The following is a 57,671-nucleotide window of genomic DNA, read 5'->3' on the forward strand; positions in this document are numbered from 1 at the left end:
GGGGCTGCATGACGGGCGGGCGGGTGTGACGCTGGCGGATGCGGAACACTCGGAACACTCGGAACACTCGGAACACTCGGAACACTCGGAACACTCGGAACACTCGGAACAGCCAAGCCCGTCAGAACACGCGGTGCAGTCGGAACATGCCGCCCACGGTGGCACCGGCCATGTCGCAGCGCCGGGTCGCGGTGCAATCGGGCTGGATGCGGCGATGGCGCGCTTCGACGCACTCGGCATCGTGCCGGGCTACAGCGTCTCGCCGCCGCATGGTGCCACCGGCGTGTACACCGCTTCGGTGTATCCGGCGGACCTGCAGCACCAGCGCGTGATCCATCTGGATCAGTACAGCGGCGCGGTGCTGCTGGACATGCGCTATCGCGATTACGGGCCGGTCGGACGCGCGCTGGAATGGGGCATCAACGTGCATCTGGGCCAGCAATACGGCACGGCCAATCAGCTGATCCTGTTGCTGGCGTGCGCGGCGATCGTGCTGCTGTGCGTGAGCGCGGCGGTGATGTGGTGGAAACGTCGCCCGGTCGGCGGCCTGGGCGTGCCGCCATTGCCGGCAGATCCGCGCACGCTGCGCGGTCTGCTGGTGCTGCTGGCGATCTGCGGGCTGATCTTCCCGCTGGTCGGGGTGTCGTTGGTGCTGATGTGGTTGCTGGATCGCTACTGGATGCAGCGCAACCAGCCGCGTGCCCCCGCGCCATGAGCACGTGCGCGTCACCTCAATGCACCGTGGACTCGCCGAGGCAGGGACGCGCTCGGCGGTGGGTGTATCGGGAAACTCGACGCATGGTGGTGCATGCAAGCTTCGTAATGAGCGCGCGATGCGTGGTGCTCAGATGTCCTCGTGGATGCCGCACTCGCGCTTCAGCCCGAAGAAGCGCGTGTCTTCTTCGCGCATGCCCGGTTCCCAGCGGCGCGTGGTGTGGAAGTCGCCGATGGACACGTAGCCTTGTTCCCACAGCGGGTGATACGGCAGGTCGTGCGCCTGCAGGTACTGCCACACGTCGCGGTCGGTCCAGTCGGCAATCGGGCTGACCTTATAGCGCTCGCCGCGCTTTTGCACGATCGGCGTCTGTGCACGTCCGCCGGACTGGCTGCGGCGCAGGCCGGTGAACCAGGTGCCCACGTTGAGCTCGTCCAAGGCGCGACGCATCGGCTCGACCTTGCGCAGGTTGTTGTACTGGTCGATGCCGACCATGCCCTGTTCCCACAGGCGGCCGTGGCGCGCCTCCATCCAGGCACGGCTGACCAGCGGGCGGTAGACCTTGAGGTTGAGCTTGAGCCGGTCGGCCAGCGCGTCGGCAAACCGGTAGGTTTCCGGGAACAGGTAGCCGGTATCGACCAGGATCACCGGAATGTCCGGGCGCTGCCGGGTGAGCAGGTGCAAGGTGACCGCCGACTGGGCGCCAAAACTGGACGACAGCGCTGCCTCCTGCGGGCCGTGCTGCAGTGCCCAGGCCACGCGCTCGTCGGCGTGCAGGCCCTCCAGCTGTGCGTTGAGCGCGTCCAGGTCGTCCAGCGCGGATGCAGTGATCGATGCAGCGGGCAGCGCGGTCATGCGAGCAGTTCCAGGTCGAGGTGACGGTGTGTGGGATAGGGCGGCAGCGCGATCAGGCCGCTGCGGTGCAGGAAGTCGCCGAAGCCTTCGTCACCGGCCTGGTCGCGTTCGGTTGCATAACGCGCCAGCAGCGGCTCGAGCGCGGCGAGGATGTCCGCTTCGGTGATGTTTTCGCGGTACAGCGTGTTCAGGCGCTGGCCGCGGCGATCGCCGCCCAGCATCAGGTTGTAGCGGCCCGGTGCCTTGCCCACCAGCGCGATCTCGGCCAGATACGGGCGCGAGCAGCCATTCGGGCAGCCGGACAGGCGCAGCACGATCGGGGTGTCGGCCAGTCCGTGCTGTTCCAGCACCGGCTGCAACGCCGCGCTGAAGTCGGGCAGGTAGCGTTCGGCCTCGGCCATCGCCAGGCCGCAGGTCGGCAGCGCCACGCAGGCCATTGCGCCGCGTGCCAGCGCGGTGGGCGCGCGATTGCCGGCATCCAGGCCGTACTGGGCGACCAGGGCATCGATGCGTGCGCGCTCGCTGGCCAGCACCCCGGCGATGACCAGGTTCTGGTTGGGCGTCATGCGGAACTGGCCGACGTTCAATTGCGCAATCGCCCGCAGGCCGCTCAGATGCGCGGCGGTGTCGGTATCGGCGATGCGCCCGGCCGGCAAGGCCAGGGTCAGATGCGACAGGCCGTCGTCGCCCTCGACCCAGCCGTAGCGGTCACCATTGTGCTCGAACGCGAACGGCCTGGCAGGTTGCAGCGCAACGCCGGCACGGCGTTCGATCTCGGCCACGATGGTGTCCAGGCCATGATCGTCGATGGTGTACTTGAAGCGCGCGCGCTTGCGCACCGCACGGTTGCCGAAGTCGCGCTGGGTGGTGACCACGGCGGTGGCCACCTCCAGCAACTGGTCGCGGGTGACAAATCCGATGACATTGGCCACGCGCGGCCAGGTTTCCGCATCGCCGTGGCTGGCGCCCATGCCGCCGCCGATGCTGACGTTGTAGCCGAGCAACTCGCCCTCGCGCAGGATCGCGATGAAGCCCAGGTCGTTGGCGAACACGTCCACATCGTTGAGCGGCGGCGCGGCGAAACCGATCTTGAACTTGCGCGGTAGATAACGGTCGCCGTAGATCGGCTCTTCTTCGCTGCCGGAGCCGGACACGCGCTCTTCGTCCAGCCAGATCTCGTAATACGCCCGGGTATTGGGCAACAGATGCTCGGACACCCGCGCGGCATCGGCATACAGCGTGGCATGCGCCTGCGACAGCAGTGGATTGGCGGCGACCTGCACGTTGCGATTGACATCGCCGCAGGCGGCCAGCGTGTCGATCAATGTGGCATTGATCGCCTGCATGGTCGCCTTGAGTTCGCGCTTGATCACGCCATGGAACTGGAACGCCTGGCGCGTGGTGATGCGCAGCGAATGATTGGCGTACCGCGTGGCGATGTCATCCAGCGCCAGCCATTGCGTGGGCGAGATCACCCCACCCGGCGTACGCGTGCGGATCATGAACTGATACGCCGGTTCGAGCTTTTGCCGACGCCGCTCATCGCGGATATCGCGATCGTCCTGCTGGTAGCTGCCGTGGTACTTGATCAGGGTCTGATCGTCCTCGCGCAACGCCCCGGTCACCGCATCGGCCAGGCTCTGTTCCAGCGACCCGCGCAGACGGCGACTTTCGGATTTGATGTCTTCGACAGAATGGGTCATGGGAATCGGGAGTCGGGAATGGGGAATCGTAAGAAGCGGCTTGGTCTGCCGGGAGAATTCAGTTGCGGGCTGTACCGATTCCCGATTCCCCACTCCCGATTCCCGGCCCTAATAGACATCGCGCGCATACCGCCCCTCCACCTGCAGCTGGGTGAGATACGCCGCGGCGGCTTCCGCATCCAGGGCGCCGTGGGTGGCGACGATGTCGAGCAGGGCGGCGTGCACATCCTTGCCCATGCCGATGGCGCCGCAGACGTACAGGTGCGCGCCGCCCTGCAGCCAGGCATAGACCTCGGCGCCGCGCGCGCGCAGGCGATGCTGCACGTAGATCTTTTCCGCCTGGTCGCGCGAGAACGCGACTTCCAGTGCGTGCAGTTCGCCGCGTTGCAAGGCCTGCTGCCATTCGGCCTGATAGAGGAAATCGGTATTGAAATGCTGGGCGCCGAAGAACAGCCAGTTGCGGCCCTTGGCGCCGGTTTCGGCGCGTTCCTGCACGAAGCCACGGAACGGCGCCACGCCGGTGCCCGGGCCGATCATCAGGATGTCGCGATCGGTATCGGCCGGCACCCGGAAGCGCGCGTTCGGCTCGATGTAGACCGGCGCGGTATCGCCTTCGCGCAGTGCGGCAAGAAAGCCGCTGGCCGAGCCCAGGTGCGCATGCCCGTGCGCCTGGTAGGTGAGTTCGTCCACCACCAGGTGCACTTCCTCGCCCACGCGCTTGCGGCTGGAGGCGATCGAGTACAGGCGCGGGGTGAGCGGACGCAGCGCGGCCAGCAGGCTGGCATGGTCCCAATCCGCCGGCCAGCGTCGCAGCACGTCGATCAGCTGGTGATCGGCGAGTAGTGACGCCAGGCCGGCGGTCTGGGTCGGGGTGAGCAGCGCCTGCAGCTCGTCGGCGCGTGCACGCTCGGCATGGGCGGCCAGCAGCGGCCGCGACAGCTTGGTCAGTTCGCGCCGGGTGGCCAGCCACTCATGCAGGGCCAGCGTTTCTTCGCCGACGGTGACCGCGGCATGACCATCCAGGCGCAGCGTCTGCAGCACCGTATCCACCAGCGCGGGCGGATTGCGATGGCGGACGCCCAGCGCATCGCCGGGCTCGTAGCTCAGCCCGCTGCCTTCCAGCGAAAATTCCAGATGGCGCACGCGCTTGCTCGGCACGGCGTAGACGCGGAACTGCGGGCCCTTGAAGTCGCGCCCGCTGATGATCTGGTTGGCCAGCAATTCGGCAGGGAAGGGCTGCTGATGCGACCACACCGGCGCGGCCGCGCTGCTGCGCAACGGCGTGATGGTGGCCGACGGCGGGCCGCTCTTGAGCTGTTCGCGTGCGTGCTTGAGCGCTTGTGCGCGCCAGGGCGCAGCGACGCTGTCGATATCCAGATCGGCTTCGCCGCGTGGCTGCACGCGGCTGCCGCCAAGTTCGGCCAGACGGTCGTCGATGCGGCGGGCGATGCCGCAGAATTCCGCGTAACTGGAATCGCCCAGGCCCAGCACCGCGTATTTGAGCTCGGGCAGCTTGGGCGCGCGGCGGCTGGCCAGGAATTCCACCAGGCCGATCGCATCGTCCGGCGGGTCGCCCTCGCCCTGGGTGCTGATGACCACGTAGAGCAGCCGTTCGCTGGCCAGCTCGCGGGTGGGGTACTGGTCGGCGCGCAGCAGGCGCACGCTCAGGCCGGCGGCTTCGGCCTCGGCTACCAGCTGCTCGGCTTCCCGGCGGGCATTGCCGGTCTGGCTGCCGTACAGCACGGTCAGGCGCTGGCTCTCCTGCGCCGGCGCATGCGGCTGGCCGCCCGGCAGCACCGCCAGCGAGCGCGGCGGCTGGCCCTGCGCCAGGCCGGCGGTATAGCCGGACAGCCACCACAGCGACGCGGCATCCAGGCCGTCGACCAACCGTTCCAGCAGCGCCTTGCGCTCGTTGGGCAAGGGGCTGGGCGGTAGCGCGGAACTGGCGGCGGTCATTCGGATCCAGGGCGGTTGATGAGACCAGCGATGTTAGGGATGCGTTGCCGCGGCCAGAAAGGATGAGCCGTTATCGCGTTATGCCGGCCGCTTATTTGGGTGCGGGCAGCCGGCGTCACACACTGCGGCGCCTTGCCCTACCATCGGCTGGTCTGCCCCGCCGACGCCCATGACACCCCGATGACCCTGTTGCCCCTGTCACACCTGGATCGGCTCGAGGCCGAAAGCATCCATATCCTGCGCGAGGTCGCCGCCGAATTCCGGGCCCCGGTGATGCTGTATTCGGTGGGCAAGGACAGCTCGGTGCTGCTGCACCTGCTGCTCAAGGCCTTCGCGCCGTCGCCGCCACCGATCCCGCTGCTGCATGTGGACACGCGCTGGAAGTTCGGCGAGATGATCGCCTTCCGCGACCGCCGCGCGGCCGAGACCGGCGTGGACCTGCGCGTGCACATCAACCCCGACGGCATCGCCCAGGACGTCGGCCCGATCAGCCACGGTGCGGCGGTACATACCGACATCATGAAGACCCAGGGCCTGAAGCAGGCGCTGGAGCAGGGCGGTTTCGATGCGGCGATCGGCGGGGCGCGCCGCGACGAGGAGAAATCGCGCGCCAAGGAGCGCGTGTTCTCGTTCCGCAATGCACGGCATCGCTGGGACCCCAAGAATCAGCGCCCGGAGCTGTGGAACCTGTACAACGCGCGCACCAGGCCCGGTGAAAGCGTGCGGGTGTTTCCGCTGTCCAACTGGACCGAGCTGGATATCTGGCTGTACATCTACCGCGAGGCGATCCCGGTGGTGCCGCTGTATTTCGCCGCGCCGCGCCCGGTGGTGGAGCGCGACGGCGCCTGGATCATGGTCGACGACGACCGCCTGCCGTTGCACCCGGGCGAGACGCCGCAACTGCGCTCGGTGCGCTTCCGCACGCTGGGCTGCTATCCGCTGACCGGCGCGATCGAATCGACCGCAGACACGCTGGAAGCGGTGATCGCCGAAATGCTGGTCAGCACCAGCTCCGAACGCCAGGGCCGCATGATCGACCATGCGCCCGGTGCGTCGATGGAGCAGAAGAAGCTTGAGGGGTATTTTTGATGGGCAGGGAATCGGGATTGGGGATTGGGGATTCGCAACAGCAGTTTGCTGCAGACGTTACGACGGAGGAGGACGCCTTTGCGATTCCCGATTCCCCAATCCCGATTCCCGGCGCCATCGGCGCCTACCTGCATCAACACGAATCCAAGCCGCTGCTGCGCTTCATCACCTGCGGCAGCGTGGACGATGGCAAGAGCACACTGATCGGGCGGTTGCTGTACGACAGCAAGCGCCTGTTCGACGATCAGCTTGCCGCGCTGCAGAGCGATAGCCGCCGGCATGGCACGCAGGGCGAAGGGATCGACTATGCGTTATTGATGGACGGGCTGGCCGCAGAGCGCGAGCAGGGCATCACCATCGACGTGGCGTATCGCTATTTCGATACCGACCGGCGCAAGTTCATCGTTGCCGACTGCCCCGGGCATGAGCAGTACACGCGCAACATGGCCACCGGCGCATCCACTGCCGATGTGGCGGTGGTGCTGGTGGATGCGCGCAAGGGGCTGCTGGCGCAGACGCGCCGGCACAGTTACATCGTGTCGTTGCTGGGTATCGGCCACGTGGTGCTGGCGGTCAACAAGATGGACTTGGTGGACTACGACGCGCAGGTGTTTGCCGACATCGCCGAGGGCTATCGCGCGCTGGCCGCACAGTTGGGCATTGCCGATGTGCAGTGCATTCCGTTGTCGGCACTGGCTGGCGACAACCTGTCCAGCCCATCGACGCGGATGCCCTGGTACCGCGGTCCGCATCTGCTGCAGCATCTCGACGCCGTGCACGTGCAGGCGCCGGAAGCCGGTAGCGGCTTCCGGCTGCCGGTGCAGTGGGTCAATCGTCCCCACCAGCACTTTCGTGGCTATGCCGGCACCATCGCGGCCGGGCAGGTGCGCGTGGGCGATGCCGTGGTGGTGGTGCCGTCCGGGCGCCGCACGCAGGTGGCCTCGGTGCTGGATGCCAACGGCGAGGTGGACAGCGCACGCGCCGGCCAGGCGGTCACGTTGACCTTGCGCGAGGAGATCGACATCAGCCGCGGCGACATCATCGCCGCCGTCGACGACCCGCCGGAAGTGGCCGACCAGTTCGCCGCGCATCTGCTGTGGATGGACGATGCCGCCTTGCTGCCGGGCCGCCCGTACTGGCTCAAGATCGGCACGCGTAACGTCACCGCAAGCATCAGCGAGATCAAGCACAAGGTCGATGTGAACACGCAGGAGCGGCTGGCCGCCAAGCGGCTGGAGCTCAATGAAGTGGGCTACTGCAATCTGGCCCTGGACGAGCCGATCGCGTTCTCGCCGTATGCGCGCAACCGCGTGCTGGGCGGCTTCATCCTGATCGACCGGCAGAGCAATGCCACCGTGGCCGCCGGCACGCTGGAGTTCGCGTTGCGCCGCGCCGGCAACGTGCACTGGCAGCACCTGGATGTGGATCGCGCCGCGCGTGCGCGCATCAAGGGCCAGGCGCCGCGCGTGCTGTGGTTCACCGGCTTGTCGGGCGCGGGCAAATCCACGGTTGCCAACCTGGTCGACAAGCGCCTGCATGCGCTGGGCTATCACACCTTCATCCTGGACGGCGACAACGTGCGCCACGGGCTCAACCGCGACCTGGGCTTCACCGACGAAGACCGGGTGGAAAACATCCGCCGCGTGGCCGAGGTGGCGCGGCTGATGGCCGATGCCGGCCTGATCGTGCTGGTGAGCTTCATCTCGCCGTTCCGTGCCGAGCGGCAACTGGCGCGCGAGCGGTTCGACGACGGGGAATTCGTCGAGGTATTCGTGGACGTGCCGCTGGCGGTTGCCGAGGCGCGCGATGTGAAGGGGCTGTACCGCAAGGCACGGGCCGGGCAGATCCCCAACTTCACCGGCATCGATTCGCCCTACGAGGCACCGGAGGCGCCGGAGATCCATCTTCACGCCGATGGTGAGAACGTGGAGGCGCTGGCGCGCCATGTGCTCGAGTTCCTCGACTTGGAACGCTGACCAGCGCATCGCGCCGACGACAGCAAGGGTCTTTGGTCATGGTGCAAAGCACGCCCTTTCTGTCAACTCCATGGCGGCTAGGTCGTTAAACTTTCGACGTACCCCGCCAGGATGTTCTGATGCTTGTTCGACCCAGCGCGCGTTTCGGCGCAGCGCTCTTGTTGGCCGTCACGCTGGCCGGTTGCAGCCGTCAGGCCGCCGCGCCGGCCGCCGCCAAACCCATCCCGGTCTCTGTGCAGGCGGTGACCACCCAGCCCTGGAACTCGACCGTGCAGTCGATCGCCACCGTGCGCGCGCGCGAATCGGTGGCGCTGACCGCCGCAGTGAGCGATGTGGTGGAGCAGGTCAACTTCGACAGTGGCGACGAGGTCAAGGCCGGGCAGCTGCTGCTGCGGCTGCGCGGCAACTCGCAGCAGGCGGCGCTGACCGCGGCCCAGGCCACCTTCGAGGAAACCGACCAGCTGTACCGGCGCCAGTTGAGCCTGGTTGGCCAGCAGCTGGTGGCCAAGTCCACCGTCGATACGCAACGCGCACTGCGCGACGCGGCGCAGGCGCGCGTGCAGCAGATGCGCGCGGAGATCACCGACCGCGAGGTGCGTGCGCCGTTCTCCGGCGTGCTCGGCATCCGCCAGATCAGCCCGGGCTCGTTGATCACCTCCAGCACGGTGATCGCCACGCTGGACGATGTGGCGCGCATGTACGTGGACTTCCAGGTGCCGGAATCGCAGTTCGGGCTGGTGCAGCTCGGCAATACCGTCAACGGCACCGCGGCGGCGTACCCGGGCCAGCAGTTCGAAGGCGTGGTGGCGGCGATCGATTCGCGTATCGACGAGACCACCCGTTCGGTGACGGTGCGGGCGGATTTCCCCAACGGCGATCGCCGGCTGCGCCCGGGCATGTTGCTGGATGTGCGGCTGTTCCAGCCGGCGCGGCAGGCGGTGGTGATCCCGGAGATCGCGGTGGTGCAGGTGGGGCGCGAGTCCTACGTGTTCCGGGTCAAGCCCGACAGCAGCGTGGAGCGCGCCGACGTGCGCCTGGGCGAGCGCCGCGACGGCAAGGTGGAAATTCTCGACGGGGTCAAGGCCGGTGAGCGCATCGTGGTGGACGGCACCGGCAAGCTGCGTCCGGGGCTGAAGGTGGTCGACCAGGCCGCGCCCGTGCCTGCATCGACACCGGCAGCCGCGCGCCCGCAGGCAGCCCGATGAAACTCTCCGACCTGTCCATTACCCGCCCGGTGATGGCGGTGGTGATGAGCCTGCTGCTGATCGTGCTGGGGGTGATGTCGTTCACCCGGCTCACCTTGCGCGAGTTGCCGGCGATCGACCCGCCGATCGTGTCGGTGGATGTGGAATACACCGGCGCGTCGGCGGCGGTGGTAGAGAGCCGCATCACCCAGGTGCTGGAAGACGCGCTGGCCGGCATCGAAGGCATCGAGACCATCGAGGCGCGCAGCCGCAATGGCTCGTCCGACATCAGTATCGAATTCGTGCAGTCGCGCGATGTGGAAGCGGCCGCCAACGACGTGCGCGATGCGGTCAGCCGCGTCTCCGACCGCATGCCCGACCAGGCGCGCCCGCCGGAGATTTCCAAGGTCGAGGCCGACGCCGACCCCATCCTGTGGCTCAACATGAGCTCCAGCACGATGGACACGCTGCAGCTGTCCGACTACGCCGAGCGCTACGTAGTGGACCGCTTCTCCAGCCTGGATGGCGTGGCGCAGGTGCGTATCGGCGGGCGCCAGCGCTATGCGATGCGCATCTGGCTGGACCGCGATCAACTGGCCGCGCGTGAACTCACCGTGGCCGATGTGGAAGCGGCGCTGCAGAACGAGAACGTGGAGCTGCCGGCCGGCAGCATCGAATCGGCGCAGCGCGATTTCACCCTGCGCGTGGAGCGCAGTTATCTCAAGCCCGAGGACTTTGCCAAGCTGCCGCTCAGCAAGGGCGAGGGCGGCTATGTGGTGCGCCTGGGCGACGTGGCCAGGGTCGAGCTGACCTCGGCCGAGCGCCGCGCCTACTTCCAGAGCAATGGCGTGCCCAATGTGGGCCTGGGCATCGTGCGCAATTCCACCGCCAACGCGCTGGACGTTGCGCGCGAGGCGCGCGCGCAGGCCGACGAGGTACAGAAGTCGCTGCCGCAGGGCACCAACATCTTCGTCGCCTTCGACACCACGACGTTTATCGATGCGGCGGTGGAGCGCGTGTACCACACGCTGATCGAAGCGGTGGTGCTGGTGCTGGTGGTGATCTGGGTGTTCCTGGGCAGCGCACGCGCGGCGCTGATTCCGGCGGTGACGGTGCCGGTGTGTCTGATCGCCGCGTTCATCGCGCTGTACGCGTTCGATTTTTCGATCAACCTGCTGACCTTGCTCGCGCTGGTGCTGTGTATCGGCCTGGTGGTGGACGATGCGATCGTGGTGGTGGAAAACATCCAGCGCCGCATCGACCTGGGCGAGCCGCCGCTGGTGGCCGCCAGGCGCGGTACCGGGCAGGTTGCCTTCGCGGTGATTGCCACCACCGCGGTGCTGGTGGCGGTGTTCCTGCCGGTGGGCTTTCTGGAGGGCAATACCGGGCGCCTGTTCCGCGAGCTGGCGGTGGCATTGGCAGCGGCGGTGGCGATCTCGGCCTTCGTGGCGCTGACGCTGACGCCGATGATGTCGTCCAAGCTGTTGCGCTCGCATGGGCAGGCCAAACCCAATCGCTTCCATCGCTGGTTCGATGGCCGCATGCAGGCGGTGTCCGGCGCGTACGGACGCTCGCTGGAGCGGCATGTGCATCGCACCTGGATCTTCGCGCTGCTGATGCTGTTGGCGCTGGGCGCCAGCGCGTGGTTGATGGGGAGGATTCCCTCCGAGCTGGCACCGGCCGAGGATCGCGGCAACTTCCAGATCATGATCGACGGGCCCGAAGGCGCGGGTTTCGATTACACCGTGGGTCAGATGCATCAGGTCGAGGCGATCCTCGGCCCCTACGTGGGGCCGGACAAGCCGATCGTGCGCGCCAACCCGCGCGTGCCCGGCGGCTTTGGCAGCAGCGAGGAGATGCACACCGGCCGGGTCAGCGTGTTCCTGCAGGACTGGGAGCAACGCACGCGCCCGACCACCGAAGTGGCCGACGAACTGCAGCAGAAACTCAACGTGCTCAGCGGCGTGCGTGCACGCACGCAGGTGAGCGGCGGCCTGGTGCGCAGCCGCGGGCAGCCGTTCCAGCTGGTGCTGGGCGGGCCGGATTATGCGGAGATCGCGCAGTGGCGCGACCGCATCCTGCAGCGCATGGAAGCCAATCCTGGCCTGGTCGGCCCGGACTCGGACTACAAGGAAACCCGCCCGCAGATGCGCGTGAACATCGACCGCCTGCGTGCAGCCGACCTGGGCGTGCCGGTGACCGCGATCGGTGGCGCGCTGGAAGCGATGATGGGCTCGCGCCGCGTCACCACGTTCGTGGACAACGGCGAGGAGTACGACGTGATGCTGCAGGCCGGGCGCGAGGGCCGCATGGCGCCGGAAGACCTCACCGCCATCCGCGTGCGCTCCACGCGTGGCGAGCTGATTCCGCTGTCCAACCTGGTCACGCTCAGCGAAGTGGCCGAGGCCGGTACCCTCAATCGCTTCAACCGCCTGCGTGCGATCACCATCAGTGCCGGCCTGGCGCCGGGCTACCCGCTCGGCGAGGCGATTGCCTGGGCGCAGCAGGCCGCGCGCGAGGAACTGCCCGAGTACGCGCAGGTGGACTGGAAGGGCGAATCGCGCGAGTACCAGCAATCCGGCAGCGCGGTATTGCTGACCTTCGGCATGGCCCTGCTGGTGGTGTACCTGGTGCTGGCCGCGCAGTTCGAGAGCTTCGCCCATCCGCTGGTGATCATGCTCACCGTACCGCTGGCAGTGCTCGGCGCGCTGGTTGGCCTGTGGCTCACCGGCGGCACGCTCAACCTGTTCAGCCAGATCGGCATCGTGATGCTGGTGGGCCTGGCGGCCAAGAACGGCATCCTGATCGTGGAGTTCGCCAATCAGTTGCGCGACGAAGGCCGCAGCGTGCATGAGGCGATCGTGGAATCGGCATCGGTGCGCCTGCGTCCGATCCTGATGACCTCGATCGCCACCGTGGTCGGCGCGATTCCGCTGGTGGTCGCCGGTGGGCCCGGCTCGGCCAGCCGCGCCACGATCGGCGTGGTGGTGATCTTCGGCGTGTCGCTGTCCACGTTGCTGTCGCTGTACGTGGTGCCGGCGTTCTACAGCCTGATTGCGCCATTCACCAAGTCGCCCGAAGCGGTGGCGCGCGAGCTGGAAACCCTGGAGGCGCAGACGCCGTCGGTGGGCGGGCACGCCTGAGCACGGCAGGCTGCTGACGGGCTGCAGTGCCATGCCCGTGCCTGCCGTGTAGGTGTCTGCGCAGCCGCCGCGTCGTTGCGCAATGACTAAGGTCACATGACAGTCATGCCCGGCTATGGTCGACTCCTGCGGTTATCCTGACCGGAATCGCCAATGCGTCGTCTTGCCTGCCTGCTTGCTCCCTCTCTCCTTGCGCTGTGCTGCGGCACCGCGCTGGCGCAGTCCTCCGGCGAGCCGGTCCCCAATGGCCGCCTGCCGACCTGGGCGGTGCCCGAGCACTACAGCCTGGCGTTCAAGATCGACCCGGACCAGGCCGAGTTCAGCGGCCGCAGCAGCATCCGCGTGCAGCTCAAGCAGGCCTCCGACCATCTGTGGCTGCACGGCAAGGAGTTGAAGGTCAGCAAGGCCACGGTCCAGCCGGCCAAGGGCAAGGCGCTGACCGCACGCTACGTGCAAGCCGATGCGCAGACCGGCGTGGTGCGCCTGGATTTCGGCCGCACGCTGCAGCCGCAGACGCTTACCGTGGACATCGTCTACAGCGCGCCGCTCAACCAGCAGCTGCAGGGCCTGTACCAGGTGAAGTACCAGGGCCAGGCCTATGCGATGACGCAGATGGAGCCGATCAGCGCGCGCTATGCGTTCCCCGGTTTCGACGAGCCGGCGTTCAAGACCCCGTTCGACCTCAGCCTGACCGTGCCCACCGACGACCAGGCGCTGGCCAACACCATCGCCACCTCGACCAAGCCGGCCGGCAAAGGCTGGAAGACGGTGAGCTTCGCCCCGACCGTGCCGCTGCCGACCTACCTGGTCGCCTACGCCGCCGGCCCGTGGGACGTGGTGGACGTGCCGGCCATGCCGGCCACCCCGCAGCGCCCCAATCCGACCCCGTTGCGCGGCATTGCCGCCAAGGGCCAGGGGCCGCGCATCACCCCGGCGCTGGACCAGACCCCGGCGATCATCGCCGCGCTGGAGGACTATTACGCCTTCGGGTATCCGTTCGACAAGCTCGATCTGGTCGCCGCCCCGGACTTCAGCGCCGGTGCGATGGAAAACCCCGGGTTTGTCACCTTCCGCGACTGGCTGCTGCTGCTGGACAAGGACTCGCCGGCAGAGAACGTGCAGCGCTCCTTCAACACCAATGCCCATGAGCTGGCCCACCAGTGGACCGGCGACGCCGTCACCATGGAATGGTGGGACGACCTGTGGTTGAACGAGGCGTTTGCCACCTGGATGCAGCAGAAGATCACCATGCAGCTGCACCCGGAATACCGCGCCAACCTGGACCGCATCGCCGGTGCCCAGCATGCGATGGACAACGACAGCCTGGTCAGCGCGCGCAAGATCCGCCAGCCGATCACCGGCAACGGCGATATCGAAACCGCCTTCGACGGCATCACCTACCAGAAGGGTGCGGCGGTGCTGGCGATGTTCGAGGCCTTCGTCGGCGAAGATGTGTTCCGCGAAGGCATGCGCGCCTACATCGCCAAGCATAAATTCGGCAACGCGACCGCCGACGATCTGGTCGATGCGATCGCCGAGGCCGCCGGCAAGGGCGAGGAGTTCAAGGCCGCATTCCGCAGCTTCCTCAATCAGCCGGGCGTGCCGTACCTGCAGACCCAGCTCGCCAGCGAAGGCGGCAAGACCGTGGTCAGGCTGCAGCAGCAGCGCTACCTGCCGCTGGGCTCCACCGGCGCGGCCGCGCAGCAATGGGGCGTGCCGGTGTGCATCAAGTACGGCAAGGGCAAGGACCAGGTCGGCACCGCCTGCCAGATGCTCGACGGCGCCAGCGGCAGCATCGTGCTGGACGGGGCCGGCAAGAACACCTGGGTGTTCCCGAATGCGCGTGGCGCCGGCTATTACCGCTTCAGCCTGCCGAAGAAGCAGCTGGCCGCACTGGGCAAGCAGGTCGGCCAACTCGACGACAACGAACAGCTGGCCTATGCCGATGCGATCGATGCGGCCTACCGCCATGGCGATGCCGACAGCGACGCGGTGCTGGCAGCGCTCGAGCAATTGGCGCCGTCCGCGTCGGCCGATGTGTCCACCGCGCTGCTGAACCGCTTCGTGTGGATCTGGCGCTACCAGGCCACCAGCGAGGCCCAGCGCGGCGCTTTGCGCAAGGTGGCCGAACAGGCGTATCTGCCACGTCTGCGCCAGCTGGGTTACGCGCGGCGTAGCGGTGAATCGATCGACGACACCAGCTTGCGTTCGGCGTTGGCCGGCCTGTTCGCGCTGCGCCTGCAGAACGCGGAGGTGCGCAAGGCACTGCTCGCGCAGGGCGATGCGGTACTGGCCGGCGGCAACGGCGCACTGGACTTCTCTAAGGCCAATCCGGATCTGCTCGGCACCGCGCTGGCAGTGACCGCGCAGGAGCGCGGCGCACCGGCGGTGCAGGCCTTGATCGCTGCGCTGCGCACGCACGCCGACCCGGCGCAGCGCAACGCCATGATCGCCGCCCTGGGTGCGGTGCAGGACCCGGCGCTACTCACCCAGGTGCGTGATTTCGCGCTGACCGATGCGATCAAGGTGGGCGAGATGAGGAGCCTGCTGACACGCGGCCACAGTTACGAGACCTCGCACGCGTCGATGTGGCCGTGGTTTACCGCCAACTTCGACCGCATCGTGCAGCGCAGCGGCTCGTTCGATGGCGGCGGGTTGCCGGCGCTGGGCGCGTCCGGTGGCTGCAGCGTGGAAGAAGCCGACCGCCTGGATGCGTTCTTCAAGCCGCGCCTGGCCACGCTCAGCGGTGCCGACCGTGGCATGGCGCAGACCGGCGAGACCATCCGCCTGTGCGCCGCGCTCAAGCAGGCGCAGACCGCCAGGCGCTGAGTCGCCGGCTTGCGGCCGGGGTGCGCGGTATCGACGGTGTCGATGCTGCGCGATCCGGAGCGGCGAACGAAACGACTGCGCTCACCGTCAGGCGCGCAGCCGGTGCCTGGAATCGGCATGTGCCACGTGTACACTCCGGTTCCGGGCGCGCCTTGCGTATCCACCTGGCGACTGCCCGTTACGTTTTGTCAGCCACTCCAGGGACGAAGCGATGGACGAATCATTGATGCTGCACGGAGAGGGCTTCGTGCTGCGCCGCTGGCGCCAGGACGACCTGGGCGCCTTGTTGCTGCACGCCAACGACCCATTGGTGCCGCGCGGATTGAGTGATCGGTTTCCGCATCCGTATACGCGCGCCGACGGTGAGGCGTTCCTGGCCGGACGCGTGGTCGATCTGCAGCACCCGGTGCTGGCCATCGAGATCGACGGCCAGGCCTGCGGCACGATCGCGGTGCGTCCAGGGCAGGGCGAGCGGCGCTTTTCGGCCGAGCTGGGCTACTGGATCGGCAGCGCGTGCTGGGGCCGTGGCTGGATGACGCGCATTGTGGCCACTTATGTGGCCTGGGCGATGCAGGCCCTGCCGCTTTATCGCGTCCAGGCCACCGTGCTCGACACCAATCCGGCATCGGCCAGGGTGCTGCTGCGCAACGGCTTCGTCGAGGAAGGCGTCAGCCGCTGCGCGATCATGAAGCCGGATGGATTGCACGATTTGCGCGTGTTCGCGCGGGTGGGGCGGCCGGCCGCGCTGGTGTGAGCCGCGTCTGCGTGCCACGGCGAACGCATCGGCCGAGCGGGTCTGCGCGCTGCTGATGCGCGCAGATCCATCACCGACAGTGATGCCGATCCCGGGCGTGTTCTGCACGGCGTCGAGGTCACCCCGAGTCGCCCCTTACCGGGCCTTGAACGCCATGCTTCCGCTGCCGCGTGTACGGCTGGCTATGCCAGTGGCTTACCATCGTCGCCATGCGTTTGCACCGCCGGCTGCATCGGCGTGCAGATGACCAACACCGCTGGGTGGTGAAAGGGCGATACGGTGCCTGCAGACCCGGCAGGCAACACGAACCTTGGATACGACGATGACACAGCATGATGGACGGGGCGCACGACCGCCGCGCGATGGCGGCAGCTCCGGCGCCGCGCACAATCCCTGGGGCCGCGCCGCGCCGCGCGCACCTGCAGGCCGCCCGCCGGCACAGCAGGCAGCAGCGGCCGACACGCCTGCCGTCGCTGCGTCGTCCGGCGGCAATGCGCGCGAGCTGCGGCTGTACGGCATCAACGCCGTGCAGGCGGTGTTCAAGGCGCGCCCGGAGGCGGTGCGCAAGTTGTATCTGAGCCAGGCGCGCATTCCGCAGTTCAAGGCCTTGCTGGCCTGGTGCGTGGCCCAGCGCATCGGCTACCGCGTGGTCGAGGAGGCCGATCTCAGCAAGCTCGCTGCCAGCACGCACCACGAAGGCGTGGTGGCCGATGTGCTGCGCGTCGCCCCGCAACCGTTGCAGGACTGGCTGGCTGCATTGCCGGCCGGGCCGGTGCTGGCACTTTGGCTGGATGGCGTGGGCAACCCACACAACTTCGGCGCGATTTTGCGCTCGTCCGCACACTTCGGGGTGGCCGGCCTGCTGCTGCCTGCCGGCGCCACGCTGGGGCTGTCCGGTGCAGCCGCGCGCGTGGCCGAAGGTGGCGCCGAAGCGGTGCCGCTGGTGCAGCTGCCCGAGACGGCAACGGCGATGGCGCAGCTGCGTCAGGCCGGTTTTGCGGTGGCCGCCACGCTGGTGGAAGGCGGCCAGGACGTGTTCGCCGCCGCGCTGCCGCAGCGGCTGGTGTATGTGATGGGCGCGGAGAGCGAGGGCATGGACCGCCAGTTCGCGCGCGATTGCGACCTGCAGTTGTCGATCCGCGGCAGCGGCAAGGTCGAAAGCCTCAACGTGGCCTCGGCCACCGCGGTGTTCCAGGCCGCCTGGCGTGCCCGTGCGATGGGCGGAACGCCGTGATGCGCCTGTCTGCCTGGCTGCTTGCCACCGCCTGCGCAGCGAGCGCCGGCGCTCACGCCGCCGCCGCGTCCACGCCTGCCACGCCGCCACAGGTGCGTACCGATCACGGTGTGGTGCGCGGGCAATGGCAGGACGACGGCAGTGCGGTGTTTCGCGCGATTCCGTTTGCCGCCCCGCCATTGGGCGCATTGCGCTGGCAGCCGCCGCAACCGGCGGCGGCCTGGTCGGAGGTGCGCGATGCCACCCAGGCCGCCACCCCATGCGTGCAACCGGCGCTGGGCTGGAACAATGCGATGGCCAGGCGCGGCAGCGAAGACTGTCTCTACGTCGAGGTGCAGACGCCAACGCTGCAGCCGGCCAAGCCGCTGCCGGTGTTCGTGTGGATTCATGGCGGCGCCAATGTGGCCGGCGGCGCCGACGGCCACCTGCCGACCAACCTGGTCGCACAGGGCGTGCTGGTGGTGACGCTGCAGTACCGGCTTGGCGCGCTCGGCTTCCTGTCGCTGCCGGAACTGCGCGATGGCGACAACCAAGCCGCGGGCAACTACGCCCTGCTCGATCAGATCGCCGCACTGCAGTGGGTGCGCGACAACATCGCGCAATTCGGTGGCGATCCTGCGCGGGTCACCATCGCCGGACAGTCGGCCGGCGGCCAGGACGTGGGCTTGCTGATGCTCAGCCCGCTGGCACGTGGCCTGTTCTCGGCGGCGATCGAGCAGAGCGGCACCGCTGGTTTCGGATTGCCGGCACGTTCGCTGGAGGACAATCGCGCGCTGGGTGTGGAGATCGCCAGGCGCGCAGGCATCGAGGATGCTGCGACACGCCTGGCACAGCTGCGCGCGTTGTCGGTGGAGCAGCTGATCAAGGCCGGACAGGGCGTCGACGTGCCGGCACTGGATGACGATGGCTACATCTGGCTGCAGGCGGTCGTCGATGGACGCGTGCTGCCACGTGCGCCGGCCGCGTTGCTGGCCGAGGGGGCACAGGCCAAGGTGCCGCTGTTGATCGGCTATGTGGCGCAGGAGCTGGAATACGGTGGCAAGCAGGGTGCGCAGGCGCGGCTGCGGCGCGACTATCCGGCGCAGGCCGATGCGGTGCTGCAGGCGCAGCGCACGCATGCGGCGCAGCGTGCGGCGCGTCAGGGCGATGCGGCGATGCAGCTGTCCACCGACCTGACCTTCCGTTGCCCGGCGGTGACCGTCGCCCAGCATCAGGCCGCACTCGGCGTGCCGGTGTGGCATTACGTGTTCGATACCGCCGCACCGGGCGGGCAGGTCACGCACAGCGCCGAGCTGCCGTTCCTGTTCAAGGACCTGCCGATCGGCCAGCCGCCGGTGAGCCTGCAACGTTATTGGGCCGCGTTCGTGCAGCGGGGCAATCCGAATGCCAAGGGCTTGCCGGCCTGGCCTGGGTTCGCACCCGGGCATGCGGCGTTGCAGTTCGACGCCAGTGGCGTGCACCCGCTCAAGGACGCGCGCCCGGACGTGTGCGCAGGCGTGGACCTGCCGTAATCGATCGCGCGCACTGAAAAACGGTGCGCGCGATCGACTCAAGCCAACTCAACTCAGCTCAACGTGCGCTGCCCGGCCCGCAGAAGTAGAAACCGCCGTTGCGCATTTCCGCCGACAGGCCGGTGCAGGTGACGCCGGAGTCAATGCATACGGATACCCGTAACCGGCCATCGCCAACGTATGGCAGCACGGCTGCGCCACGCTCACCGACGACAGCCGCTGCACGGGATGGAGTAACCATGCCTCACCGACGCCGCGACCGGGTGGCATCCGCTTGCCTGGGCGATCAGCATGGCTGTTCTTACTTTTTCTGCAGTCGCACGGCAGCCCCGCCGTTTGCAGCCAATGGCAGCTGCAGGCTGTCGGTGGAGGTGAGCTGGCGCGTGTCGATGCGTACGTCCGTCGGGGCCTGGCCATCGGCGTAGATGGTGGCGGTCCAGCGGCCCTTGCCCAGGAACGCCAACGGCACCGTCAGCGTGCGCGCCTGCTCGTTGGTCATCGCGCCCACGTACCAGTCCTTGCCGCTGCGCCGCGCCAATGCGATGTGCTCGCCGATGGCGCCGTCGAGTGCGCGTGTCTCATCCCAGCTTGCCGGCACATCGCGCAGGAACTGCGCGGCCGGCACGTTTTCGTACTGCTCCGGGCTGTCGGCGACCACCGCGAATGGGCTTTCGTAGACCACATACATCGCCAGTTGCTGCGCGCGGGTGGTCATCACCTGCGGCGCGATGTGCTGCATCGTGAATTCGGCCGGGCGCACATTGCGAAAGCCGCCCGGGGTGTAGTCCATCGGGCCGAGCAACATGCGCGTGAATGGCAGCGTGAGGTTGTGGGTTGCGGTGATGCGCTTGGTCCACTTGTTGTACTCGGCGCCGAGCACGCCTTCCTGCGTGAGGTAATTGGGGTAGGTGCGGGTCAGGCCGGTCGGGTGATAGGCGCCATGCAGGTCCACCAGCAGTTTGTGTTCGGCAGCCTTGCCTAGCAGGCGATGGTAGAAGTCCACCATCTGCTGGTCGTCGCGGTCCATGAAGTCGACCTTGATGCCCTTGATGCCGAGCTGCTGATACCAGGCGAGCGCTTCGTCCATGTGCGCATCGAGCGCGCGCCAATGCGCCCATAGCCACAGCCCGACGTCGCGCTGCCGTGCGTAGGCCACCAGGCCCGGCAGGTCGAGCTGCTCCACCGGCCGGCGGATATCGGCATCGACGTTGTACTGGCCATCGCCGGTGCTGCCGACATACCAGCCGTCGTCGATCAGCATGTACTGCAGCTTCAATTGCTGCGCGTGATCGATATAGCGCTCGATCGTGGCGGTATTCATGCCCGGCTGCGCCACGCCGCCGGCCAGCCCGCCGGACCACCAGTCCCATGCCGATTTGCCCGCGCGCACCCAGCTCGCATCGAAGGCAGGCGGCGGGTTCAGCGCGGAAATCAGGGTGGATTCGATCAGGCTGGCCGGGCTGTCACCCAGCATGATCACCCGCCACGGCGTGGCGAAATCCTGGCCTTTGGCATCGACGCTGACCGCCAGCGTGGGGTCGTCCAGGCGTGGCGATAATTTCGCCCCTACGCCCAGGCTGCCGTCCTCGCGGCCGGTGAGATACAGGCCGGCATAGTCGCGCAGGTTTGCCTCGGCAATCGCCAGCGTGGTGCCGCCGGCATCGGTCTGGCAGACCAGCGGCAACTCCAGCAGATTGTGCGGGCGCAATCTGGATGCGGCGATCGCATCGTATTCGCCCTCGTGGCTGGTTCCAAAGCGCCCCAGGTTCAAGGTCCAGCATGCGTAATCGCTGGGGAATGCAAAGCCGGTGAGCTCGTTGCGAATCCGCACCTCACCGGCGTCGGGCAGCACATAACGCAGCGCAACGCCGTCGTCGTAGGCACGCAATTCCACCGTCAGGCGTCGCTGTTTGGGGTCTGACAACTGCACGCGCAATTGACGATAGTGATCGCGCGCCTGACGTGTCTTGCCCACGGGCAATTCGAATGGGCGGTCATGCGTTTCGGTCGTGCTGCCCTGCAGCGTCATCGCCTTGCCGAGGGTGTTGGCCCGGCCCAAGTCCAGCCCGAGCGGCGCGTCGTCGAGCACGACTTTGTTGCGATACAGCACGCGATAGCTCGGCACGCCGCCCTCGCGTAGCGTGAATTCCACCTGCGTACGTGCATCGGGCGATTGCACCTGCAGGCGCTGCGCGGATGCAGGCAACGCAATCGAATACAGCAACGCGCACGCCGCCGGTACTGCGGACTGGATCAGGTTTCGCATGAGTCCCTCCTCCTGGGAGCGCCAACCCTAACGCAGAACGGTTGTCGTCGATATCTAGCTGGGGTAACGTTACCTCGCACCATGGCCGCTGAAACAGGGGCGGCAGCCACGGGCGGCATCACGGCAGAGGCAATGACAAGGCGGCTACACGTCGTTTTGGCAGTTGCGTTGTCGCGATGTGTACCGTTGCTTGGCAGTAGAGCTTGGGAGAGGCCTCTAATGCTGATGGTTCGCAAGGCGTTCCGCCGTGGAGCGCTGTGGGTGGTGTGTGGTTGCATGGCTTGGGCTGCAGTGGAGGCTGCGCCCGTCGATGTGCGATCGACCGGTCCCTACGATGTCCGCGTACTGGCGGGCGGGATGGGGTTGTCCAAGAAGCTTGCCGCCGATGCGCCGTTGCTGGCTGCCGACGCAGACTGGAGTGTGTCCGGCTGGGTGCGTCCCTGGCGCGCGAATGCAGGCCCGGCATTGATCGCCGGTCTGGGCGATGCGAAATCGGCCGGGCGTTACTTCGCAATCGACAACGGCAGGCTCGCCTTCGTGCAGGGCGCAGATACGGTGTTGCGCAGCAAGCAGGCGCTGCCTGCGGGGACCTGGACGCAGGTGGCTGCGGTGGCGAAGGCGGGGCGGTTGACGCTGTACGCCAATGGCCGTCAGGTCGCCAGCGGTGCGGTACGCCAGAGCGCGGTCGCGCCCGTGCTGATGTTTGGTCCGCGCGAGCAGCCCGCCGCCTATACGCAGCACTTCGGTGGCGAGATTGCCGGTTTCCTCGCGCACGCCGCTGCACTGGATGCGCCGGCCATCGCGCAGCTTGCGGCCAAGGCGCCGGATCAGGCCTTGCAGCGTTTCGAAGACGCCTCGCCGGCCTGGCAGGTCCAGGTCAAGCAGATGGCTGGCCAGGTCGCACCGCAGCCGCCGGCAACGCTGCCGCGTAGTGCGGCAGCCTTCTCTGCGCCGGTCGCCAAGCCGGTACAACCGACGCCCGCGTTGCAGCCGCTGGATGCGGCGGCATGGCGGGTCGGTGCGTGGGAACTGGCTGCTGCGCCGGAACTGGGGCAGGCCACGGGCGCCAGCCTGTCGCGCGGTGATGACAGCGGCGGTGCCGCGGCCTGGCACGCGGCCACCGTGCCGGGCACGGTGCTCACCACGCTGGTCGATCGGGGCGTGTATCCGGATCCGGATATCGGTCTCAACAACATGGCCATTCCCGAATCGCTGAGCCGGCAGGACTGGTGGTACCGCAGCCGTTTCGATCTGCCTGCTGCAGCGCAGGGCAAGCGGCTGGAACTGCTGTTCAACGGCATCAACTATGCGGGCGAGGTCTGGGTCAACGGTACGCAGGTCGGGCGTACGCGCGGTGCGTTCGCACGCGGCCGCTTCGATGTCAGCAAGCAGCTCAAGGCTGGCCGCAACATCATCGCAGTGCGTGTCTCGCCGCCGCCGCATCCTGGCATCGCGCACGAGCAGTCGATGACCGCAGGCGTGGGCGAGAATGGCGGTGTGCAGGCGCTGGATGGGCCGACCTTCATCGCCAGCGAAGGCTGGGACTGGATTCCGGCGGTACGCGATCGCAATGCCGGGCTGTGGCAGGACGTGCAGTTGCACGCCACCGGGCCGCTGGCGCTTGGCGACACCCGGGTGGTGACGACGCGGCTGGCCCCGGATCACCGGCGTGCCGAGCTTGAAATCAGCGTGCCATTGCGCAACGACAGTGCCGCGGCGGTGCAGGGCACCCTGCAACTGGCCATCGGCGATGTGCGCATCCAGCGGCAGGTCAACGTGCCGGCCGGTGGTACCACGCTCACGCTCAGTGCCGCCGATACGCCGCAGCTGGTCATCGCCAATCCGCGCCTGTGGTGGCCCAACGGTTATGGCGAGCCTGCGTTGTATACCCTGCAGGCCAGCGTCGAGGTGGCCGGTACGCCGTCGGATACGCAGCAGCTGCGCTTTGGTATTCGCGAAGTCGGTTACGAACTGTCGCTGTTCGACCAGGACGGCGCGCTGCGCCGCGTGCTGGTGGATTTCAACAAGGCACGTCAGCGTGGTGAACGCATTGTCGATGCCCGCCACAGTGCGATCCGCCCCGTGCCCGGAGGCGATGCGCAATCGTTCTATCCCGGCGCGCAGGCATCGCCGGCGGTCACGCCGCTGAGTGACGACGCGCTGGCACCGTACCTGGCCATCCGCATCAATGGCGTACGCATTGCCGTCAAGGGCGGCAACTGGGGCATGGACGACTGGCGCAAGCGCGTCTCGCGCGAGCGGCTGGAGCCGTACTTCCGCCTGCAGCGCGATGCGCATTTCAATGTGGTGCGCAACTGGGTGGGGCAGAACACCGAAGCCAGCTTCTTCGAGCTGGCCGACGAATACGGCATGTTGGTGCTCAACGACTTCTGGCAGTCCACCCAGAACTACAACATGGAGCCGGCCGATGCGGCGCTGTTCCTGGACAATGCCGCCGAGGTCATCAAGCGCTTCCGCAACCATCCGTCCATCGTGTTGTGGTTCGGCCGCAACGAGGGCGTGCCCGCACCCATCCTCAACGAAGGCCTGGATGCACTGGTGGCCGAACTGGACGGCACGCGCTGGTACACCGGCAGTTCCAACCAGGTCAATCTGCAGGGCAGCGGTCCGTACAACTACCGCGAGCCGGTGGGGTACTTCAACGCCTTGGCACAGGGCTTTTCGGTGGAAGTGGGCACGCCGTCGTTCTCCACCCTGGAGTCGTTCAAGGCCTCCGTCCCGGCGGCGCAGGACCAGTGGCCGATCAGCGATGCCTGGGCCTATCACGACTGGCACCAGTCCGGTAACGGCGACACCGCCAGCTTCATGCGTTCGCTCACCGACAAGCTTGGTGCGCCCACCAGCCTGGAAGATTTTGAGCGCAAGGCGCAATTGCTCAACTACGACACCCATCGCGCCATCTTCGAAGGCTTCAACGCGCAGCTGTGGACCAAGAACAGCGGGCGCCTGCTGTGGATGAGCCATCCGGCCTGGCCCAGCAACATGTGGCAGATCTACAGCCACGACTACGACACCCATGCGGCCTATTACGGTGTGCGCAATGCGGCAGAGATGCTGCATGTGCAGATGAACCTGCCCGGCCACGACGTGGTGGTGGTCAACAACGCCAGCGCCCCGGTGCGTGGCCTGCGCGTGCGTGCAGAGGTCTACAGCAGCGATGGCGCATTGCTGCAGCAGCGCGAACAGGCCGTGGACGCCGCGCCCGTTGCGGTCTCGGCACCGGTGCTGCAACTGGCGCCGTTGCTCAAGGACACCAACGGGCTGGGCTTTGTGCGGCTGCAATTGCTCGATCGCGATGCGGTCGTGCGTTCGCGCAATTTCTACTGGGTGGCGCGCGATGCGGCAGCCATGCGTGGCCTGGATGCGCTGGCGGCAGTGCCGGTGCAGCTCAGCACGCAACTGCAGGAGGGTGCCGAGCCGGTGCTGCGCGCCACCGTGCGCAATGCCTCGCAGCAGGTGGCGCTCAACACCAAGCTGACCCTGGTGGACGCGCAGGGCCAACGCATCCTGCCGGCGTACTACAGCGACAACTACCTCAGCCTGGTGCCGGGCGAGCAGCGCGAGGTCGAGATTCGCGGCCCGTCCGCGGCGAGCCTGCGCAACGCCACGCTGCAGGTGCGCGGCTGGAATGTCGAACCATCAACAGGCGTCGCCAGCGGGCTTCCGTAGCGGCGCCGACAGGTTGCCACGCCGTGTCCGCACGGCGGTCGCACTGATGCGCCGATCGCGCGTCAGCCAATACCGCATTGCCGTTGCTGCAATGCCATTCGAAACGGTCGTGGATTGTCGTCATCCCTGGGAGGGGACCATGAACAAGCTGCATGCGAACACCCGCCACACCCCATTGGTCGCCGCACTGGCGGCTGCACTCACCCTGCTGGCCGGCAGCGCAAACGCACAGGACGCCAGCGCTGCCGCCGGGGTCACCGACCTGGACAAGGTCATGGTCAAGGGCGTGCGCGGCGCGCAGGCCGAGGCCATCGAGAACAAGCGCACCGCCGCGCAGATCATCGACTCGATCTCTGCAGAGGACATCGGCAAGCTGCCCGATGTCACCATCACCGACTCGCTGCAACGCGTGCCCGGCGTGCAGATCCGGCGTTCGGCCGGCGAGGGCTCGCAGCTCAATATCCGCGGCATGCCGCAGGTGCAGACCACCATGAACGGCGAGTTGTACCTGAGCGCCGGTGGCGGCGACCAGTACGGCCAGCCGAACATCGGCCGCGCGCAGCCGGATTTCGTGGACATCCCGCCGACGCTGTTCAGCGGCGTGGACGTGATCAAATCGCCGACCGCCGCGGACCTGGATGGCGGCATCAGCGGTACCGTCTCGCTCAAGACACGGCGCCCGTTCGACCTGCCCGAAGGCTGGACCTTCAGCGGCCAGGCCGAAGGCTCCTACGGCGACCGCGTGCAGGAACTCAACGAGCTGTACTCGGGCCTGGCCAGTTTCCGCACCGAGCGTTGGGGCGCGTTGCTGGCGGTGTCGTACTCCGATGCCACGCTGGAGAACAAGCATCCCAGCGTGTATTCCAATGGCGCGCAGAAATCCACCGAGCAGAACGTGGGCTTTGATTTCAATGGCGACGGGCGCATCGGCAGCAATACCGATCCGTCCAACCTGCCGCGTGACTACTTCTACAACTGGGTCGCCACCGAGCTGGACAACCGCAGCACCGACCGCCAGCGCACCGGCATCAACGGCTCGTTCCAGTTCAACATCAACGATTCGTGGACGGTGCTGGCCGATGCGGCCTACACCAAGCTCGAAGACCAGGACACCTCGGTCGCCGCGCAGCTGCACACCGGTTGGGCCACCAACCAGCTGCAGCCCGGATCGGTGGTCGATTCCAATGGCGTGCTGGAATACGGCCAGTTCCGCTACAACCGCTTCCAGGCCCACTCGATGGCCGGCGTCGCCGACTCGGACGCGCTCAACACCAATCTGGAACTGCGCTTCGACGACGGTGGCCCCTTCCGTGCCTCGTTCCGCTGGGTGCATGGCGATGCGCAGCGCACCTACGACGAAGCGCGTGCCGATGCGGTGGTGACGCGTGGCGACCAGATCACCCGCGCCGGCGGCGTGACGCAATGGGCCAACGCCAATGGCCTGCCGACGGTGGATGCCTCGGTGGATTTCCGTGGCACCTATCCGGCGGTCAACCTCGGCACCGATGTGTCCAACCCGGACAACTGGCAGCTGATGTCGACCTGGGCGCAGGGCAACAAGATCGAAGCGACGATGGACGCGTTCCGCGCCGATGGCACCTTCGAGTTCGACGAGGGTGTGGTGCGCGGCTTCCAGTTCGGCATCCGTTACGGTGAGCGCGAGGTCAAGCTGGACACCTATCGCTACCTGTCGCCGGTGTCGACCAGCTGTGCCGACCCGAACCGCTCGCTGTACTACTTCAAGGATCCGCTGATTGTGGACACCTGCAGCGGCGTCTCCGAAGCGCGCCTGCTGCCGTTCAATTCGATCCCCGGTTACTGGGCCTACTTCAACGACTTCGATCCGCTCAGGGTCACCGGCCTGGGCAGCCAGGGCCTGCCGGCGATCAACCCGCAGGTCATGAAGGACCCGGTGGGCTACCTCAACAGCCTGTACCCGGGCAACGTGGCCTACCAGCAGGCCGCCGATTCCTACAAGGTCACCGAAAAGAGCACCGCGGCGTACTTCCTGGCAAACCTGGAAGGCGGCACCGGCAGCGCGGTGCCGTGGACGGCCAACATCGGCGCGCGCATCGTGCAGACCAAGCTGGCGATCGATCAGTACCTGAGCAGCGGCAACGTGTTCATCGGCAACGTTGAATGGAACGGTGTCAGCCCGGCGATCGGCACCAATCGCCTGAACCGTCAGTACACCGACGTGCTGCCCACCGCCAACCTGTCGCTGGACATCACCGACGCGCAGAAGCTGCGCTTTGCCTACAACAAGGCGGTGGCGCGCCAGGACCTGCCCGATCTCGGGCGCGGGCTGGTGAGCTTCTACGCGGTCAATGGCACGCCGCCGCGCAACCCTGCGTTGCCCTCGGATGCGGTGCTGTTCCTCAATGGCCGCTCCGGTAACCCGGATCTCGATCCGTATCGCGCCACCAACTACAACGCCTCGTGGGAATGGTATTTCTCCGATGCGTCGCTGGTCAGCGTGGGTGCGTTCCTGATCGACGTGAAGTCGTTCCCCACCACGGTGACCAACATCGAACTGTTGCCCGACGCCGATGGCGTGGCGCGGCTGGGCGGCCCGGTGGAGCGCATCGTCAATGGCGGCGGCGGCAAGATCAAGGGCTTTGAAGTCGGCTATCAACAGGCCTTCGACTTCCTGCCCGGCTGGTTGAGTGGCTTCGGTACCAACATCAACTACACCTTCTCCGATGCCGACACCGACAACACCGATATCCAAGGCAATACGTTGCCGATCGGCGACAACTCCAAGCACCAGGCCAACGCGGTGCTGTGGTACCAGAAGGACAAGTTGCAGGCACGCGTGGCCTACAACTGGCGGAGCAAGCGCTTCAGCCAGGTCAACAGCGGTGCGTGGGGCGACGAGCTGGCGATCTGGAACGACGACGTCGGCTATCTCGATGCGTCCTTCAGCTACGACGTCAACGACCACCTGACCCTGTACGCCCAGGCAACCAACCTGACCGGCGAAAGCGAGCGGCGCTACGCGCAGTGGACCAACCACTACTACGACCAGAACATCTTCGAGCGTCGTTATTACGCCGGCCTGCGTCTGCGCTTCTGATCCGGCTGTGCGTTGTGCGACATGGCGCACCCCCGCGCCGTGTCGCACATGTTTCGCTGTTGTCACTCTCCAAGCGGTCATTGCGCTTTCTTCCCGTCGCCGTTGATTGCGGCGCTGCAGTACGCCTGACGGCAACGTCAGGCACCCTCCCATTCGGCCGCATCGTCGGGAAGCGATGTGGCCGTTTTTTGTGTGTGATGGCGCAGGCGTTACACGATGCCGATCGATGCAGCACTTACCGCGCCGGCGGCCCGGCCGTCGAGCCGCGCTTGACCACGGTGTACTTCATCACCTGGTGCACGCCCTGCGCGGGATCGCCCTTGCGTCGCTGGCGGATCGCATCGGCCAGCAACGACACCGCGGCGCGGCCCATCGCAGTGACCGGTTGATGCACGGTGGTGAGCTCGGGCCAGATGGTGGTGGCCACCGGGGTGTCGTCGAAGCCGGCGACCGAGACATCCTCGGGTACGCGCAAGCCCAGGCCGTGCGCGACCGCAACGGCCGCAGCCGCCATATCGTCGTTGCTGCAGAAGATGGCGGTGGGCGGTTGCGCCTGCGCGAGCAGGCTGCGCGCGGCGAGCAGGCCGGAGTGATAGGTGAACAGACCCTCTGCCATCAATTCCTCGGCCACGGGCAGGCCAGCGGCCTGCAGGCTGTCGAGATAGCCATTGGCACGCAACGCGCTTGGCGTGTGCTTGGGGTCGCCCTTGATCAGTGCGATGCGGCGATGGCCCAGTTCAACCAGGTGGTCGACGATGGCGCGCGCGGCCTGGTAATCGTCGATGCGCACCGAGCTGATCTGCGCCATCGGTGCGCCGCTCGCCACCGCCACGACCGGGATGCCGCGTGCATCGAGTTCGGCGATGGTCTGGCGCGAATCGCATAACGGGGGTGGCAGGATCACGCCGTCCACGCCGGCTGCCAGCAAGCGTTCGGTGGCGGCACGCTGGCTGCGGATGGCACCGCATTTTTCCACCAGCACCTGGCTGCCATTGAGGCTGCTTTGCTCGAGCAGGCCGAGCATGAATTGGTTGAGGTAGGCCGCGCTGGGATTGCTGTACAGCACGCCGATGCGCAACAGGCCGCTGGTGCGCAACGAACGGCCTGCCAGATTGGGCCGGTACCCCAATGCCTGCACCGAGGCTTCCACGCGCACGCGCATGTCCTCGCCGACATGCGGGTGACGGTTGATGACGCGCGAGGCCGTCATCGGCGAGACGCCGGCGTGCTTGGCGACATCCAGCAAGGTCGCTGCGTTGTTGGCACTGCGTTGGCGCTTGGCCGCCATTGTGTGTGCTCGTCCTGGAGTGGAAGCGAAGGGGCAGCAGGTACGCGCGAGGCCTGCAGCAACCGCGAGTGCCTGGCCGCTGGCACTCGCTGTCGATGGAGGTATCGGCACAGGCAACGCGCAGCATGCGCGTCATCCGTGCCGCTCGCCTCAACAAGGCGCCTGCGACGTCTTCCGTTGCAGTTACTCGCTCGGCGGTTGCACGCTTTTCGCGCGACTGCCGAAATCGCCATCGGCCTCGGCCGCCAGGTATGCAAATACCGTGTAGGCCGCCACGTTCTGCGCCAGCGCCTTGGGGTCGATCTTGTCCAGGGTGTCGTCGGCGGTGTGGTGCAGGTCGAAGTAGTCGGTGCCATCCTGCGCCAGCCATGCCCATGCGCCGCCCTTGGCGGAAATCGGCCCGACATCCGGGCCGGGGCCGCCCTTGTCCGGCACATACGCGATGCCCAACGGCGCGAGCACCTCGGCAATCTGTTTGGTCGCGGCGCGCGAGTCTTCCGGTGCCGCCGAGCCGGTGTTGAACGCATAGATGCGCCCGGCACCGAAGTCGCTCTCTGCGCCGATCTGATGCAGCGCCATGTCCTTGGCATCCTTGCCGTGCGCGGCCGCATACGCCTTGCCGCCGTACAGGCCCTGCTCCTCGTTGGCGAAGGCCACCACGCGAATCGTGCGCTTGGGCGCCTGCTTGAGTTGGCCGATCAGGTGGCCCGCGGCCATGGTGATCGCCACGCCGGCGCCATCGTCGATCGCGCCGGTGCCAAGATCCCAGGAATCCAGGTGCCCGCCGATCACCACCACTTCCTTGGGCTTGCTGCGTCCGGTGATTTCGCCGATCACGTTGTACGAAGTCGCCGTGCCATCCCAGCCGCAATCCAGCGCCAGCCGCACACGCGTGCTGCCCAGCGCGGCCAGGCGCGCGAGCTGGTTGGCATCGGGCACCGACAACGCTGCTGCCGGCACCGGCGTCAGGCCTTCGTCGAAACGGGTGATGCCGGTATGCGGCACGCGGTGCGAGTCGGTGCCGGCCGAGCGCATCACGAAGCCGATCGCGCCCTTGCGGATCGCTTCCGACGGGCCCTTGCTGCGCACCGCGCCGCCATTGCCGTAATCCTTGCCGTCGCGCGCCTTGGTCATCTGGTAATCGACGAATGCGATCTTGCCGGCCAGTGATCCGGCCGGTGCGGCCTGCAGTGCGGCCAGGTTGTCGAAGCGCACCACCTCGCCCTCGACGGTGCCACCCGGGCTGCCGCCCAGGGCGGTGATGTGCAGGGGCTGCGCATGCGCACCGATCACCGCGGCCTGTTCGCTGCGCCGCTGCCACTTGGGAAAGCGCACCGGCTCGGTCCACACCTTGTCGAAGCCCAGTGACTGGAACTTGGCCTTGGCCCAGGCCACCGCGCGCGGATCGGCCTCGCCACCGGCAATGCGCGGGCCCACTTCGGTGGTCAACGATTCCACCACCGCAAAGCCGGTGTCGTCGGCCAAGGCCTGCTCGCGCAGCTGCGCGGCGGTGCGCAGTGCGCTATCGGCGATGGTGGTCTGTGCGGCGAGCGCGGGTGCGCAAGCGAGTAGGGCAGAGATGGCAACAGCGAGACGACGCATGCAGGGCGGCTCCAACGACAAGGGGGACCCCGAGCTTATCAGCGCGAGGTCCCCCGTCTGCGTGCGAAAGGTCATCCTCGTGCGCGACGTTGCGCAATGGATGTGCCCGCTTACGGCACGCCTGGTGTCTTCAGCGTGTCGTTCTTCAACGAATCGCGAATCTCGCGCAGCAACAGCACTTCTTCGCTCGGGCCCTTGGGGGCGTCCGGCTTGCGGTGGGTCAGGCGGTTGATCAACTTGACCACCATGAAGATCGCGAAGGCGATGATCACGAACTGCACGACGGTGTTGATGAAATCGCCGTAGCCGATGGCCACCGCCGGAATTTCCTTGCCGGTGGCATCGACGCCGGCAGGCTTGAGCACCCAGGCCAGGCGTGAGAAATCCACATTGCCGATGGCCCAGCCGATCGGCGGCATGATGATCTTTTCCACCAGCGCGGTGACGATCTTGCCGAACGCTGCACCGATAACCACACCGACCGCCAGGTCGATGACATTGCCACGCATCGCGAATTGCTTGAATTCGCTGACCATTCCCATAGCGCACTCCAGATGCGGTCGCGGACCAACTGCCGCGGCGTGATCGTAGCGGGCGGCGTGTCAGCCCGCGATGATGCCGTGGCGCTCGGCGACGTTTTCCAGGCGTGCACTGAACTGATCGCCCGGCAGCAGCGGGCCGACACCGGCCGGCGTGCCCATGAAGATCAGATCGCCCGCGCGCAACGCATAGAGTTTGGAGAGCTCATGCAGGATTTCCGGCACGTTCCAGATCATCTGGTCCAGCAACGACTGCTGACGCACCTGGCCGTTGACCTCCAGCGACAGGTTCAAGGCCTCCAGCGCACCCACTTCGCCGGCATGCACCAGCTCGCTGATCGGCGCGGAGTGATCGAAGCCCTTGGCGATGTCCCACGGCAGGCCCTTGGCCTTGGCGGCGGCCTGCAGATCGCGTCGGGTCAGGTCCAGGCCCACGCCGTAGCCATAGATCAGCGCCTCTGCCTGATCCACCGGCAACTCGCCGGCCGGCGCATCGCTGCCCAGTGCCACCACCAGCTCCACTTCGTGGTGCAGTTCTTTGGTGCCGGGCGGGTACGGAATGTGGTCGCCATGGCCGACCACGATTGCATCGGCGGGCTTCATGAAAAAGGTCGGCTGGCCCCGTTCGGCCCTGGAGGCAGGCGCTGCGGCGCCCATCTCGCGCGCGTGATCGGCGAAGTTGCGGCCGACGCAGTAGATGCGGTGCACCGGAAAGTTGCCGCCACCAACCACCGGAATGCGCGGGACGTCGGCGGCGGGAATCACATCGTGGGTCATGCACGCATCCTTGGGGAACGGGGCAGCTGAGTCTAGCCGTTTGGCCGTGCATGACGGAACCGCCGTGCTGCGCGTTGAGTGCATCGCGCCGCCTGGCCGGCAGTGCGTGCGATCACGGTCTGCGTCGGCGCAGGCGAAAGCGCGCATGCCGGTCAGCTCATGCGCGCAGTGATATCAGGATTCAATGCCTACCGCGCCGGATGGCGGTGGCGTGGTGCTTCAGTGCGACAACGGCAACGCGGGCTTGCGCACCACGCGGTACTCGGCTTCGACCACGCGTGTCTGTTGCTGCGTGCGACGGTTCGACTTGCTCAGCAGCTTCCAGGCGATGCCGCCCAGGATCATCGCCGCGCCCACGAACACGCTGAAGAAGATCAGCACGGCAAGGATGACCAGACCGGCCAGGCCAGCGGCAACGCGCACCAGCGGGTGACGCGGCTTGCGCGGGGCAAACAGGTGGTGGAGGTTGCCGAATTGGAAGAGACGTGCAGGCATGGCGGTGGGCTGCCGGGCAGGAAACAGGCCCGCAGTATCGTTGCGGTTTCATGTCATTGAGTGAAAACTTCGTTAAACAATGACCTGTTTTGTTAAGTCCATCACATCCAGTGGGCTAGAAGCAGGGCGTCCGGTCGGCAGGAATGCGCATTCGTGAGCGCAGTAGATGCATGCGTGGCGGCATCGCATGGCGTCGGCGCGATGCAGGCGCGTGCCACAATCGCAGTCCGTTCTCCCATAGCAGACCGCATGTCTTCGCCATCGCCCACCACGCTTGCCGACCTGGCGCAGATTCCCGATGCCGGATTTCTGGAAGTCGAAGCGGTGTGGGACGGCGGCGCGGAGTCGCTGGTGCTGTATCGCGATGGTGCACAGGTACGCGCCTGGTTGAACGTCTGTCCGCATGCCGGCAGGCGGCTGGATTGGGCACCCGGCCAGTTCCTCAAGACCAAGGAAGGCCACCTGGTCTGCGCGGCACACGGCGCGGCGTTCGAGCTCAGTGGCGGCGAATGCATCAGCGGGCCGTGCCGCGGTCAATCGCTGCTGGCGGTGCCGGTACGCATCGAGGGGACGCAGGTGGTCCTTGGCTAGGTTGCCGCTCTAAGGCCGCGTCACCGATCCAGTACAACGTCCGTGTGCCGAGGCTGGAGCAAAGCGCGGTTGGCAGGACATCGCCAGCAGTCGTCGGCCAGCTTCAAGCAGCAGGTGGCGCCGTCGCCGCGTCTCGTGTCTGGCGATCGGGCGTGCAATGCGCCTGACGGTGCACCATCGATGATCGATCCATCTGCGCGCATATCTGCAGCGATCGCCGTCGCCGGCCACGACGCCGGTTCAGCGCGCTGCCCACCAGAACATCAGGTTGATCATCGAGACCATGACCACGACGTAGATCAGCGACAGCGGTGCGCCCACGCGCCACAGCTCGCGTGGCTGATAGTTGGCCGGGCCGGCCACCATCGAGATCACCGGGTTGGAGGCGGTCATCAGATTGTTGGACGCCGACAACGCCACGATCAGCGCAAACGCGGTCGGGTTGCCGTTGGCCGCCAGTGCCAGATTGACCGCGATCGGCACCATCACGATGGTGGCGCCGACATGGCTGATCACCAGCGAAAACGCGGTGGTCAGCAGCGCCAGGCTGATTTCCAGCGCCCACACCGGAATGCCCTCGGGCAGGCGGTCGATGGTGTGGCCGGCCACCCAGGCCGCGGTGCCGCTGCTGTCCATTGCCCAGCCCAGTGGAATCAGGCCGGCCATCATGAAGATGGTCTTCCAGTTGATCGAGGCGTAGGCCTCGTCCATGCGCAGCACGCCGCTGACCAGCATGCAGGCCACGCCGGTCATCAAGGTCAGCGCCACCGGCAGGCGCGAGGTCAGCGCGATCAGGATGGTGAAAGCGAAGATCGCCATGGCGATCTTGAACTTGTGCGGGCGCTGCTCGCCCTTGGGGAAGTCGGTCACCGGCACGAAATCGCGGCTTTCCGCCGCCTGCGCCAGATCCTGCCAGATGCTGTGGAACACCAGCATGTCGCCGCCGCGCAGCGGCACGTTGCGCACGTCCTCGCGGATCACCTGCTTGTCGCGGTTGATCGCCAGCAGGCTGATGCCGCTTTGCTTGCGCAAGCGCAACTCGGCCGCGGTCTTGCCGATCAGCCGCGAGTTGGGCGGAATCAGCGCCTCGGAAATGCCGGCCAGGCTGGGATTGAACAGGTCGCCCAGGTTGCGCAGGCGCGAGGACATGCGCAGGAACTGGTTCTGCGCAAAGTCGGTCACTTCCTGGCGTGGGCCCATCGCCCCGAGCACGCTGCCGACCCAGATGCGCATGTCCGCCGGCGGCGCCAGGCGGGTGTCGTTGCCGGTCTTCAAGGCGAGCAGCAAGGGCGCGTCGTGCAGCGCCTCGGCCTCGCCCAGGGTCATGCCGACCAGCGGGCTTTCGGCGCTGACGGTGAGCTCGAACACATCGCCGTCGATGCCGTAGGTCTTGGCGAAATAGCTCTCGGTGCGCGAGGGCGTGACGCCTTCGTTGATCAGGCGTTCTTCCTCGATCAGCTTGCGGTCGCCGTAGAAACGGAAGTACAGCAATGCGGCGATCAGCAAGGCCACGCCGATCGGCAGCGGCGCGAACATGGTCAATGGCTCGATGCTGGCCATGCCCGAGGGCAGGTTGTTATTGGCCGACACCAGCAGGTCGTTGAGCAGGATCAGCGGCGAATTGCCCACCATGGTCAGCGCGCCGCCCATCACGATGGCCGCGGCGATCGGCAGCAGCATGCGTTGCAGGGTCAGCCCGGTGCGCGCGGCCAGCCGCGAGGCGACCGGCAGGTACAAGGCCATCACCGACGGGTTCTGCATGAAGGACGAGTTCAGGCCGGAGATGGCCAGCGTCATCATCATCAGACGTTGTTCGCTGCCGTGCGAGCGCCGCAGCAACCAGGTCGCCAGGCGATTCAACGCCCCGGTGCGCTCCAGCCCCGCACCGAGGATGGTGGTGGCGATGATGCTCATCACCGCGTTACCGGAAAAACCACCAAACAGTTCTTCCGGCGCCACCAGCCCGGTGACGCCCAGCACCACCAGCACGATCAACGCCACCACATCGGCGCGAATGCGCTCGAACAGGAACATCGCCATCGTGAAACCGACCAGCCCGAGGACGAGCTTCATATCGTTGGTCAGTGTCAGCGCGGTATCCATTAGGGGCCGGGATTCGGGATTCGGGAGTGGGGATTCGGGAGTGGGGATTCGGGAGTGGGGATTCGGGAGTGGGGATTCGGGAGTGGGGATTCGGGAGTGGGGATTCGGTGAGCTGCTGCGGCGTCGAGTGTGCGGGAAGGCGCTGTTACGAATCCCCAATCCCCACTCCCGAATCCCGGTCATACAGCAGATCCCACACGCCGTGGCCGAGCTTCTGGCCGCGGGTTTCGAAGTGGGTCTGCGGTCGCCAGGCGGGGCGTTCGACGTGGCCGCGCGGGCCGGCGCGATTGACCAGGCCCGGTGTGGCGTCGAGCACGTCCCACATCTGTTCGGCGTAATCGGCCCAGTCGGTGGCCGCGTGCAGGCGGCCACCATGGCGCAGCTTGCGCACCACCAGCGCCGCGAACGCCGGCTGGATCAGGCGGCGCTTGTTGTGGCGCTTCTTGTGCCATGGATCGGGGAAGTAGATGCGCACCTCGTCCAGCGCGCCATCGGCGATCTCGTGCTCGAGCACTTCCACCGCATCGTGGTGGTACAGGCGCACATGCGTGCTGCCGTCATCGTCCAGCGCATTGAGCAGGCGACCGACGCCAGGCGCATGCACCTCGATGCCGATGTAGTCGCGGCTGGGGTCCTGCTGGGCGGCAAAGCGCAATGCCGCCCCGTTGCCAAACCCGATCTCCAGCACCTTGGGCGCGGGACGGCCGAAGGCCGCATCCAGGTCGCGCGGCGTGCCGCTGTAGTCCAGGCCGAAGCGTGGCCACAGCTCGTCGAACGCGCGCTGCTGCGCCGGGGTAAAGCGGCCCTGGCGCAGCACGAAGCTGCGCACCTGCCGGCGGCCCTCTTCGATGGTGAAGGGCTTGGGCGGCATCTTGGCGCCGTCGCTGGTGAAAGGATCAGTCATGAATTAGGTCGCATCAGAAAAGCCCCTCCCTTTGGAAAGGGGTTGGGGTGAGGGTAGGGCGTGAGGGGGCACTCGCAGTAATGCGCGATCTGGCAACGGCCACATCCGGCACCTCACACCGCCAAGCATTGCGCATCGACTGCAATGTCAACGCAGCACACCCACTCATCCAATCACGCCATCCACCGGGCTGGACGCCGAGGCATACCGCTTGCGCGGAATCCGCCCGGCCAGGAAGGCCTCGCGTCCGGCCTCGATCGCTTTGCGCATCGCGCTTGCCATCAGGATCGGATCACGCGCACCGGCGATGGCGGTATTCATCAATACACCGTCGCAGCCCAGCTCCATCGCGATCGCCGCATCCGATGCCGTGCCCACGCCGGCGTCGACGATGATCGGCACCTTGGCGTTTTCGATGATTTCCAGCAGGTTGTACTTGTTCTGGATGCCCAGCCCGGAGCCGATCGGCGCGGCCAGCGGCATCACCGCCACGCAGCCGATCTCCTCCAGGCGCTTGGCCAGGATCGGATCATCGGAGGTATAGACCATGACGTCGAAGCCGTCGGCGACCAGCTGCTCGGCGGCCTTGAGCGTCTGCACCACGTCCGGATACAGCGTGCGCTCGTCGCCGAGCACCTCCAGCTTGGTCAGGTTGTGGCCGTCCAGCAGTTCGCGCGCCAGCCGGCAGGTGCGGACCGCATCTTCAGCGGTGTAGCAGCCGGCGGTGTTGGGCAGCAGCGTGTAGCGATCCGGCGGCAGCACATCGAGCAGGCTGGGCGCGTTCGGGTCCTGGCCGATGTTCACCCGGCGAATCGCCACGGTGACGATCTGCGCGGCGGCCGCTTCGGTGGCCAGGCGGGTTTCGTCCAGATCCTTGAACTTGCCGGTGCCGGTCAGCAGGCGCGAACGGTAGGGCTTGCCGGCGATGATCAGCGCATCAGAGGGGGCGGTATTGGTCATCAGGCAATTATCACCGATCGCGCGCGGCTGCGCCGGCCTTCGCGCCGCATCAGCCGCCGCCCAATGCGTGCACGATCTCCACCACATCGCCGGCACGCAAACGGTGCGTGGCATGCCGCCCGCGCGACACGATTTCGCCATTGACTTCCACCGCCACGCGCCGCTGTGCAAGACCTTCCTGCTCCAGCAGGGTTGCCAGCAGCAAGTCGTCGGGAATGTCGCGCGGGGTGCCGTTGAGTTGAATGTTCATGTCATCATTGTGGCATCGCGTGCCGTCAGGGCGCGCGTTTTTGCGTTATGCGGCAATGCAGCGTGAGCGCGGGCGGCGAGGGTGAAACCATGTGCCATGCGCCGGCGTACGTCAGCAGGTCCGGTCCAGTTCCACACTACCTTGAGCAGGCACTTCCATGGCTTCAACTCTTCGCCCGATCCGTTCCCTGATGGCCGTGGCCATCGCCATTGCGGCCACCCCGGCCATGGCCGCGTCTGCCTTCGACCAGACCGTGTTCTTCGGTGACAGCCTCACCGACAGCGGCTACTACAACCCGTTGCTGCCGGCCGCCTCGCGCGCAGTCACCGGCAAGTTCACCACCAACCCGGGCTGGGTCTGGGCCGAATACGTCGCCGACCATTACGGCACCAATGCAGCGCCCAACGGCAACGGCCAGACCGGCGACAACTACGCTGCCGGCGGCGCGCGTATCCAGGCCAATTCGACCAGCGTGCTCGGCGCCGCGCCGTCGGTGACCAGCCAGGTCAACACCTACCTGAGCGCCAACGGCGGCCAGGCCAATCCGAACGCGCTCTACACCGTGTGGGGCGGCGCCAATGATCTGCTCGCCGCTGCAGCTGCGCCGGCCCAGGCGCAGGCCATCATCGGCAATGCGGTCACCGCGCAGGTCGGGGCGGTCGGCGCCTTGCAGGCGGCCGGCGCGCGCTACGTGATGGTGCCGACCATTCCGGACGTGGGCATCACCCCGCGCTTCCGCGCCGGCGGTGCCGCCGCGATGGCGCAGGGCACTGCGGCGGCAACCGCCTACAACACCGCGCTGTTCAATGGCCTGCGCTCGGCCGGCCTGCGCGTGATTCCGGTCGATACCTTCCACATCCTGCAAGAAGTGGTCGCCGATCCGGGCACCTACGGCTTCAGCAACGTCACCAGCACCGCCTGCAACCCGGCCGTGCCGCTGCCGGCGTGCAACCCGACCAGCCTGGTCGCCGCCAACGCGCCCAACACCTATGTGTTCGCCGATGGCATCCATCCGACCACCGCCACCCACCAGATCCTGGGCCAGTACGCCATTTCGCTGCTGGAAGCGCCGCGCCTGCAGCAGGTGCTGACGCATTCGGCACAGGCCATCGGCCGCGCGCGCGCCGATCAGGTGGCCTGGCATCTGGACGGCAAGCCGGACGCCGATGGCCTGCGTTGGTGGGGCAGCGTGCGTGGCGACATGCAGCGCTACGACCACGCCGATCTGTACGACGGCATGGCCCCGGCCGGCCTGTTCGGCGTGGACTGGACTGCCGGCGATCTCGTGTTCGGCGGCTTTGCCGGCTTCGGCAGCATGGATGCCGACTTTGGCAACCGCAACGGCAGCTTCAAGCAGGACGACACCACGCTGGGCGGCTTCTTCGGCTGGTACACCGGCCCGGTCTGGGTCAATGCCCAGGTCAGCTACAGCTGGCTCAGCTACGACGTCGACCGCGAAGTGCAGCTCGGGCCAGCCACGCGTGTGCACAGCGGCTCGCCGGACGGCAGCAATCTCACCGCCGCGGTCAACGCCGGCTATTCGCTGGGCGAAGGCAACGTCAAGTACGGCCCGGTGGTCGGCCTGACCTGGCAGAAGCTCAAGCTCGACGGCTACACCGAGGGCAACGCAAGCTCCACCGCATTGGGCTACGCCGATCAGGACATCGATTCGATGGTCGGCCGCATCGGCTTCCAGGTGCGCCTGGACGGTGCAATGGTCAAGCCATACCTGCAGGCAACCTACGACCACGAGTTCAAGGACGGCACCGAAGCCAGTGCCTGGCTGCAGTCGATGCCGGAAGTTGGCATGTACATCGTCCCGGGCCAGAACTTCGACCGCAACTATGCGACCGTCGTGCTGGGCGCCCGCACCGGCCTGTGGGGCCTGCAGAGCAATATCGGCCTGAGCACCACCACCGCACAGCGCAGCGCCCGCGATGCGACGCTGTTCGTGAACTTCAGCGGCAACTTCTGATCCGCGCTGCACAACTGTGCACGCGGTAGATCTGCAAGACACGAGGGCCGGGCAACCGGCCCTCGTCACGTCTGCGCATTGCGCCCGACACCCGCACCCGCCTACACTCTCGCAACGCCACGCGGGCGTAGCTCAATGGTAGAGCTGTAGCTTCCCAAGCTACTGACGTGGGTTCGATTCCCATCGCCCGCTCCATGTCCCATAAGGGTTTCGCGGTTCCGGTCCGCTCCGCAATACCTGGAGCGCTCCGCAATTATCGCGTCGGCGTTGTCTTGACGCCCTTCCGCTTCCGCACGTAGTGCTCGGTCATCGCCACCGACGCATGCCCCAGCTGGGCCTGGGCCTGGCGGATATCGCCGGCCGAATCGGCCTTGTCCGTGCCAGCCTTGGCGCGAAGGTCTCGAAACTGGAAGTTGCCCTTGTCCACGCCGGCAGCCTTGCGTGCCTGGTCGAACCGGTAGCGCAGCGCAGCCCGCCCAATCGCCAGCCCCTCCGCATCTACGATGAGTCGCGTGCTGCGCAGGGTCAGCCCTCGCTTGCGCGCGGCGATCCGATCCAGCAGCGCTGCCAGCTCGCCGGTGACGGCCATCGTCAGCTTGGTGCCCGTCTTGGCCTGCCGCACCACTAGCTCTCCCGCGCCCAGCTGCCGCTCGTCCATCGACCACACGTCACCGACGCGCTGGCCGGTGAGGTAGGCCAGGTCCAAGGCATCGCGCAAGGTCTGGTCGCCCCGCTCGTAGACGGCGCGTAAGGTGGCGTCGTCCACGTACACGTCCCGGCCGGTTTCCTTGTTCCGCCGTATGCCCTCGCAGGGGTTGGAAAGGTCGGTCAGGCCCTTGCCGCGCGCCCAGTTCCACAGATGAGAGAACAGGGCCACTTCGCGGTTGGCGATCACCTTCGAGGCGCGCCAATCCAGATATTTCCGGATGTGCAGGGGCTTGATCGCCTCGAACGGCGCGGGCGGATCATCGAAGAATGTCAGCAGCCAGGTCAGGCAGAGGTTGTGCAGCCGCTGCGTGCCAGGCGCCTTGGCCGGGATCACCTCGGCGCGGTAGCGGTCGGCCACATGCCGGAAGGTCAGCTGCGCATGCGCGGGGATCACACGCGCGTGCTCGATTTCCGCCCAGCGCTTGATAGCCGCGCCATAGTCGGCACCCAGCGGCGTCTCCTTGCGCTTGCCGTCTACTCCGACCCCTCGGTCATAATAGTAATAGACCACGCCGGACTTCTGACGACGCTTCCTCAAGCGCGGTATAGCTCCCGGAGTGTTTGGCTTTCGGCCCATTACTTCCTGGGCTCCGGTTGGAAACTGTGCAGCTCACGCTTAGCATCAAGGTATGCGCGCGAAGCAGATTCGGCTGTTTCGTATAAGCCGAGAGACATCTTTTCCCCGTTATGGGTTATCTGGGCCCACCACTTCTGAGCCTGGGAATGCCAACTCACGCCTGTATATCCTGATCGGTTATCGCTTCGCATTTTCCGATTCTGGCAATTACCAGAGCGTGTCACCTCTCTAAGATTACAGGCGGCGTTATTGCTTCGGTTCCCGTCACGATGATCAATCTCAAGTCCATCTTCGATCAGCCTGCCATTATGCAGAGCGAAGGCCAATCGGTGAGCAGAGTAGGCCTTTCCGTCTATCTCGATCATCCGATAACCGGAAGGATGGATGCGACCTGCAACAGCTCCCGCCTTTGATCGGCTGTTTCGATCAATCAGCCAAATAAGTTCTCCGGTAACAGGATCATAGGAAAGCAACTCCTGCAGACGATCTAGGCTTAACTCGCAATCTGCTTTCATCATGCTGCCTTGTTGGGCGACCAGGCCGCGACTGTGCCGGCCTTCTTCTCGTTCGGGTCGATCGCGCTGCGCAGCACCACCGGCCAGCCGTGCGCATCGAGGTAATGCCGCACACCATTCTGCTGTAGGAATCTGGCCTGCTTCGCTCGATGGGTTGTACGGCACAGCTCGGCCACCTCGTCGCGGGATAGGCACAGCTCAGCCATTGGGCACCTCCGGCGCGGCGTTTTGCGCCATAGCCGCTACATAGGCGTCGTCGGCTTTGGTGAGCTCAGGGCATCTACCGAACGTCATCATGTTTCTAGCAATGTCGCACCTGCTCATCCAGAGCCAGTCAACGCATTCACCATCCTCTATGATTTCGAGCCTGGCTGCCTCAGCTCCTCGTGCGTGCCGGCGGGCATTGAACTCTGCGAATCGGAACTCCATCAGGCTACCTCCCCGCCTGCCGGCTTGGCCTGCTGGTCAGCCTGTTGATCGGCCAGCTTCGCCCAGGAATCAAAGTTGATGCCCGGCCGCAGCTTTGCACCCCGCCTTGGTACGAATTCAGGCCGGTGGATCGCCGAGACCAGCAGCCTGGTCTCGGCTCGCTTGTTCGATATCTCGCGGAAAGGCGCGTGATACCAGTTGCAGTTGCCAAGCGGTACGCCGTGGACAGGTTTGAGGCAGCTGCCATTCCATTCGAGAAGGCCCCATCCTGCTGTCAGCTCATCCACGGCGATGATGCCGGGCGGCGCAGCGTAGAACCGCCAATCCCCAACAGCCCTGGATGGATCGGCACGATGTGGCTTCTTCGCGTCCGCCAGGAAGTCGGAGCGGCTGGCCTTCGCCTCTATGGCGACCGATGCACTTTCAAGCCAACCGATGGCATCCGGCTGTTCGGTGATATTGGCTTTAAATGGATCGCACAGGATGGCCGCAGCTCCATTGCGGCGAAGCCAGCGCACGGCGGCCGCTACGATCTGATCATGGATTGGGCCAGCCATCATGCACCATCCTTCGCCGCTGCCGGCTGGTGGTGGGTGGCCTTGAGTCCGGCCCGTGCGATTGGCTCGATGCAATACAGCTGAAGTAGTTCATCGACAACCGAAGTGTCGCCGGCGTACCAGCGCTTACCCAGTTGCTCCAGATGCCCCGCCAGCTGCCGCTGCATTTCGGCCAAAGCCGGATCTCGCTCGCCCCTTGTCAGAGCGCCGCGCGTCTGTCGGATCAGGCCCGAGTAGTCCACTCGCATGCCGCTGTGATCAGATGCCAGCAGCGCATCTACCGGCACAGCAGCAGGCGCGGGCTGTCCGCCGTCGTAAAGCAGGCAGCTTCGTGCAACCAGAGCCGCGTAGGACCGCACAACGCCCTGCACGTGCGACGGAAGTCCTGCCAACGTGCCGATCAGCTCAACGGACTGCACCGCGCGGTCGGCAAGTGCGCGTGCGCTCTCCGCTGTGTGTCGCTCCTGCCCCACCGGCTGGCGGGCGGCGAGGTGCACCGCTAGCGCGCACGCGAAGTCGGCGGCCAGCCTGGTCTTGATGTACGCGGCGAAGTCATGGCGCTTCAACTCGCCAGCGAAATATTTGGCAATGAAGCTGCGCGCCCCGTCGCTAGTGCTCAGGATGTGGCGGCCATCCCCACCGCTCCCCGCATCACCCTGCAACTGTCCGGGATTGCCGGATTGTTCGTTCATCTCGTTCTCCGTGTTCATGCGGCTTCCCGCTTCAAGTCGCGTTCGAATGCATCAACCATGCTGCGGAAGGCCAGCAGGTCGTCGCGCATCTTTTCGATGAAGGTGTCGTCGCGCTCGAAGCGGCGCCACCACAGTTGCTTGCCCACCGGGGCAAGGGCAGGGCAGTACAGCCCGATGTGCCACCACTGCCGGCCGGTGATCCACATGCAGCCCTGCGCCTGCTCAAACACCTCGCTGGCGTCGTTGTCGATGTGGAAAGAGCGCAGCTTTTCCGGGTTAATGAAGCATTTGTATTCGCTGCCGCCGTCCTCACCGATCAGGCCGTCAGCAGAGCAGCCAAACCCGTCTTCGGACAGCACGAAGCCGGCGCGCTGCACGATCAGTCCGGACTGCACCTCATGCTCGGCGCGTGCGTCTGGCTCAAGATCGTGGCCGCGGCGCATGGCGAATGTCTCGAAGCCTTCATCCAGCGGCTCGCCGCTGATGCGCTCAATGGCCAAGCGAAAGGCGTAATTCTTGGCCTCTTCGCTGTAGTCGCCCACCGGCTCGCCGCGTAGGGCCTTGGCGATACCTGCAGCCTTGGGCACGGCAGCATAGCCGGCCGCCTTCGCTGCCACCTTCTCGTCCAGCCCCGACTGCACGCCATCCACATAGGCCTGCTGCCGCTCGTCCAGCTCACCAACGCGCTTGCGCGCGGTGGCAAACATGCTGGCGGTCACCACGCCGGCGCGGGCGCGGTGCCATTCCGGGCTACCTTGGGCGCAGGTCAGAAGTATCACAGCGGCACCTCTTCGTGGTCATGCGGATCCATTTCGCTGATGGTCGCTTCTTCCGCTGTGGCCTTGAGCATTTCGTGCGCCCTCTGCCCGATCATGGCCCGCTGCTCCTTGGAGAGCTTTGCCCACGCCTCTGCGTAGGCCTCCAGTCCTGCGGTGGCGATGTCCTGCAGGCTGGCGTACAGCTCGCGGCGTTGTTCGGTGTCCTCGGGTTGTGTCGGTGCCTGTCGCGTGATTGCTGCGGAGGCGGATGGACGACGTTCCGATCGCATCACTTCGCCGTCGATGATGTCCTTTCCTTCCATCTCCTCGGCAGTCGGTTGCGAGCCCACGGCCTCCGGGAACGCCTTGCGCAGCGCCTGAGCTACGGCGACCTGCCTTGCGGCGTTGGCCGGCGCGGCGGGTCATATATCGATGGGATCAACGGGTGATGCAACTTCAACCGATCGACCTGATTGGCGGGTTCTACGCCGACGACAGTCGCCCGTGGTCTGTGCAGGACACGGTCAACTGGCTTCCGCAGGTGGCAGAGGTTCCCGGCACCCGCACGCAGATGAAGCTGGGATCGCCGCCTGGCTTACGCGAGTTCATGCGCCTGGGCGATCGGCCGATCCGGGGGCTGCGTAACGTCGAGGGCCAGCTTTTCGCCGTGTGCGGCAACGACCTGCACCAGGTCAGCACGAAGGCGACCAGCACGGTGCGCGGGCAGATTCCCGGCGTGGGCCGCGTGCAGATGGCACACAACCAGATCACCGGCGGCAATGAGCTGCTGCTAGTCAACGGGCAGAGCACCGGCTACGTGTGGAACACCGCCAAGAACACTTATCTGCGCATCACGGACGAGGGCTACCCGGGCGCGCGTGCTGTGGATTACCTGGACGGATTTCTGCCGCAGGTCGAGCCATTTGGCCGATTCTGGTTCCATAGCCAGCTCGCTAACGCGTTGGACTACAACACGCTCGATCGCTATGAGTCGGAGGCGTCGCCGGACAAGATCGTCACGCTGGTCGTCAGCCAGTTTGACGTGGTGGTCTTCAATGAGACGACCACGGAGTTCTTCTACAACGCCGGCGCCAACACGGGCACGTTCCAGAGCAAGCGCACGGTGATCGACCGCGGCTGCGCGAGCGTCGACACGGTGCAGAAGCTGGACAACAGCGTCTTCTGGCTCGGCAACGATGGCGTGGTGTATCGCCTCAACGGCTACGCGGCGGTGCCGATTTCCACCGGCCCGATCCAGGCCGCGATCCGCGCGAACAACTGGAAGCAAGCAATCGCCTTCACCTGGGAGGACGGCAAGCACAAGGTCTACTACCTCACCTTCCCGGACGGCAAGACCTGGGGTTATGACGTGGTGACCGGCGTCTGGCACCGGCGTGCATCTTTCGGCCTTGATCGCTGGCGCTTGAGCCACCTCGTGCGCTGGAATGGAATGTGGATCGGAGGTGACTTCCAGGATGGCCGGCTCTGGGTGCTGGACTGGGATTACATGCTGGAGGGTGATCAGCCGCTGGTGTCTGAGCGCATCGGACCTGTAGGCCACAACAATCAAATGGCGTTGAGCGTCAACTACGCCGAGTTGCTGGTGGGCATGGGGCTCGAAGAGGCGCGACCAGCGAGTGACCGCAGGGTGCAGGTTTGCTACTCCAAGGACGGGGGATACACCTGGACAAACTGGCGTGAGTATTCGTTGGGTGAGCTTGGCGAATACCAGCGCCGGATCCGCATCAAGCGCCTGGGAAAAGGGCAGCAGTGGGTCTTCAAGATCCGGGTTTCTAGTCCGGTGAAGCGCGACCTATATGGCGCAGTGGCATACATCGAATCGGCGGGGGGCTGATGCTCATCATTGATGACTTCCTGGCCGATCCACAGGCGGTGCGCCAGGCGGCGCTGGCTGCTCGCTACGAGGATTGGCCGGGCCACGATGGCGAGGTGTATCGGCGCATTGCGCTGGTCGATGTACCGGGCCTGCGCGAGGGCATCGAGCGGGCGATGGGGCCGGTGAACATGCTGGGCATGGCCTATCGACTCAACTACGGCGGCGAGCTGCCGAACGCGGCGATCCATTCGGATCTTGGGTGGGGCACGCACGCGGCGGTGCTGTACCTGAGCGACGGCCCGGGCGGGACAGCCTTCTGGCGGCACCGTGCCACCGGTGCGCACCGGATCGATGCCGGCGACGTGGAGCTGTTTGAGCGGATCCGCGGCGACTGGGACGACGCCAACCGCTGGGAGCAGATCGGCATCGCCGAGATGAAGCTGGGCCGCTGCGTCATCTACGAATCTGCGCTGTTCCACAGCCGATGGCCGTTCGCGGCCTTCGGCACCGATGCACACACCGGGCGACTCACAGCAGTCGCCTTTTTTACGCCCGAGGGAAATCGATGATCCGCAGAGCAACCGAGGACGACTTGCCCGCCATCCTGGAGATGTCGCGCAAGTTCTATGCGACGACCAGCTATGCCGCGCTGACGCCGATGGATGACCACACCGTCGCGAACCTGGTCTTCCAGCTGATGGACAGCGTGATGCTGGTCGCCGAGCTGGAGGGACGCGTGGTCGGCATGGTCGGCCTGGTCGTGGCGCCCTTCATGTTCGATCGCAGCATCAACGTGGCCTACGAGGTCGTGTGGTGGGTCGAGCCGGAAGCGCAGGGCGCTGGTGTCGGCAAGGCCCTGCTGGCCGCCGTGGAGCCTGCTTGTGCTGAGCGCGGCGCATCGGCGGTGGTGATGGTCCACCTGGCCACAAGCCCGCCGCAGGCCGCCGCCCTGTACGAACGCGCCGGGTTCCGGCACTCCGAAAGCAGCTTCACCAAGAGGATCGACTGATGGCCGCAATCACCGGTGCCGCGCTTGCCGCTGGCGCAACCGTTTACTCCGCAAACCAGGCCAAGAAGGGCGCGAAGGGTGCCGCCAACGCCACCGCCGCCGCGCAGGGCGAAGCCCGCTATGCCAACCAGCAGAATTTCCAGCCGTATCTCAACCAGGGCGAGGCAGCGATCAACAAGCTGACGCAGCTCAACAACGGCGACTACAGCGGCTTCATGGAAGCGCCCGACTACCAATTCACGCTGGCCCAGGGCGTGCAGGCCGGCGACCGCAGCGCGGCGGCGCGTGGCGCTCTGTATTCGGGCGGCCACCAGGCCGACCTGGCGCAGTTTGCTTCCGGCCTGGCTTCCCAGCAACTGGGCAGCTACCGGAACAACCTGGTGCAGCTGGCCGGCATGGGCCAGAGCGCGGCAGGAGCGATTGCTGGCGTCAACACCGGCTACGCCAACGCGGTCGGCGGAGCAAACGCAGACGCGGCCAACACCAACGCCGCGGCGAACGCGCAGATGCTCACCGGCCTGGCCGGCCTGGGCAACAACGCGCTTCAGAACTACGCGGCAGGCCGCACCAGCGCATACCAGCCGCAAACCAACGCACTGCTGTTCCAGGGTCAGGCATCCACAGGGCAGGGTAGCGCCTACAACTTCGGCAACAACTTGGACAACTTCACGGCCAACGGCAATGGGAATCGCCTGGTCAACTTCGCGGGGCGCGTCTGATGGCAAATCTCCTGGCCCAAATCAATCCACTGGAGGCCGCAAGCTACGTCCAGCAGCAGGGCGACGCCGGCCGTGCGCGCGGCCAGCAGAACATGCTGACGCAGCTAGCCAGCCAAGCCTACACCGCGGCGCCGGAGCAGCAGAGCGGCATCCTTGGCCAGATGGCGGCGATCGACCCGAAGGCAGCGCAGGCGCAGCAGACCCAGTTCGAGAGCGCGGAAGATCGCCGCAACAAGACGCTTGCCAACATGGCCGGCCTGCTGGTGAAGGCGCCCGAGCAGGCGCGCGCGGGCATCTATCAGCGCATGCTGCCGGACCTGCAGCGCTTCGGTGTTGAGGCGCCGGCCGCATACGACAGCACGACGGCGCCGATGATCGATCAGACCGCGACGGCCCTCTACCAGGCATACAGCAGCGCCGGGCAGACGCCCACCGATGTGCGTAGCTTCCAGATGATGACCGCGGGGCTGTCTGCGGAAGACCGCGAGAAGGCGCGGCGGGTGCAGCTTGGCCTGGATGGCCGCGCGTCAACGTCTGGCTTCACCCAGGTGAAATTCACCGGTCCGGATGGTCGCGAGCGTATCGGCGTGATGAACGGCCGTACCGGTCAGATCGATCTGCCGGACGGCACCAGCTTCAACCCACAGACCGGCGCAATGGCTGCAACGCAGGGCGGTGGCGGGATGGTGCTGCCACAGGGTGGCGGGCAGCAGGTCGTGGAGCAGGACGCGGCCCTGGCCAACCAGATGATCGCCGCCGGCATCCCCTCGGATCAGGTCGATCGCTTCCTGCAGTCGCGCGCGGCGCAGTTCGGCGGTGGTGCGCAGCCGATGTCGAGCACGCCGAATGCCTTCGTTGGCCGGGCGCCGGAAGAACAGGCCGCGGCAACTGCGGCTGCGCAGCGAGCAGTGGAGTTGGGCACGCTGGCCCCGGAGCTGCAGATGCGCACCCAGGACGCCGTGCAGCGTGCCGGTGCCACGACCGCAGCGGAGGCAAGCGCCAAGCAGCGTGTCGAGCAGGAAGGGCAGGTCGCTAAGCGGGGTCGCGATGGAGCCGACGTTCTGTCGCTGCTTGCAGAGGCTGAGAAGATCTTGCCAAGAGCCACAGGCAGCAGGGCGGGCCAACTGGGCGATGCTGCTGCTGCAGTATTCGGCACGGCAACCGAAGGGGCAAAAGCGACTGCGCAGCTACAGACCATCGCAGGTCAGCTCACCTCAAAAATGCCGCGCATGGAAGGTCCGCAGTCCAACGCCGATGTGACTTTGTACCAGCAAATGGCCGGCGATCTTGCAAACGCATCACTCCCGATTGAAACCCGCCTTGCTGCGCTGCAGACCATCCGCGAGCTCAATCAAAAGTACGCCAATCAGCAGCAGGCGCCAGCCGGCAACCCTGCGCCGGCCAATCCCGGCGGCACCTACAGCAATCTCTGGAACTGACGCATGGCGAAGAAATGGGTGGAAGTGGCCGCATCGCCGGCCTACCAAGCGCTAGCACCTGAGCAGCAGGAAGAGGCGCGCAACCAGTACTGGAGCGAGGTGGTTGCTCCGAACGTGCCGCAGCAGGAGCAGAGCACCGTCCGCCAGGCGTTCGACGCCGACACGCAGCGGACAGTCAACTGGCCGAACGCAGGGACGATGGAAATCCCGATCACCGGCGGCACGCCGGGGCCGGCGAGCGTCGGCCAGAGCGGCGTCACGCGCGAACAGCGCCAGCGGCGAATTGCCGCCGCAGACGAAGCGCTGGACCTGGACGCCCGGCGGTCGTCACTGGATACGCAGGAGAGCATCGGCCGCAACCTGGCACTGGGCGGCCGCGCGATGCTGCGCGGTGTGGTTGGCCTGCCGGACATGGTCGTGTCGCCGCTGGTGGCGGGCGTTAACCGGCTGCTTCCCGAGCAGTACCAGCAGACCAACCTGGCCGGCATGGTGGACTCGCTCGCCGACAAGGTGGGGGCGCCGCGGCCGGCCAACGCCGCCGAGCGGATCAGCAGCGATGTCACCAGCGCGGTCACCGGTGGGGCCACCGGCATTGGCGTGGGCAACATGCTGACCAACCTGGGCGCGCGGGGCGTGCAGTCCGGCGGCAGCAACATGCTCACCAGCATCGGCAATACGCTGAGCGCGCAACCAACGCAGCAACTGCTGGCGGCGGGAGCTGGCGCCGCGGCCGGCTCGGTGACCCGGGAGAACGGCGGCGGGGCCGGCGCGCAGCTGGCCGCCTCGCTGCTGGGCGGTATCGGCCCCAGTGCGCTGGCGACCGGCGCTGCCGCAGGCGCGCGCGGCCTGGTTCGCGGCACCAGCGGTGCGCAGATGCAACGCACCATCGATGACTTCAACGCGCTGGGCGCCAATCCGTCCATTGCCCAGGCCTCTGGCAACCGGGCACTGCAGGGTGTCGAGAATCTGCTGGCCGGCGCGCCGACGAGCACGGGTGTCATGTCCCGTTTCGCGGAGCGTCAGGCCGATGACGTTGGCGCCGGGTTGCAGAAGATGGGCGAGAGCTTGTCGCGGAATGCCAGCGCGGAGCGCGCGGGTCGAGCAATCGAGGCCGGCGTGCAGACGTTCGAGAACAACGTGGGCGCCACGCGGCGCGCGCTTTACTGGAACGCGGACCGCTTCATCCCGGCGAACACCGCGACCCCGATGGCGAACACCACGAGCGCCCTGGCGGCGATGACGCAGCCAACGGCTGGCGCAGCGGCTACCACCGGCGCGATGGTCAATCCCTGGCTGCAGCGCCTGCGCGGCGACCTGGCGACCGACCTGCAGGCCGGCGGCGGGCAGATTCCCTACGAGGCGTTGCGCAAGATCCGCTCCGAGGTCGGCGAGCGCATGAACGACTTTTCCATGACTCCGGATACGCCGGCGCGTCAGCTCCGCGGTCTGTACGCGGCGCTGTCGCGCGACATGGAGGCCGCCGCTGCCTCGCAGGGCGCTGATGCGATGCGCGCCGCGCGCCGGGCCAACACCTACACGCGCGTGTCGTCCGAGCGCCTGGAGCAGATTCAGCGGGTGGTGGACAAAAACGGCGGGCCGGAGAAGGTCTACGCCGCAGCCATGTCCGGCACCCAGGATGGCGGAACCACCCTGCGCGCGGTGATGCAGGCGCTGCCGAAGAACGGACAGCAGGCCGTCAGCGCGGCGGTCATCAAGCGCATGGGCTTGGCCACGCCGGGCGCGCAGGATGCCGCGGGCGATGTGTTCTCTGCCGCCACGTTCTTGACCAACTGGAACCGGGTGAGCCCGGAGGCGAAGCGTGCCTTGTTCGACCGGTACGGCGCGGGATTCAGTCAGAACATGGACCGCGTGGCGCGGGTGGCGAGCAACATCAAGGAAGGGGCCAAGGTCTACGCGAACCCATCGGGGACGGCCAACCGCGCTGCCGCGCTGACGTACGGCGCTTCTCTCGTGGCCTCGCTATTCGATCCAAGCTTCATCAGCACCGGAACTCTGGTAGTTGGCGGCATTGGCGCCAACCTGAGCGCCCGGCTTCTGAGTAACCCGAAGGTCGTAACCGCACTGGCCCAGACCACGAAGCTACCCCAAGGCGCAATCCTCGGCGAGTTGCAGGCCATGCGTCAGGCGGCACAACGAACCGGCGATGAGGATCTTGCCTTGACCGCAGACGCTCTAGAGCAGGCGCGTAAGCACGAAAGCAGCCGCGCCGATCGCAGTGGCGCCCAGCGATAAGACCACTCCGGCGATCAAGGCGTACTCCTTGAACCCCAAGCCATCCGGCTCCCGCCTGTAACGCCAATCCTCTGCCATATCCCTGTCCCGGCCTGTGTGGTCGGGGAATCGTAACACCACCCCAAGCCCCGCCATGTGCGGGGCTTTTTTGTGCCCGGAGCATGCATGTCTGGATACCGTTTTTTCAACCCCGCGCCGGTCTTCATGGATCTGCCAGGACTGGCGCCGCTTGCCGGCGGCCGCCTGCAGTTCTACGAGAAGGGCACCACCACGCCCAAGGGCACCTGGTCGGACTCCGAACTGACCGTGCCGAACCAGAACCCGGTGCCGCTGGATTCGTCCGGCCGCGCGAACACCAACATCTGGCTGGATGGCGCCTACACTGCCGTGCTTCACGCTGCAGATGGGACCGCTGTGTGGACGCGTGACATCGATTCCGGATCCGGCGCCGGTGCAACGATCCCTAGCCTGCAGGTCGGCAGGTTCCTCACCAACGACGGCAGCAACCTGTCCTGGGAGGAGATTCGACAGGTGCCGGACCCGACCGGATCGGCCAACAAGGTGTTGGGCACCGATGGTGCAAACCTGATCTGGGTCGAGCTTCCTGAGGCGCCAGTGCTGCCGGTGGAGAACTTCAACGGCGGGGTCAAGATCGGCACGATGATGATCCAGTGGGGCGCGTCCAACTTGGCGGCAAGCGGGCAAACCGTGGCTTCGGGGAGTGTTAACTTCGCGCGCGCATTCTCGGCCCCGCCTGTGGTGAACGCTAACTCCAACACCAGTGCCGCTACCGCCGAAGGTCAGATCCCGGTTTTTGAGACTGAGGCAACAAGCACAGGTTTTATCGTGAAGGTCCACACTAATGACTTCGGCCGTAATGGCGCACGCATCACCAGCGGCGTCCCATTCTCGTGGATTGCGGTGGGTCCGGTCGCTGCGGATCCGGCCAGCTGATGGCGGCCATCCCGCGCCCGCAAGCGCCCGTCGTCAACGATGCAGGGTTGATCACGCGCGAGTGGCACAACTTCCTGCTGGATCTGGCGAACAATGCTGGCCTGACGCTCGCCCAGCGCGAGCAGCTGGAAAACCTGATCGAGCGCGTGGCTGCGCTGGAAGGCGGCGGTGCCGGCGGCAACGTGTCCGTGCAAGGCCTCGGCTCGATCGTCACCAACGGCATCGATGTCGTGCTTGTGATGCTCGATGGCGACAACGACGCACCCAGCGCCAGCTGGTATTACGGCACCGGTCCGGACGGGATGAAGGGCTGGTATGCGATCGCCGATGCGCTGGCGGTCAGCACCGACCTGACAAAGGCAGTGGATACAGGTACTGGTGTGGCCACGTTCGGCCTGGCCGACCTGCCGGACAGCGGCACCGGCGCTGCGCTGAGCAAGATTACCCGTGACGCGAAGGGCAGGGTATCCGGCACATCGGCGGCGACCACCTCGGACTTACCCGAGGGCACCAACCAGTACTTCACCATTGAGCGCGGGCAGGACGCGGCGGGGGCCGCGATTGCCGCAGGCACCTTCGACGGGCTGACGCTGACATACGACGATGCTGGCAATCGCATCAACGGTGCCAACACTGACAAGGGCAGCGTCGCGGTCGCGGCCCACGTGGCGGAAGCAGATCCGCACCCGCAATACACGACCACTGCAGAGGCGTCCGCTGCCGCGCCGGTGCAGAGTGTCAACGGACAAGTCGGCTCTGTCAGCATCACGACCAGCAGCATAGGAGCTGCCAACGCTGCGCAAGGCGTGAAGGCCGACAGCGCAGTGCAGGAAGTCCGCGCTGGTACGAATATCAGCATCGACAACACCGACCCGCGCCGGCCGATCGTCAGTGCATCTGGCGGCGGTGGCGCAGTCACCAGCGTCAACTCCCGCACCGGCGCCGTCGCAGTACCCGACTTCGTGTCCAAGGCCACAGCGCCCACGGCTGCCGACTACGGCCGAGCGCTCATCAACGGCGACCGCTGGCGCAACACCGGCAACGGCGTGCTCTACACCCGGCAGGACGGCGCCTGGTTGTACGACAACGCCGCATCGTTGTCGCGGTACGTACCGGCGCGGCTGAGCAACGGCAGCGCGTCGCCCATCCCCCTAAACGCTGACGGCACCATTCCTGCCCGGCTGTCGAACGGCACCGTCAGCAACATCCCGACCCAGGCCTAGACATGGCAGATGAAATTCCGCTCGCATACGATAAAACCACCGCAGGCACACCCGTTGGGCTGAAGGAAGTCGCGCCAGGCAACCAGCTTGGCAATCAGTGGCTGGCGATGCCGCCAGGCTACATCGACGGCCTGATCTTGGAATGGGTGAGCGGGTCAAGCATTCGCATCACCTCAGGGGCCTGCTCTATCCCGGCAGTTGCTACGCTGACCTTCGCTTCCGCAGTCACGAAATCTGGCATCGCCCTCGGCGCAAGCACGTGGGGGCATATTTATGCGTACCTCAATGCTGGAACTGCCGATTTCGAGGTTGTGACAACTGGCCCCTCAGCTCCATACAACGGAAAAGCCAGGAACAAGAACGGCGACACATCTCGGCGTTATATTGGTAGCGTTCTGACTGATGCTTCCGGGAATATTCATAGGTTCATCATGGGGGCGGACGGTACTTTTTCGTATACGAATCCTGGGGGTTCAACGATTCCATTTCGCGTCCTTTCCAACAAACAGATGGCTGCAGAAGTGGCTGTAAGCTTGGCATCAGTTTTGCCTGTAACCGCCGATTCTGTCGTAGTTAGACAGTTTTTTAACCGAACAGTTGCAGGAAATGCGTCCCAGATTGGCGCACTCTCAGGTAATTATATGAACAATGTTTCATCGCCTGGCGTTGCATTTTTAACCGTCCCTCTGGCATCACTCACTATATATGCAGTGTTAAACGCTGATATTACAGATGGGAATGGCGGGCTATTTGTCGATGTGCAAGGTTACATTTTTTCGAGGTGAACATGTACGCAGTCGCTGGAAGAAGCTATCGGGCCATTAACTCTGCCTCGGAAGCTGTTGCAGGCGAGGTGGTTCATTCCGTGCTTCCTGCTGAGCTTTTCGTGCCAACCGAAAAAGAGCGTAACAACGCAATTCGTGATGCCGCTTGGTCGTGGATGTCAGCGGTTCCGAAAGCGCGAGGCTATGACAGCATTGAGTCCTGCTGCAGTTACGCGCAAAGCAGCGTCGCACGCTATAGGACCGAGGCATTGGCGATGATCGCGTGGCGCGATGCCGTCAATCAGCGCCTTGAAGCGCTGGCGCTATCGCCGCCGGTGGGCGTTACGACATGGGACCAGGTGAGGCCGCTCCTGCCTCAGCCAGAGGCCTTCAACTGGCCGGCCGCAGTCACGTTGCCGTTGAACGAGATTCCGCCCATCAAGGTCGGGGTGTAGCGATGGCTTTCCCCCTCAGCCCGGTTGCCGGGCAGACGTGGGTGGAGTTCGGCAAGACGTGGGTGTTCGACGGCAGTGGCTGGGGCGCGTCTGCGCCTGTGCTGCAGGGCACTTCTATTCTGCCGGTGCGCACCGTCTCCCAGCTCACAGACGCGGCCGCCGACATCAATCGGCAGTTCCGCTGCACCGACGCGCCCGGCGGCGAGGCCATCATCTATAGCGACGGCACGACCTACCTGCGCCAGTCCGATTCCAGCCCAGTGGTGCCCTGATGCCCGACCTGACCCGAGTTTCCGAAATCGTGGGCTGCCAGTTGGTGGCCGGGCCGAACAACACGGTACGCCTCACCGAGGGCTACTTCTACAACAAGGCCGGGCGGCGCATGCGCAGCGACGGCGATGCGACGGTGGCAGTGTCTGCATCGGCGGCAGTCGGATGGCTGCACGCGTACGGGATGGAGGCCTCCAACAACGTGGCCGGCCTAGTGCTTTCACCAGACGCACCGGTGGTCTACCGCGGCACAGCGCGCAACAAGGGCGCCGGCGCGACTGCAGCGAACGATGGCCTGCGTTATCTGGGTTCCGGCCGGGTCGAGACGGTCGGCAAGCTGCGCGCCGGCCGGCACGCCCAGGCGCTGGCAAAGGGCAACCTGATCCAGCTCGATGTTGGCAGCAGTGGCTTCATCCAGCCCCCGCTGCTCGGCGCGCTCGGTGTGACGCTGCTGCAGGCGCCACCTCAGACCACCTATCCCCTGACCAACTTCGTGCCGCCCACTGCCACGCATGTTGACCTGCAGATCAGCAACATGTCGCCGCTGACGACCTACATTGGCAGGCCGGGCATGATCACCCAGGCCAATCCGCTGCTTTCGGCCAGCAACCGCTACTGCGCGATCCTGCCGCAGAACAACCTGCGCTTTGTGATGCCGCTGGATGCAGACCTGAGCATTGTTGTGCTTGCGTCGACCACCGGACTGCTGGGCAACGTCGTCAGCTTGGCGGTGGGGACTGTGCAAATCGAGGTCATGGGCTACCTGTTCGACCGGTAGGGCCTGAGCAGCACCAGGCCGGCCCTATCCCCACGTGATCGTGGTTGAACCGATGGATTCCATCGCGTCCATCTCGGCGTCGGTTGGCCCCCAATCTGGTAGTTCCAAGGTGGCAGCGGTGATGGCGATACGCTGGACCGATTCCCATGCGATGCGCTCGCCAGCGCCGTTCTTCCTGGGAGACTTCCTGACCCCTGGCAGGCCGGTGCGTGCGGCGATCCAGCACTCAGCGAACCGCATCGCCTGCCGTGTGCTTCCAGTCTGGCGCGCCGATATCCGCGTGCCACGCCAAGACAGCCAGATCTTCCCGCCTGAGATGTGCGCCACGGTCCCGTAGTTGAAGTGCATCAGCGCCTCATCGGCGGTGACGTGCACCCAGCGGCATGCAGGAGGGAGGGGAGGACGAGGCATGCAGGCAGCCTGACCGATCGCCGTCTCAGGGGCGGATATAGCGCTCCGCAAAACGCTGCCATTGTCGCGCAAACCCGATGATTTGTTGCCACTCAATGCGCAGTTTGCGGAGCAGGAATTGCCGTCAAGTGGTTGAAATAGAAGGCAAATTCCGTAGCTTCCCAAGCTACTGACGTGGGTTCGATTCCCATCGCCCGCTCCAGAGCTTCCGCCAGGTCTCTAAGTGTCTGACTTGGCTGGATATTTCGGCCGATTGATGATTCCGAGCGATGCCCCCTTGAGGTATCAATAGAGGGATCAATCCTGCCCACGCCGCTGATGATGTCGCGCTCGGCCGGCCCGCATGCCATCTATCCAGCATCGGTTGCGGTGTGCCACGCGGCATGCAGGCAAGCGTCCTGACGTTTTTCTTGGCGGCCTTTCTGTCGCAGGTCGTGCGGGATACGCAGATGCTGCTCCACGCTGCGCGATGAGTTGGCCGTTGCCAGGTGGCGTGTCAGGCGCTGTGTTCCTGGCTGCTCATGGGGAGATCCAAGATCTACCAGAAGCCAAGGACTTTCCACCAGGTGCTGCCGACGAGAGCGAAGATGAGAAGCTCAAGCAGGCACATGATCAGTCCGATCCTCCACCAGGCGCCCAGGCTGACGTAGCCGCTGCCGAAAATGATGGGTGAGGTTCCCGTGGCATAGTGCGTCAGTGTCATCATGATCGCCGAAGACGCGGTCATCATGAGCATGAAGGGGATGACGTAATCCGGCGGTATGAGCAGTGCACCCACGCCCAGGAACGCAAGCAGCATCGCACTGATGTGGGCGGTGGTGCTCGCGAACAGATAATGGGAAAAGACAAAGGCCAGGACGAGCACGCCGGCGATGGCTTTCCATCCCATTCCACTCGCGATGATGGCGCCCTTCATGGCCTCGGTAAACCAGCCAACCACGCCCAGCTTGTTGAGCTGTTCGGCCATCATCACCAGCGCGCCAAACCACACCAGCGTGTCCCACGCACTTTTCTCCGAAAGCACGTCGTCCCAGTCCAGCGTGCCGGTGATGATCAGCGTAAACAAGCCAACGAATGCCACGACTGTGGGATCCAGGGTCCATGAGGGGCCGAGAATCATGGCGGGCACGTTCGCCCAAAGGACCAACAGCAAACCAAAGGTCCCGATCATCACTTTTTCTTTCGCCGTCAGCGGCCCCATCGCCTTCAATTCGGTCTTGGCGAAATCAACCGCGTTGGGGGTGGCCTTCAACTCCGGAGGAGACAGCAGATAGATGGCCAGAGGCATGATGATCAAACAGGCCAGCCCCGGTAGAAGCATGCAGAGCGCCCAGGTCGTCCAGGACAGGTGCAGCTGTTGGTTCGTCGCTTTGGCCACATAATCGACCACCAGCGGATTGGGTGCTGTGGCGGTGAGGAACATTGCCGATGTGATGGGATTGGCGTGGTAGTTCACCAATGCCAGGTAGGTCCCCACCTTGCCTTGCGTGCCTTTGGCCGGATCGGAATCGAACGAGTTGGCAATAGACCTCATGATGGGGTGAACAATGCCCCCGCCACGCGCGGTATTGCTGGGGGTGAAGGGGGCGAGCAGGAGCTCGCAGATCGTCAGGCCGTAGCCGATGCCCAGTGTCCGTTTGCCCAGGAGCGCGATGAACACCATGCCGATACGGTTCCCCAGGCCCGTCTTCTTCAGGCCACGGGAAATCAGGATCGCAACCACGATCAGCCAGATGAGCGGGCTCGAGAAGCTGCTGAGCGCATCAGTGATCGCACCCTTGGAGCTGGTTGACGTGACTTGGGAAAGCGCGACGATGACGATGGACATCATCGCCATCACCCCGATGGGCATGACCTT

Annotated in this window: 46 protein-coding genes, 1 tRNA gene and 1 other RNA gene (1 of these 48 running past the window's edge); 27 read left to right on the forward strand and 21 right to left on the reverse strand. The window is 65.9% G+C overall.

Translation table 11 applies throughout. The features are described from left to right. On the forward strand, positions 1-715 hold a 715-nt coding region (locus EO170_RS16505; protein WP_164741076.1), incomplete at its 5' end, for a PepSY domain-containing protein. A gap of 129 nt (positions 716-844) precedes the next feature. Here the strand turns inward: EO170_RS16505 and EO170_RS16510 are convergent. The 3 genes from EO170_RS16510 to EO170_RS16520 form a co-directional block, all read right to left on the reverse strand. Then, positions 845-1,570, reverse strand: coding sequence for a phosphoadenylyl-sulfate reductase (locus tag EO170_RS16510; protein WP_104583686.1), 726 nt, complete (start codon positions 1,568-1,570; stop codon positions 845-847). Then, a complete protein-coding gene (gene cysI, locus EO170_RS16515; RefSeq protein WP_126946561.1) occupies positions 1,567-3,273 on the reverse strand; it encodes an assimilatory sulfite reductase (NADPH) hemoprotein subunit in 1,707 nt (568 codons plus the stop codon). The genes EO170_RS16510 and cysI overlap by 4 nt, the downstream gene beginning before the upstream one ends. Positions 3,274-3,381: 108 nt before the next feature. Then, positions 3,382-5,229: an assimilatory sulfite reductase (NADPH) flavoprotein subunit gene (locus EO170_RS16520; protein WP_126946564.1), complete on the reverse strand. Its 1,848-nt coding sequence runs from the start codon at positions 5,227-5,229 to the stop codon at positions 3,382-3,384. Positions 5,230-5,409: 180 nt separating this feature from the next. Here EO170_RS16520 and cysD point away from each other — a divergent pair, with 180 nt between their 5' ends. The 9 genes from cysD to EO170_RS16565 all read left to right on the forward strand — a co-directional run bounded on the left by cysD (position 5,410) and on the right by EO170_RS16565 (position 18,949). Continuing rightward, on the forward strand, positions 5,410-6,318 hold the full coding sequence (cysD, locus tag EO170_RS16525) for a sulfate adenylyltransferase subunit CysD (RefSeq protein ID WP_104583683.1): 909 nt from the start codon (positions 5,410-5,412) through the stop codon (positions 6,316-6,318). Then, positions 6,318-8,294, forward strand: a complete 1,977-nt coding sequence (gene cysN, locus EO170_RS16530; protein ID WP_126946567.1) for a sulfate adenylyltransferase subunit CysN — start codon at positions 6,318-6,320, stop codon at positions 8,292-8,294. The genes cysD and cysN overlap by 1 nt, the downstream gene beginning before the upstream one ends. 119 nt (positions 8,295-8,413) lie before the next feature. Beyond that, positions 8,414-9,499: an efflux RND transporter periplasmic adaptor subunit gene (locus EO170_RS16535; RefSeq protein WP_119131055.1), complete on the forward strand. Its 1,086-nt coding sequence runs from the start codon at positions 8,414-8,416 to the stop codon at positions 9,497-9,499. Further along, positions 9,496-12,621: an efflux RND transporter permease subunit gene (locus tag EO170_RS16540; protein WP_126946570.1), complete on the forward strand. Its 3,126-nt coding sequence runs from the start codon at positions 9,496-9,498 to the stop codon at positions 12,619-12,621. The genes EO170_RS16535 and EO170_RS16540 overlap by 4 nt, the downstream gene beginning before the upstream one ends. A gap of 153 nt (positions 12,622-12,774) precedes the next feature. Then, the gene (locus tag EO170_RS16545) at positions 12,775-15,450 is read left to right on the forward strand and encodes a M1 family metallopeptidase (protein ID WP_126946573.1); all 2,676 of its coding nucleotides are present in this window, start codon (positions 12,775-12,777) and stop codon (positions 15,448-15,450) included. Between the two features lie 117 nt (positions 15,451-15,567). Then, positions 15,568-15,644, forward strand: a non-coding RNA gene (locus tag EO170_RS16550) — sX9 sRNA. 17 nt (positions 15,645-15,661) lie between these two features. Further along, on the forward strand, positions 15,662-16,204 hold the full coding sequence (locus EO170_RS16555) for a GNAT family N-acetyltransferase (RefSeq protein ID WP_126946576.1): 543 nt from the start codon (positions 15,662-15,664) through the stop codon (positions 16,202-16,204). A 322-nt stretch (positions 16,205-16,526) separates the two neighbouring features. Then, positions 16,527-17,438: a TrmH family RNA methyltransferase gene (locus EO170_RS16560; protein ID WP_126946579.1), complete on the forward strand. Its 912-nt coding sequence runs from the start codon at positions 16,527-16,529 to the stop codon at positions 17,436-17,438. Next, positions 17,435-18,949: a carboxylesterase family protein gene (locus EO170_RS16565; protein ID WP_164741077.1), complete on the forward strand. Its 1,515-nt coding sequence runs from the start codon at positions 17,435-17,437 to the stop codon at positions 18,947-18,949. Before EO170_RS16560 ends, EO170_RS16565 begins: the two co-directional genes overlap by 4 nt. 301 nt (positions 18,950-19,250) lie before the next feature. On the opposite strand, the gene EO170_RS16575 is transcribed toward EO170_RS16565, so the two are convergent. Next, positions 19,251-21,215 carry a glycoside hydrolase family 97 protein gene (locus tag EO170_RS16575; RefSeq protein WP_126946585.1) on the reverse strand — a complete coding sequence of 655 codons (1,965 nt, stop codon included), beginning with the start codon at positions 21,213-21,215 and terminating at the stop codon, positions 19,251-19,253. A 219-nt stretch (positions 21,216-21,434) separates the two neighbouring features. Between EO170_RS16575 and EO170_RS16580 the strand changes: the two genes are divergently transcribed. Together EO170_RS16580 and EO170_RS16585 are read left to right on the forward strand one after the other, a co-directional pair. Continuing rightward, positions 21,435-24,905 (forward strand): LamG-like jellyroll fold domain-containing protein, encoded by a 3,471-nt coding sequence (locus tag EO170_RS16580; RefSeq protein ID WP_126946588.1) that lies wholly within the window; start codon positions 21,435-21,437, stop codon positions 24,903-24,905. A gap of 139 nt (positions 24,906-25,044) precedes the next feature. Beyond that, positions 25,045-27,981 carry a TonB-dependent receptor gene (locus EO170_RS16585; RefSeq protein ID WP_119127561.1) on the forward strand — a complete coding sequence of 979 codons (2,937 nt, stop codon included), beginning with the start codon at positions 25,045-25,047 and terminating at the stop codon, positions 27,979-27,981. Between the two features lie 235 nt (positions 27,982-28,216). Here the strand turns inward: EO170_RS16585 and EO170_RS16590 are convergent, their stop codons facing one another. The 5 genes from EO170_RS16590 to EO170_RS16610 all read right to left on the reverse strand — a co-directional run bounded on the left by EO170_RS16590 (position 28,217) and on the right by EO170_RS16610 (position 32,682). Beyond that, a complete protein-coding gene (locus tag EO170_RS16590) occupies positions 28,217-29,269 on the reverse strand; it encodes a LacI family DNA-binding transcriptional regulator (RefSeq protein ID WP_126946591.1) in 1,053 nt (350 codons plus the stop codon). A 183-nt stretch (positions 29,270-29,452) separates the two neighbouring features. Next, positions 29,453-30,871 (reverse strand): M20/M25/M40 family metallo-hydrolase, encoded by a 1,419-nt coding sequence (locus tag EO170_RS16595; protein ID WP_115677277.1) that lies wholly within the window; start codon positions 30,869-30,871, stop codon positions 29,453-29,455. Between the two features lie 110 nt (positions 30,872-30,981). Next, entirely contained in the window at positions 30,982-31,413 is a 432-nt protein-coding gene (gene mscL / locus EO170_RS16600; RefSeq protein WP_024940317.1) for a large-conductance mechanosensitive channel protein MscL, read from the reverse strand. A gap of 60 nt (positions 31,414-31,473) precedes the next feature. Then, entirely contained in the window at positions 31,474-32,187 is a 714-nt protein-coding gene (locus EO170_RS16605) for a fumarylacetoacetate hydrolase family protein (RefSeq protein ID WP_104583669.1), read from the reverse strand. A gap of 219 nt (positions 32,188-32,406) precedes the next feature. After that, a complete protein-coding gene (locus EO170_RS16610; RefSeq protein ID WP_126946594.1) occupies positions 32,407-32,682 on the reverse strand; it encodes a hypothetical protein in 276 nt (91 codons plus the stop codon). Between the two features lie 249 nt (positions 32,683-32,931). Here EO170_RS16610 and EO170_RS16615 point away from each other — a divergent pair, with 249 nt between their 5' ends. Continuing rightward, a complete protein-coding gene (locus EO170_RS16615; RefSeq protein ID WP_104583667.1) occupies positions 32,932-33,273 on the forward strand; it encodes a Rieske (2Fe-2S) protein in 342 nt (113 codons plus the stop codon). A 240-nt stretch (positions 33,274-33,513) separates the two neighbouring features. On the opposite strand, the gene EO170_RS16620 is transcribed toward EO170_RS16615, so the two are convergent. The 4 genes from EO170_RS16620 to thiS form a co-directional block, all read right to left on the reverse strand. Next, a complete protein-coding gene (locus EO170_RS16620) occupies positions 33,514-35,376 on the reverse strand; it encodes an SLC13 family permease (protein ID WP_104648908.1) in 1,863 nt (620 codons plus the stop codon). 145 nt (positions 35,377-35,521) lie between these two features. Beyond that, positions 35,522-36,280, reverse strand: coding sequence for a tRNA (guanosine(46)-N7)-methyltransferase TrmB (trmB, locus tag EO170_RS16625; protein ID WP_126946597.1), 759 nt, complete (start codon positions 36,278-36,280; stop codon positions 35,522-35,524). A gap of 165 nt (positions 36,281-36,445) precedes the next feature. Further along, a complete protein-coding gene (locus EO170_RS16630) occupies positions 36,446-37,240 on the reverse strand; it encodes a thiazole synthase (protein WP_016903327.1) in 795 nt (264 codons plus the stop codon). 49 nt (positions 37,241-37,289) lie between these two features. Continuing rightward, complete coding sequence (gene thiS / locus EO170_RS16635; protein ID WP_104583664.1) at positions 37,290-37,490, reverse strand: sulfur carrier protein ThiS; 201 nt, start codon at positions 37,488-37,490, stop codon at positions 37,290-37,292. 190 nt (positions 37,491-37,680) lie between these two features. Here thiS and EO170_RS16640 point away from each other — a divergent pair, with 190 nt between their 5' ends. After that, entirely contained in the window at positions 37,681-39,465 is a 1,785-nt protein-coding gene (locus tag EO170_RS16640) for an autotransporter domain-containing protein (protein ID WP_126946821.1), read from the forward strand. A 121-nt stretch (positions 39,466-39,586) separates the two neighbouring features. After that, positions 39,587-39,660: transfer RNA gene (locus EO170_RS16645), tRNA-Gly, on the forward strand. Positions 39,661-39,718: 58 nt separating this feature from the next. Here EO170_RS16645 and EO170_RS16650 read toward each other — a convergent pair. The 6 genes from EO170_RS16650 to EO170_RS16680 form a co-directional block, all read right to left on the reverse strand. Continuing rightward, complete coding sequence (locus EO170_RS16650) at positions 39,719-40,750, reverse strand: tyrosine-type recombinase/integrase (protein ID WP_126946600.1); 1,032 nt, start codon at positions 40,748-40,750, stop codon at positions 39,719-39,721. Positions 40,751-41,264: 514 nt separating this feature from the next. Then, positions 41,265-41,471, reverse strand: coding sequence for a DUF4224 domain-containing protein (locus EO170_RS16660; protein ID WP_126946606.1), 207 nt, complete (start codon positions 41,469-41,471; stop codon positions 41,265-41,267). 222 nt (positions 41,472-41,693) lie between these two features. Next, positions 41,694-42,254 carry a hypothetical protein gene (locus EO170_RS16665; protein WP_126946609.1) on the reverse strand — a complete coding sequence of 187 codons (561 nt, stop codon included), beginning with the start codon at positions 42,252-42,254 and terminating at the stop codon, positions 41,694-41,696. Beyond that, entirely contained in the window at positions 42,251-42,943 is a 693-nt protein-coding gene (locus EO170_RS16670) for a hypothetical protein (RefSeq protein ID WP_126946612.1), read from the reverse strand. Before EO170_RS16670 ends, EO170_RS16665 begins: the two co-directional genes overlap by 4 nt. 14 nt (positions 42,944-42,957) lie before the next feature. Continuing rightward, positions 42,958-43,593, reverse strand: a complete 636-nt coding sequence (locus EO170_RS16675; RefSeq protein ID WP_343134527.1) for a YqaJ viral recombinase family protein — start codon at positions 43,591-43,593, stop codon at positions 42,958-42,960. Positions 43,594-43,718: 125 nt separating this feature from the next. After that, entirely contained in the window at positions 43,719-44,051 is a 333-nt protein-coding gene (locus EO170_RS16680) for a hypothetical protein (RefSeq protein ID WP_126946618.1), read from the reverse strand. A 98-nt stretch (positions 44,052-44,149) separates the two neighbouring features. Between EO170_RS16680 and EO170_RS21835 the strand changes: the two genes are divergently transcribed. From EO170_RS21835 to EO170_RS16740, 12 genes are all read left to right on the forward strand, one after another. Further along, complete coding sequence (locus EO170_RS21835; RefSeq protein WP_241239460.1) at positions 44,150-45,556, forward strand: packaged DNA stabilization protein gp10; 1,407 nt, start codon at positions 44,150-44,152, stop codon at positions 45,554-45,556. Continuing rightward, on the forward strand, positions 45,556-46,107 hold the full coding sequence (locus EO170_RS16690; protein ID WP_126946621.1) for a DUF6445 family protein: 552 nt from the start codon (positions 45,556-45,558) through the stop codon (positions 46,105-46,107). The genes EO170_RS21835 and EO170_RS16690 overlap by 1 nt, the downstream gene beginning before the upstream one ends. Next, a complete protein-coding gene (locus EO170_RS16695; protein WP_277601093.1) occupies positions 46,104-46,547 on the forward strand; it encodes a GNAT family N-acetyltransferase in 444 nt (147 codons plus the stop codon). Before EO170_RS16690 ends, EO170_RS16695 begins: the two co-directional genes overlap by 4 nt. Continuing rightward, positions 46,547-47,266: a hypothetical protein gene (locus EO170_RS16700; protein ID WP_126946627.1), complete on the forward strand. Its 720-nt coding sequence runs from the start codon at positions 46,547-46,549 to the stop codon at positions 47,264-47,266. Before EO170_RS16695 ends, EO170_RS16700 begins: the two co-directional genes overlap by 1 nt. Before the next feature lie 161 nt (positions 47,267-47,427). Next, positions 47,428-48,705, forward strand: a complete 1,278-nt coding sequence (locus tag EO170_RS16705) for a hypothetical protein (RefSeq protein ID WP_126946630.1) — start codon at positions 47,428-47,430, stop codon at positions 48,703-48,705. 3 nt (positions 48,706-48,708) lie between these two features. Beyond that, positions 48,709-50,958: a hypothetical protein gene (locus tag EO170_RS16710; RefSeq protein ID WP_126946633.1), complete on the forward strand. Its 2,250-nt coding sequence runs from the start codon at positions 48,709-48,711 to the stop codon at positions 50,956-50,958. A 165-nt stretch (positions 50,959-51,123) separates the two neighbouring features. Further along, positions 51,124-51,912 (forward strand): hypothetical protein, encoded by a 789-nt coding sequence (locus EO170_RS16715; RefSeq protein WP_126946671.1) that lies wholly within the window; start codon positions 51,124-51,126, stop codon positions 51,910-51,912. Beyond that, entirely contained in the window at positions 51,912-53,135 is a 1,224-nt protein-coding gene (locus EO170_RS16720; protein ID WP_126946676.1) for a hypothetical protein, read from the forward strand. The genes EO170_RS16715 and EO170_RS16720 overlap by 1 nt, the downstream gene beginning before the upstream one ends. Before the next feature lie 2 nt (positions 53,136-53,137). Next, positions 53,138-53,920, forward strand: coding sequence for a hypothetical protein (locus EO170_RS16725; protein WP_126946679.1), 783 nt, complete (start codon positions 53,138-53,140; stop codon positions 53,918-53,920). Between the two features lie 2 nt (positions 53,921-53,922). Continuing rightward, on the forward strand, positions 53,923-54,354 hold the full coding sequence (locus EO170_RS16730; RefSeq protein ID WP_126946682.1) for a hypothetical protein: 432 nt from the start codon (positions 53,923-53,925) through the stop codon (positions 54,352-54,354). A gap of 2 nt (positions 54,355-54,356) precedes the next feature. Further along, on the forward strand, positions 54,357-54,626 hold the full coding sequence (locus tag EO170_RS16735; protein ID WP_126946685.1) for a hypothetical protein: 270 nt from the start codon (positions 54,357-54,359) through the stop codon (positions 54,624-54,626). Next, positions 54,626-55,402 carry a hypothetical protein gene (locus EO170_RS16740; RefSeq protein WP_126946688.1) on the forward strand — a complete coding sequence of 259 codons (777 nt, stop codon included), beginning with the start codon at positions 54,626-54,628 and terminating at the stop codon, positions 55,400-55,402. Before EO170_RS16735 ends, EO170_RS16740 begins: the two co-directional genes overlap by 1 nt. A 24-nt stretch (positions 55,403-55,426) precedes the next feature. On the opposite strand, the gene EO170_RS21640 is transcribed toward EO170_RS16740, so the two are convergent. Both EO170_RS21640 and EO170_RS16755 read right to left on the reverse strand, forming a co-directional pair. Continuing rightward, positions 55,427-55,777 (reverse strand): hypothetical protein, encoded by a 351-nt coding sequence (locus tag EO170_RS21640; protein ID WP_206514026.1) that lies wholly within the window; start codon positions 55,775-55,777, stop codon positions 55,427-55,429. 574 nt (positions 55,778-56,351) lie between these two features. Further along, positions 56,352-57,671, reverse strand: the 3' portion of a protein-coding gene (locus EO170_RS16755) for a DASS family sodium-coupled anion symporter (RefSeq protein WP_104583662.1). The gene runs 186 nt beyond the window's last position; 1,320 of the gene's 1,506 nt are visible here — the last part of the coding sequence; its start codon lies beyond the right edge, outside the window; it ends in the stop codon at positions 56,352-56,354.

The sequence above is a fragment of the Xanthomonas sp. BRIP62409 genome, from assembly GCF_003992965.1.
Classification (GTDB): Bacteria; Pseudomonadota; Gammaproteobacteria; order Xanthomonadales; family Xanthomonadaceae; genus Xanthomonas; species Xanthomonas euroxanthea.

Bases quoted from the DNA above. Each gene is read 5' to 3' on its own strand.
- EO170_RS16650 (WP_126946600.1), bottom strand. From the start codon at position 40,750: ATGGGCCGAAAGCCAAACACTCCGGGAGCTATACCGCGCTTGAGGAAG.
- EO170_RS16560 (WP_126946579.1), top strand. From the start codon at position 16,527: ATGACACAGCATGATGGACGGGGCGCACGACCGCCGCGCGATGGCGGC.
- EO170_RS21835 (WP_241239460.1), top strand. From the start codon at position 44,150: ATGCAACTTCAACCGATCGACCTGATTGGCGGGTTCTACGCCGACGAC.
- EO170_RS16535 (WP_119131055.1), top strand. From the start codon at position 8,414: ATGCTTGTTCGACCCAGCGCGCGTTTCGGCGCAGCGCTCTTGTTGGCC.
- cysI (WP_126946561.1), bottom strand. From the start codon at position 3,273: ATGACCCATTCTGTCGAAGACATCAAATCCGAAAGTCGCCGTCTGCGC.
- EO170_RS16700 (WP_126946627.1), top strand. From the start codon at position 46,547: ATGGCCGCAATCACCGGTGCCGCGCTTGCCGCTGGCGCAACCGTTTAC.
- mscL (WP_024940317.1), bottom strand. From the start codon at position 31,413: ATGGGAATGGTCAGCGAATTCAAGCAATTCGCGATGCGTGGCAATGTC.
- EO170_RS16730 (WP_126946682.1), top strand. From the start codon at position 53,923: ATGTACGCAGTCGCTGGAAGAAGCTATCGGGCCATTAACTCTGCCTCG.
- EO170_RS16545 (WP_126946573.1), top strand. From the start codon at position 12,775: ATGCGTCGTCTTGCCTGCCTGCTTGCTCCCTCTCTCCTTGCGCTGTGC.
- EO170_RS16615 (WP_104583667.1), top strand. From the start codon at position 32,932: ATGTCTTCGCCATCGCCCACCACGCTTGCCGACCTGGCGCAGATTCCC.
- EO170_RS16705 (WP_126946630.1), top strand. From the start codon at position 47,428: ATGGCGGCGATCGACCCGAAGGCAGCGCAGGCGCAGCAGACCCAGTTC.
- EO170_RS16575 (WP_126946585.1), bottom strand. From the start codon at position 21,215: ATGCGAAACCTGATCCAGTCCGCAGTACCGGCGGCGTGCGCGTTGCTG.
- EO170_RS16665 (WP_126946609.1), bottom strand. From the start codon at position 42,254: ATGATGGCTGGCCCAATCCATGATCAGATCGTAGCGGCCGCCGTGCGC.
- EO170_RS16580 (WP_126946588.1), top strand. From the start codon at position 21,435: ATGCTGATGGTTCGCAAGGCGTTCCGCCGTGGAGCGCTGTGGGTGGTG.
- EO170_RS16720 (WP_126946676.1), top strand. From the start codon at position 51,912: ATGGCGGCCATCCCGCGCCCGCAAGCGCCCGTCGTCAACGATGCAGGG.
- EO170_RS16585 (WP_119127561.1), top strand. From the start codon at position 25,045: ATGAACAAGCTGCATGCGAACACCCGCCACACCCCATTGGTCGCCGCA.
- cysD (WP_104583683.1), top strand. From the start codon at position 5,410: ATGACCCTGTTGCCCCTGTCACACCTGGATCGGCTCGAGGCCGAAAGC.
- EO170_RS16740 (WP_126946688.1), top strand. From the start codon at position 54,626: ATGCCCGACCTGACCCGAGTTTCCGAAATCGTGGGCTGCCAGTTGGTG.
- EO170_RS16660 (WP_126946606.1), bottom strand. From the start codon at position 41,471: ATGGCTGAGCTGTGCCTATCCCGCGACGAGGTGGCCGAGCTGTGCCGT.
- EO170_RS16640 (WP_126946821.1), top strand. From the start codon at position 37,681: ATGGCCGTGGCCATCGCCATTGCGGCCACCCCGGCCATGGCCGCGTCT.
- EO170_RS16710 (WP_126946633.1), top strand. From the start codon at position 48,709: ATGGCGAAGAAATGGGTGGAAGTGGCCGCATCGCCGGCCTACCAAGCG.
- EO170_RS16540 (WP_126946570.1), top strand. From the start codon at position 9,496: ATGAAACTCTCCGACCTGTCCATTACCCGCCCGGTGATGGCGGTGGTG.
- EO170_RS16725 (WP_126946679.1), top strand. From the start codon at position 53,138: ATGGCAGATGAAATTCCGCTCGCATACGATAAAACCACCGCAGGCACA.
- thiS (WP_104583664.1), bottom strand. From the start codon at position 37,490: ATGAACATTCAACTCAACGGCACCCCGCGCGACATTCCCGACGACTTG.
- EO170_RS16670 (WP_126946612.1), bottom strand. From the start codon at position 42,943: ATGAACGAACAATCCGGCAATCCCGGACAGTTGCAGGGTGATGCGGGG.
- EO170_RS16630 (WP_016903327.1), bottom strand. From the start codon at position 37,240: ATGACCAATACCGCCCCCTCTGATGCGCTGATCATCGCCGGCAAGCCC.
- EO170_RS16735 (WP_126946685.1), top strand. From the start codon at position 54,357: ATGGCTTTCCCCCTCAGCCCGGTTGCCGGGCAGACGTGGGTGGAGTTC.
- EO170_RS16590 (WP_126946591.1), bottom strand. From the start codon at position 29,269: ATGGCGGCCAAGCGCCAACGCAGTGCCAACAACGCAGCGACCTTGCTG.
- EO170_RS16695 (WP_277601093.1), top strand. From the start codon at position 46,104: ATGATCCGCAGAGCAACCGAGGACGACTTGCCCGCCATCCTGGAGATG.
- trmB (WP_126946597.1), bottom strand. From the start codon at position 36,280: ATGACTGATCCTTTCACCAGCGACGGCGCCAAGATGCCGCCCAAGCCC.
- EO170_RS16620 (WP_104648908.1), bottom strand. From the start codon at position 35,376: ATGGATACCGCGCTGACACTGACCAACGATATGAAGCTCGTCCTCGGG.
- EO170_RS16690 (WP_126946621.1), top strand. From the start codon at position 45,556: ATGCTCATCATTGATGACTTCCTGGCCGATCCACAGGCGGTGCGCCAG.
- EO170_RS16555 (WP_126946576.1), top strand. From the start codon at position 15,662: ATGGACGAATCATTGATGCTGCACGGAGAGGGCTTCGTGCTGCGCCGC.
- EO170_RS16715 (WP_126946671.1), top strand. From the start codon at position 51,124: ATGTCTGGATACCGTTTTTTCAACCCCGCGCCGGTCTTCATGGATCTG.
- EO170_RS16520 (WP_126946564.1), bottom strand. From the start codon at position 5,229: ATGACCGCCGCCAGTTCCGCGCTACCGCCCAGCCCCTTGCCCAACGAG.
- EO170_RS16605 (WP_104583669.1), bottom strand. From the start codon at position 32,187: ATGACCCACGATGTGATTCCCGCCGCCGACGTCCCGCGCATTCCGGTG.
- cysN (WP_126946567.1), top strand. From the start codon at position 6,318: ATGGGCAGGGAATCGGGATTGGGGATTGGGGATTCGCAACAGCAGTTT.
- EO170_RS16510 (WP_104583686.1), bottom strand. From the start codon at position 1,570: ATGACCGCGCTGCCCGCTGCATCGATCACTGCATCCGCGCTGGACGAC.
- EO170_RS16595 (WP_115677277.1), bottom strand. From the start codon at position 30,871: ATGCGTCGTCTCGCTGTTGCCATCTCTGCCCTACTCGCTTGCGCACCC.
- EO170_RS16610 (WP_126946594.1), bottom strand. From the start codon at position 32,682: ATGCCTGCACGTCTCTTCCAATTCGGCAACCTCCACCACCTGTTTGCC.